This window comes from Micromonospora sp. NPDC048040 (assembly GCF_055587185.1).
Window position 1 is genome coordinate 111,573 of the sequence record NZ_JBVJGT010000006.1, and the last position, 56,668, is coordinate 168,240.

The window sequence follows — 56,668 nt, forward strand, 5'->3', positions numbered from 1 at the left end:
GCGTCGCGTCACGCTCCATCACCAGGCCGCCCCGTTGGTGGGCCGGGTGATGCGCGAGCTGACCGCCGACTGGGACTACGACGCGGTGGGCGGCCTGACCCTGGGCGCCGATCCGGTGGCGATGTCCATGCTGCACGCCGCGTCCGCGACTGATCATCCGCTGGACGCGTTCGTGGTCCGCAAGGCGGGCAAGGCGCACGGGCTCCAGCGCCGGATCGAGGGACCGGACGTGGCCGGCCGGCGGGTGCTGGCGGTGGAGGACACGTCCACCACCGGGGGGAGTGTGTTGACTGCGGTCGAGGCCCTTCGTGAGGTCGGGGCCGAGATCGTGGGTGTGGCGGTTATTGTTGATCGAGGCGCCGGCGACGCGGTGAGAGCTGCCGGACTGCCTTATCGGGCGGCCTATACGTTGGCTGACCTCGGCCTTGTGGCGTAAAAGTCTGCCGATTCGGATCTGCTGATATGCAGGCGGATCGATGCTGCTGGTGGAAGGATGGAATACGTGGGAACTGCGTTGGCTGAAATGACCATGCCTCAGATCTCGCCGCTTGCCGGCGAGCCGATCGAACGTGCCGATGCCGAGCGTCTCGCCGGGGTCCTCAAGGCCCTCGCCGACCCCGCTCGACTGCGGCTGCTCAGCCTGATCCAGTCGGCGCCCGAGGGCGAGGCGTGCGTGTGCGACCTGACCGCGCCGCTCGGCCTCTCGCAGCCGACGGTCAGTCACCACCTGCGCATCCTCACCGAGGCCGGCTTGCTGGAGCGGGAGAAGCGCGGTGTCTGGGCCTACTACCGGCTGGTGCCGACCGCGATCGCCACGATCGCGGATCTGCTGACCCCGCCGCGCAAGCGCGCCACCAAGAAGGCTCGCTGACCTGTAGCGATCGTCCGGTGCCATCCCCCACCGGGGACGGCACCGGACGGCCGGCCGGTCAGTGCTTGCCGTAGTGCTCGCGGGTCTCCCGGATCGCCTCCTCGGCGGCGGCCCGCTCCTGCGGGGTGGCGCCACGCTTGGCGGCCATCCGCGCCCGCAGCAGCTCGACGGCGATCGGGACGACCGAGAGCGCCACGATGGCGATCAGGATCATCTCGATGTTCGCCTTGACGAACGGGATCTGCCCCAGGAAGTAGCCGAGCACGGTCACGCCCGTGCCCCAGAGGATGCCGCCGATCACGTTGTAGATGACGAAGGTGCGGTAGTTCATCCGGCTGACCCCGGCCACGATCGGCGTGAACGTCCGCACGATCGGCACGAAGCGGGCCAGCACGATGGAGCGCGCGCCGTACTTCTCGAAGAAGTCGTGCGCCTTCAGCACGTTCTCCTGCTTGAACAGCTTCGAGTTCGGCCGGCGGAACAGGGCCGGGCCGACCTTGCGGCCGAACGCGTACCCGACCTGGTCGCCGGCGATCGCCGCGAGGGTGATCAGCAGGCAGACCAGCCACAGCGGGTAGGTGATGTACTTCCCGTCGGCGGTGAGCAGACCCGCCGTGAACAGCAGCGAGTCGCCCGGCAGGAAGAACCCGATCAGCAGGCCGGACTCGGCGAAGACGATGACCAGGATGCCGATCAGCCCGAATGTCGAGATCAACACCTCTGGATCGAGCCAGCTCGGCCCCAGGGCCAGGGTGGTGGTGGGCGTCGGCACGAGGTGACCTCCGATGGATGCCGGTTGGGGACGGAACGTCCGTAGTCTAGGTGGCTCCCCGGCGTGCCGGTGCTCGACGTCACACCCGCGTCCGCCCGCCCGCCGTCCCGACCGGGGCCGGGACGGCGGGGACCGCGCCTACAGCCGGGGGTCGACCGGCTCGGACTCGCAGGCCAGGATCGCGAAGACCAGCTCGTGCCGGCGCCACAGCGGCGCACCGGCGACCAGCGCGTCCAGCGCCGCCAGCCCCAGCCCGTGCTCGCGCAGCGCCAGCCCCCGCTTGCGCCCCAGCGACCGGCGGCGCAGCGCGGCGAGCTGCTCCGGCTCGTCGTATCCGGGGCCGTAGATGATCCGCAGGTACTCCCGGCCCCGGCACTTGATGCCCGGCTGGAGCAGCGAACCCCGCTCGGAGCGGGCGGCCGGCCCGGCGTACGGCTTCACCACCATGCCCTCGCCGCCGGCGGCGGTCAGCTCCAGCCACCAGTCCGTGGCCGCCCCCTCGGCGGCGGGATCGGCCAGGTCGACCACCTGTCGACGGGTCGGGGTGAAGAACTCCGGGTCGGCCGCGCAGAGCCGGTCGGCCAGCCCGAGGTGCCAGCCGTGGTCCCGGTCGGCGTAGCTGGCCTTGGCGCCGGCGAGCACCGCGAACGGGGCCAGGGTCACCCCGCGCAGCCCGTCGGTCGGGCCCACGTACTCCCGGTAGGCGTCCGAGTAGGCCAGGATCTCGTCGCGGCGGCGGGCCATCCGGTCGCGCAGCTCGCCCACGGGCAGGCCCCGCCCGGCTGCCGCCTCCAGCGCGGCCAGCGCCGCGGGCAGCGCGGCCCGGCCGGCGGCGCCGACCCCGGCGTACTGCTCGCGGATCAGCCCACCCGCCTTCGCCGACCAGGGCAGCAGCTCGCAGTCGAGCAGCAGCCAGTCGGATTCCAGCTCGGCCCAGAGCCCCGCCCCACCGACCGCAGCGCGCACCCGGTCGAGCAGCCCGGTGTCGAGCGGCTCGCCGAAGAACGGCCGGCCGGTGCGCGTGTGCACCACGCCGCCGCCCGGACCGAAAGGCCCGCCGTCCGGCTCCCGGCAGACCAGCACCACCGCCCGCGAACCCATGTGCTTCTCCTCGCAGACCACCCGGTCCACGCCCGCCGCGCGGTAGTCGGCGAACGCCTGCGCCGGATGCTCCAGGAAACCGTCCACGGTCGATGTCGAGCAGGGTGCCATCGTCGGCGGCAGCCAGGCCAGCCAGCGCGGGTCGACCGCGAACCGGCTCATCACCTCCAGCGCCGCCGCGGCGTTCTCCGCCGGCACCGTCAGCGACCCGTACGCGTGCTCGACGTGCCGCCGGCCGGCCACGTCGGACAGCTCCAGCACCTGGTCGGGCCGGGCCGGGGCGGCGGTCAGCGGGCGGGCCGGGGCGTACCACTCCCGCTCCGCCGGCACCGAGAGCAGCTCCTTCTCCGGGTAGCGCAGCGCGGTGAGCCGGCCGCCGAAGACGCAGCCGGTGTCGATGCAGATGGTGTTGTTCACCCACTCCGGCTCCGGGGTGGGCGTGTGCCCGTAGACCACCATCGCCGAGCCCCGGTACTCCCGCGCCCACGGGTAGCGCACCGGCAGCCCGTACTCGTCGGTCTCGCCGGTGGTCTCGCCGAACAGCGCGAAGGCCCGCACCCGGCCCGACGCGCGGCCCTGGTACGCCTCCTTCAGCCCGGCGTGCGCGACCACCAGCCGGCCGCCGTCCAGCACGTAGTGGCTGACCAGGCCGTCGACGAAGGCCGTCACCTCGGCCACGAAGCTGTCCGGCTCCGCCGCCAGCTGGGCCATCGTCTCGGCCAGGCCGTGGGTGAGCCGTACGTCCCGGCCGCGCAGCCGGCGCAGCAGCTTCTGCTCGTGGTTGCCGGGCACGCAGATCGCGTGCCCGGCGGCGACCATGCCCATGACCAGGCGGAGCACGCCGGGCGAGTCCGGGCCGCGGTCCACCAGGTCACCCACGAAGACGGCGGTACGCCCCGCCGGGTGCGTCGCGTCGGCCGGCCGGCCGTGCTCGTCGCGGCGCAGCTCCCAGCCGAGCCGGGTCAGCAGCGCCTCCAGCTCGGCGCGGCAGCCGTGCACGTCACCGACGACGTCGAACGGCCCGGTCAGCTCCCGCCGGTCGTTGAACAGCTTCTCGTAGCGGATCTCGGCGGCGTCGATCTCGTCCACGCCGCGCAGCACGTGCACCTTCCGGAAGCCCTCGCGGGCCAGCTGCCCGTACGACCGGCGCAGGTCGCGCTGCATCCGGGCGAGCACCTGCCGGCCGAAGGTGCGGTCGGCGCGGCCCTCGGTGCGTTCCCAGGCCAGCGCCTCGGGCACGTCCAGCACGACGGCCACCGGCAGCACGTCGTGCTCGCGGGCCACCCGCACCAGGGCGGCCCGGGCGTGCGGCTGGAGGTTGGTCGCGTCGACCACCGTCAGCCGGCCCCGCCGCAGCCGCGTGGCGGCGACGTGGTGCAGCGCGTCGAACGCGTCGGCGGAGGCGGCCTGGTCGTTCTCGTCGTCGGCGACCATCGCCCGGAACGCGTCGGAGGAGAGCACCTGGCTGGGCGCGAAGTGCCGGCGGGCGAAGGTGGACTTGCCGGAGCCCGAGACGCCGACCAGCGCGACCAGGGCCAGCTCGGGGATGTCGAGGGTGGTCATCGGGTCTTCTCCTGGCGGGTGAGCACGGCGAGCTGGGTGGGGGCGCCGACCTCGGGATCGTCGTCGCCGACCCCGCCGATCGCGGCCGAGTAGCCGTAGGTCGCGGCCACCCGGTCGACCCACGCCGCGAACTCCGCGCGGGTCCACTCGAACCGGTGGTCGGCGTGCCGGAACCGCCCGGCGGGCAGGCCCTCGTAGCGGACGTTGTACTCGACGTTGGGCGTGGTCACCACGACGGTGGCGGGACGGGCGTGACCGAGGACGGCGTCCTCCAGCGCCGGCAGCCGGGGCGGGTCGACGTGCTCGACCACCTCCATCAGCACCGCCGCGTCGTAGCCGCGCAGCCGGTCGTCCCGGTAGGTCAGCGCGGACTGCCAGAGCCGGACCCGGTCCCGCTGCCGCTCCGGCAGGCGGTCCAGCCGCAGCCGCCGGGCGGCCAGGGTCAGCGCGTGCGGGGACACGTCGGTGCCGACGATCTCGGTGAACCGGCGGTCGCCGACCAGCGCGGCGAGCAGGGCGCCCCCGCCGCAGCCCAGGTCCAGCACCCGGCTCGCGCCGGACTCGACCAGTGCCGCGAGGACGGCCTCCCGCCGCCGCGCCGCCAACGTCGGCTGGCGGTGGGTGGGCTCGTCCACCGTGTCGGGCTCGTCGGCGGCCGGCTCGTCGGTCAACCGCTGCTCGGCGAGGCGGGCGAGGGCCAGCCCGGCCAGCGCGCGCCGGTGCGCCAGGTAGCGTCGGGTGATCATGCCCCGTTCCGGGTGGTCGGCCAGCCAGCCCTCGCCGGCCCGGAGCAGCTTGTCGACCTCGTCGGGCGCCACCCAGTAGTGCTTGGCGTCGTCCAGGACCGGCAGCAGGACGTAGAGGTGGTTGAGCGCGTCGGCGACGCGCAGCGTCCCGGTCAGGGTCAGGTCGACGTACCGGCTGTCGCCCCACTCCGGGTGCCGCTCGTCGAGCGGGATCGGGGTCGCGGTCACCGCCCAGCCGAGCGGGCCGAACATCCGGGCCGCCATGTCCGCGCCGCCCCGGCAGCGCAGCACCGGCACCCGCACCTCCAGCGGGATCGGCGTACGGGCCAGTTCGGGGCGCTCCCGGGACTCGCCGCGCAGCGCGGAGCGGTACACCTTGGACAGCGCCGAGGAGAGCAGACTGGACGCGGCGTACGGCCGGTCGTTGACGTACCGCCCGAGGGTGAAGGCCTCCGGGGGCGTCGCCTGCGGCCGGCCGCGGCCCTTGCCCCGCGCGCCGGCCAGCCGCAGCGGGTCCACGTCGAGCAGCAGGGCGGCGGTGCAGCGCTGCTCGCCCGCCTCGGGGTAGAACACGTGCGCGGTGCCGACCGGCACGTCGAAGGAGTGCGCGCGGTCGGGGTGCTTGACCAGCAGGTGACCGAGGTCGGTCGCCGGGCGGTGGGTGGTGGTCAGGGTGAGCAGCACGCGCCCATGGTGTCAGTGTCTTCGATCTTGCGTCGTCCCGTTTTTGCTCTTGTTCCGGGGTGGTTTCCGGGGGAGCCCCACCCGCTCCGGGCGGTCAGGCTTGATCCCTGCGCGGGTGGGGCTCCCCCGGAAACCGTGGTGGTCCAGCGCCGTCCGGCGGCATCGGGTGGCCGCCCGGGGGGTGGAGGCGCGTGCTGTCGGGTCGGGGGATCGGGGGGCGATTTCCGGGTCGGGGGATCAGGGTGGTTGCCGGGCGGGGTCGGCTGTCGGGTCGGGGGATCAGGGTGGTGGAGACGGCGGTGCCCCGCCGGCCGGGTGGGCGGCGGGGCACCGGTGGTGCGGGAGGATCAGGCGACGAAGCGGGTCCGGCGACGCTTGGCCACCACGTAGCCGCCGACGCCCGCGACGAGCAGCAGGCCGCCGATGCCGGCGATCAGGCCGGTGGACTCACCGGTGATCGGCAGTTCGGGGTCGTCGCCACCGCCGCCCTCGCCGCCGGTCGCACCCTTGATGACCAGCGCGGCGGTGTCGTTCCTGGTGTCCAGATCGACGACCTTCCCCGGCTCGCCCGGGCCGAAGTGCAGCAGCCGCACCGAACCCGGCGCGCCGCCCACCTTGTCGATCCGCAGACCGAAGTCGAAGACGGCCGCCTCGCCCTTGCGGCGCAGCTCGAACCACTCGCAGAAGTAGACCCGGCCGCCCGGCTCGCCGTACCAGCCGGTCGGCTCCTCGGCGGTGCCCGGCGAGCACTGATCGGGCGCGTCTACCACGGTGGCGCCGGCGGGAACGGTGACCAGGGCGCCGGTCAGGAGCTCGCCCGGGCTGTACGAGTTGATCGCCGCGGGCCCGTTGTTGACGAAGCCGACCTTGGCGGTGACCGTCCCGCCGGCTGCGCCGGTGACCTCGGCACCGGTGGCGGCGACGTCGGCCCGCTGGTCACCGGTGACGGTGGCGTCGATCCAGCTGACGTTGTTCGTCGTGTCCTTGTCGGTCTGCTTCACCGCGCGGGCCCGCGACGCCGGTGCCGGCACCAGCGTCATCGCGCTTCCGCTGCCCTTCTCCCAGTCCGCGTCGGAGAAGTCACCGATGAACTCCTCCCAGTCGCCCTTGGCGAACCAGATCGCCTGGCCGTACTGCCGGCCCGGCGCCCAGGCGTCGGAGGCGATCGCCAGGGCGGACGAGTCGTCGAGCTGGAGAGCGGCTCCCGGCGGAAGCTCCTCGTCGAAGTGGCACTGGGCGAGGTTGCTGCCGAAGTCCGAGAGGTAGGAGCAGTTCGAGTGCCGCCGCGCCGGGGCGAGACCAGGGGTCATGGCGAGGAGCAGCACCGTGCCGCGCGCGGGTCGGTCGCCGACGTTGGCCACCGTGAGCGGCGCCTTGACCGTGGCGCCGGGGTCGCCGGCGAAGTCCAGGGAGCGCTCCGTCTTCAGGTCGACGCCCTCGCCGACCTCGATGGTGGATCGTGCGGTGGCGGTGGGGCTTCCCTTGGCCGCCACGCTCAGGACGAGCTCGCCCTTGTCGCCGGGTGCGGCGGAATCCTTGGCGGTGACGGTCAGGTTGACCAGGTAGTCGGTGATCTCGGTGCCGTCGAGGGCGCAGGTGATGACCGCGTCGGTCTCCTTGCAGCTCGACATCCGGTCGCCGAGGACGACCGTGGCGAAGCCGTCGACGTCGCTGCGGTCGATGGTGAGGGTCAGCTTCTCGGGCAGCGTCTCCGCAAACGCGTACAGGGTGACCGACTTGGCCTCGCCGCCGGGCGCGACCAGCGCGTTGTTGGCGTAGAGGAGAAGCTCGTCGCCGGGCTCTTCGGCGACGGCGGGGGTGGCGGAGGCGGCGACGAGCGCGCCTGCGACGCCCAGCCCGGCCAACCAGCGCCGGGTGGAGTGCTTCAGCATGTGGGGAGTCCTCCCGTGGGGGTGCCAGGAGTGGCGAGCGGATCTTAAGAAGGCCTTAAGTCTCGCCGCTGTCCCGATTCGCCTCCGGCGGCAAACATCGACCGAACGGCTGGCCAGGATCGTCGCAACGTTCCGCCCGCCCGGACCCGTCATCTGGGGCAGGAGCCCGGGAGGTGCAGTGACGTACGAGGAGTTCGCCGACTCGCGGCTGGCCGCGCTGCTGCGGTACGCGGTCATGCTGACCGGCGACCCGCACCAGGCGCAGGACCTGGTGCAGGACACCATGGTCCGGGTCCAGCTCAACTGGCGTCGGGTGGCCCGGGCCGACTCGCCCGAGCGCTACGTCCGCCGGATGCTGACCAACCAGTACGTCGACTGGCGGCGGGGCTCCTGGATGCGCCGGGTGCTGCTGCGCGCCGAGCCCGACGACGCGGTGCCGGTGCCGGCCGACCACGCCCAGCACGCCGTGGACCGGGACCAGGTCTGGTCCTGGCTGTCCGGGCTGCCGCGCCGGCAGCGGGCCACCCTGGTGCTGCGCTACTACGAGGACCTGCCCGACGCGGAGATCGCCGACATCCTCGGCTGCGCCGTCGGGACCGTCCGTTCGTCCATCTCGCGCGCCCTGGCCACGCTGCGGGCGGAACACGTGGAGGCCTGCTCATGATCGAGGACGACCTGCGTGCCGCCTTCGCCCGGCACGAGGCACTGACCCCGCCCGTCGGTCCGCTGCGGTCCACGATCGACCGGCTCGCGGCTGCCCGTCGCCGTCGCCGGCTGCGGCTCCGGGCCGGCGGTGCCGCGCTGGCCCTGCTCGGCGTGCTGGCGATCGGGATACCACTGTTCACGCCCGATCGGGTCGCCGAGGACGCCACCCTGCTCGCCGAGCCCGCCGGCTCGGCACCGACGGGCGCGCTGAACATCCTGCTGCTCGGCGTGGACGGCTCGGCGAAGGAGCCCGCCCGGCTGGCGGACTCCGTCCTGCTGGTGCACATTCCGGCGGACCGCAGCCGGCCGTACCTCATCTCGCTGCCCCGCGACCTGGCGGTGCCGATTCCCGGTCACGGGACCGACAAGCTCAACGCCGCCTTCCAGTACGGTGCCGGAGACGGCCGGCCCGACCTGGGGCGCGGCTACGAGCTGACCCGCCGGGTGGTCACCGACCTGACGGGCGTACGCGTGGACGCCGGCGCGGTGCTCACCTACCCGGTGTTGCGCCGGCTCACCGACGAGGTCGACGGCGTGGAGGTCTGCCTGCCGCGCGAGGTGCGCTCCATCCACACGAAGCGGGTCTTCCCGACCGGCTGCCAGCGGCTCGACGGCGCCGCCTCGGTCGACCTGCTGCGGCAGCGGCGGGGACTGCCCGAGGGCGGGCTCGACCGGGACCGGCACGCGCAGCTGTTCGCCGCCGGGCTGATCCGTCGGGCCGGCGAGCAGGGGATGCTGACCAATCCGGTCAGGCTCTTCGCCCTGGTCGACACCGTCGGCGCGGACCTGGTCGTGGGCGGCGACGGTTCGCCACTGGTGGACCTGCTGAAGGTGCTTCCGGATCTGAAGTCCGTCGACCCGGTCGGGCTCAGTCTCCCGGTCGGGCCGCCGGAGGGCCTCGGCTGGCGGCTGCCACCGGATCCGAAGGAGGCGCCGGCGTTCCTTGCCGCGTTGCGGGAGGACCGGCTGGCGCAGTGGGTGGCGCGGAATCCGGGTCAGGTCAACCGCACCCGTTGACGGATCAGCGGTAGTCCTCCTCGTCGGGGGCGACCACCCGGGCCTGCTCCATGGCGTCCCAGTCGCCGACCTCCAGGCCGCGGTGCGGCTCCACGTCGGCCTCGCCGGGATCGACCGCGGCGGCCTGCTCGACCGCGTCGGCCGGTTCCGCCTCCATGTCGCGCTCCTCGGGGCTGAGGTGGTCGCTGGGGGCGAAGTCCTCGTCGGGCTGACCCATCAGTCCCTCCCGGGATCTCGGCGGACGGTTACCCCACACACCGTACGGGCTGTGCCCGCCCGCCGCTCGGAAGCCGAGTCGACCGAATCGCCCCACCGGTCGCCGCCCCCGGTGCCAGGATGATGCCGTGGGCTTCCTGATCAGGCTGGCGATCACCGCGGTCGCGCTGTGGATCACCACGCTGATCGTGCCCGGCGTCGAGGTGACCGGCCGCTCCGGCGCCGACGACGCGCTCACGCTCGTCGTCGTGGCGTTGATCTTCGGCGTGGTCAACGCGGTGCTCAAGCCGCTGATCAAGGTGTTCGGCTGCGTCTTCTACCTGCTCACCCTCGGCCTGTTCGCGCTGGTGGTCAACGCCCTGCTCTTCCTGCTGACCGACCGGATCGCCCGGGCGCTGGACCTGCCGTTCCAGGTGGACGGCTTCTGGGCCGCGTTCTGGGGCGCCATCGTGATGGCCGTGGCCACCTGGCTGATCAGCGTCGTCGTGCCCGACAGGTGGGGGCAGCGGTGAGCGCCGCGACCGGCGGTCGGGCGCGTACCGGGTCGGTTGTGCCGGCACCCCTCTTCTACGGGATACTTCCGACGGTGGACAGCGCGGTCCGGCGCACCCAAGGACAACAGCGGCCGGCGACGGCCGACAGCGGTAAGTAAGGAGCGTTCGACATGCCCATCGCTTCCCCCGAGACCTACGCGGAGATGCTGGACCGCGCCAAGGCCGGCCGGTACGCGTACCCCGCGATCAACGTGACGTCCTCGCAGACCCTGAACGCGGCGCTCAAGGGCTTCGCCGACGCGGAGAGCGACGGCATCATCCAGGTCTCGACCGGTGGCGCGGAATACCTCTCCGGACCTTCGATCAAGGACATGGTCACCGGCGCGGTGGCGTTCGCCGCGTACGCGCACGAGGTGGCCAAGAAGTACCCGGTCAACATCGCCCTGCACACCGACCACTGCCCGCAGGAGAAGCTGGACAAGTTCGTCCGCCCGCTGATGGGCATCTCGCAGGAGCGGGTGAAGCGCGGCGAGGAGCCGCTGTTCCAGTCGCACATGTGGGACGGCTCGGCCGTGCCGGTGGCGGAGAACCTGGAGATCGCCGCGCAGCTCCTCGACGAGGCCGCCAAGGGCAAGATCGTCCTCGAGATCGAGGTCGGCGTGGTCGGCGGCGAGGAGGACGGCGTCGAGAACGCCATCAACGAGAAGCTCTACACCACGGTCGAGGACGGCCTGGCCATGGTGGACGCGCTCGGCCTGGGCGAGAAGGGCCGCTACATGGCGGCGCTGACCTTCGGCAACGTGCACGGCGTCTACAAGCCGGGCAACGTCAAGCTCCGTCCGGAGATCCTCAACCAGATCCAGGAGGCGGTCGGCGCCAAGTACGGCAAGGAGAAGCCGCTCAGCCTGGTCTTCCACGGCGGCTCCGGCTCGCTGCTGTCGGAGATCCGCGAGGCGCTCGACTACGGCGTGGTGAAGATGAACATCGACACCGACACCCAGTACTGCTTCTCCCGTCCGGTCGCGGACCACATGTTCCGCAACTACGACGGCGTGCTCAAGGTCGACGGCGAGGTCGGCAACAAGAAGATGTACGACCCGCGGGTCTGGGGCAAGGCCGCCGAGGCCGGCATGGCCGCCCGCGTCGTGGAGGCCTGCGAGCACCTGCGCTCGACCGGCACCACGCTCGCCAAGTGACGCGCTGACGCGTACCGCCGGCGGCCGGCTCCCCACCGGGGGCCGGCCGTCGGCGTGTCCGGCCCGTCAGGCCGTCGCGGTGAGCACCCGGACGGCCTCGTGGACGTCGTCGGTGAGGTGCACGGTGGCGGACAGGTCGCCGAACGGCGAGGCGCCCAGCAGCGGTCGCAGCAGCGACTCCACCGGCAGCTCCCGCGTCCAGTACGTGCGGTCCAGGAAGACGTACGCGCCACTGGCCCCGTCGGTGCCGTAGTAGGTCTTGGTGGCCGCCTGGAACACCTCCTGCACGGTGCCGGCCCGGCCGGGCGCGAAGACGATCCCGCCCCGGGCCAGCCGCAGGATGGTGTCCTCGCGGATGGCGTTGGAGAAGTACTTCGCGATCCGGCCGGCGAACAGGTTCGCCGGCTCGTGCCCGTAGAGCCAGGTCGGGATGGCCAGCCCGCCGGCGCGCGCCCAGTCCACGTCGCCGCCGGCCAGCGTGGCCGAGTCGACGCGGGAGACGCTGGCGGCGTCGGCGGCCCGGGGCCGGGGCGCCGGCACCGGCTGGCCGTAGCGCTCCCGGACCAGCAGCGCCGCCGCCGTGTAGCGGTCGTGGTCGGTGAAGTCCGGTGCCCCGGCGAGCAGGTCGATCGCGGCGTCCAGGTCCTCGACCGGCCGCAGTGCCAGGAACGCGCCCAGGTTGGCGGCCTCCATCACCCCGGGGCCGCCGCCGGTCACCACCAGCCGGTCGGCCCGGGCCAGCTCCCAGCCCAGCACGGCCGCCATCCGGAACGGCGCGCTGCCGCGCGGCACCGCGTGCCCGCCCATGATGCCGACCACCGACTGCGGCCCGTGGGTGGCCAGCCAGGCGCGGGTGGCGTCGGCGAGCGCGTTGTCCACGCCGTGGTCGTGCAGCCGCTGGCCGAGCGCCTCCTTCACCTCCGGCAGCGCCCCGCCGTGCGCGCGGAAGTGCTCGTACACCCGGGTGTCGTACATCCCGGCGAAGCCGCCCTCGGCGAAGCCGGCGGCCAGATCCTCAGGGGTGTAGAGGTGCGACGGCTGGGTCGGGTAGGGCAGCCCGGAGAACGGCGGCACGACGTTCGCGCCGCGCCGGACCAGGTCGGCGCCGACCTCGCGGGAGGCGAAGCGGCACCCGACGAACAGGGTGCCGGTCACCTCGATCCCGGTGAGGTCGGGGACGGGTGCGAGGTCGAGCCGCAGCCCCTGCACGGTCAGCCCGACCAGGCTGCCCGTGGCCAGTCGCCGGTCGAACTCGGCGCGGGTCTCGATCTCGTCGGTGCAGGTGTGCGGCTCGATGACGTCCGCGGGTGGTGGGGTCGGCACCCTCGCCATCCTGCCCCGCCCCGGCAACCCGGCCAAACCTGCGAGGGTGGCCGCGCGGTCGGCAGACCCGGGCCGGCGGCCGGGCGGTGCGGACGCCGCGCGGCGCCGGCGGCACCGGGCCGCCCGGCTCGTCGGGAGCGCGCCGGGCCTGCCCGGAACGGACAGGAGCCCGGCGGCCACAGCCACCGGGCTCCTGCATAACCCGGTCCTGGGGAGGCTCCGGACCAATAGTTGTAGTGGAAAATACTTGCCGGTGGCATGGGCCGCAGGCGTGACAAACTCCTCAGCCGTTCAGTCAACCAGCTCGCCCAACCCCCTCGCGCACCCGCGGGCGAAGCGGGTTGAATGGGACGATGCAGAACCTGTTGCCGGAACCACCGGCCACCCTCCTCCCCGCGCACGACGAGGCCGACGCCGCCCTGGCCGCCGCCGAGCAGGCCGGCAGCGACGAGGCGTACGCCGAGGTGGCGGCGCGCTTCCCGACCTACAGCGCCGGCTGGGGCGCGCTGGCGGCCCGGGCCCTCGCCGCGGGCCAGGTCGTCCCGGCGTACGCCTACGCGCGCACCGGCTACCACCGGGGGCTGGACCAGCTGCGCCGCAACGGCTGGAAGGGGCACGGCCCGGTGCCGTGGTCGCACGAGCCGAACCAGGGCTTCCTGCGCTGCCTCTACGTGCTGTCCCGCGCCGCCGACGCGATCGGCGAGGCCGACGAGGCGGCCCGCTGCGCCCAGTTCCTCCGGGACTGCGACCCGGCCGCCGCGGACGCGCTGGCCAGCAACTGACGCCGCTCCGACGGCCGGCCCGACACGCTGCCGGCCGGCCGTCGGGCTGTCCCGGTCCCTACAACCCCTCCGCCACGGAGGCGGCGATCTTCAGCCAGGCGTCCCGCGTCGCCGAGGAGAGAGCGGCGTACCGGATCGGCTCGCCGGTGTCGATGAGCCGCTCGTACGGCGCGAGCAGCACCGCCCGGGTGCGGGCCGCGAAGTGTTCCTGGATCGCCGGCAGGTCGATCTCCTTGCGTGAGGGCGGCATGGAGACCACGGTGACCGCCTGCCGGACCAGCCGCTGCCGGCCGCTCTGCTCCAGGTGGTCCAGCATCCGGGCGGCCGTCTCCGCCGAGTCGTTCCGGGCCGACATGGTGACCACGAGCTGGTCGGTGGCGTCCATCGCGGCCTGCCAGTTCTGGGCGCGTACGTTGTTGCCGGTGTCCACGAAGATCAGCTTGTAGAACCGGCTCACCACCTCGCGGATCTCGGCGAACGCGGCGGCGGTGAGCATCTCGCCCCCGGTCGCCGACTCGTCGGAGGCGAGGACGTCGAACATCCCCTCGCCCTGCGACCGGACGTACTGCGACAGGTCGCCCACCCGCCCGTGCGCGCCCTGGAACTGGCCCAGGTCGCGCAGCATGTCCCGCACCGTGCGCGAGTGGAAGTCCTGCTGGGCGCGCATCCCGAGGGTGCCCTGGGTCTCGTTGTTGTCCCACGCCAGTACGTAGCCGCCGCGCTTCTGGCCGAACGTCATCGCCAGCAGCAGGATGGCCACCGTCTTGCCGGCGCCGCCCTTCGGGTTCACCACGGTCACCTGGCGCAGCCCGCCGAAGTTGCGGCGCACCATCTCGATGTCCCGCCGCAGCTCCTGCTCGTGCCGCCCGGGCGGGAGCCGCAGCCCCATCCGGTTCGCCACCGCCCGTACGCCCATCGTGGCCACCGGGTCGGCGGGCCGGACCTGCCGGCGGCGGGCGAAGTCCTCGGCGGTCGGCGGCGCGGTGATCGCCGGGTTCCAGTTCGGGTCGGGCTGGGCCGGCGGCACGGCGGTCACCCCCTCGGCCGCCTGGTACGCCTGCTGCGGCACCGGGCCGACGACCCCCGGCGTGCCCTGCGGCCAGGCCGGCGGATACCACCCGGGCTGGGGCGGGTACGGGCCGGGCGGCGGCGTCGGGCCCGCCTGCTGCGGCGGGTACGGGCCGGTCATCTGCGGCGGGTACGGGCCGGGCGGCGTGGCCTGCGGCGGTACCCCCGCATCCGGCCCGGGGCCCCCGCCCTGCCCGGGCGCGCCGCCCTGCCCGGGGCCGCCCTGCTGCGGCATGCCCTGCCCGGCGCTGTCCTGCTCGCCCATGCCCTGCTGGGCCGAGTTCGGTCCGGCTGTGTCCTGCGGGGGCATGCCCTGCCCGGCCGTGCCCTGCGTGGGCGTGCCGTGACCAGCTGTGTCCTGCGGCATGCCGTGACCGGCCGTGCCCTGCGGGGGCACGTCGGGACCGGGCGCGGCGCCTTCGCCTATGGGCGCCGGCTCGGCGGCACCGTGGTTCGTCATGGCCGCCGGTCGGGCGGTGCCGGCCGCCGGCGTGGGTTCGACGGCGGACGGGGCGGGCCGCTGCGGCGGCTGTGCCCACGGGGACTCGGCCGATCCGCGCGCCCCGCCGCCGTTCGCCGAGCCGCTGTGGGTCGCGCTGCCGTTCGCCGAGCCGCTGATTGCCGCTGTGCCGCCCGCCGGTGCGCCGTCCGCCGCTGTGCCGCCCGCCGGTGCGCCGCCTCCGCTGTCGGTGCCGCCGGCAACCCCGCTCGTCGCCGGCCCCGCACCGGTCGCGTCCGGTCCGGCGGCGACCTCTGGCGACCGCTCGGTGGCGGCGGCTCGGTCGGTGGCCGAGGGCTGCGGAATCGCGGCCGGGCGCGTGACCGGGATCGGCGCGGCCGGCTGGTCGAGGCTGAAGGGCATGTCGAGGTCGACCCGGGCGGGGGCGGGCTGAGGAGACCGGGGAGCCGGCACGCCGGCCCCGGCGCCCTCGGCCGGGGGTCCACCCGCCCCGACCGCCGACCTGGGTCCGTTCCCGGCGACGCCCGGGGCGCTCGTGCCCCCACCGGGCAGAGCGGAGGTGCCCGCGCCGGGCGGAACGGCTGCGCCCGTGGCGGGCGGGGCGACTGCGCCCGTGGCGGGCGGGGCGACTGCGCCCGTGGCGGGCGGGGCGACTGCGCCGATGCCCTGCCGGGCGGCTGCGTCCGAACCGGCGGGCGGGGCGGTCGGGTCGCTGGGCGGGACGACTGTGCCTGCGGCGGGCGGGACGACAGCGCCTGCGGCGGCAGGGGCGGTCGGCCCTGCGGGGGGCGTCGGCGGCGCCCAGCCCTGGCCCGAGGGGCCGGGCTCCCATCCGGAGGCCGCAGCCGGCGGGGGCGCCCAGCCGGTGGCCGGGTCCGGCGGCGCGGGCGTCGCCGGGCCGCCCGGCGGGCCGCCGGTCAGGGACGGGTAGTCGGCGGGCGAGGGCGGGGCGGCCGGTCGGCCCTGCGGGGGAACGGGCGACCCCGGTGAGGCGGTCGACGCCCACGGCGGTGCGTCGGCACCGTCGATCTGGTCGGGCGGCCAGAGTGGTTCGATGTCCCGCTCCGGCATCGGCGGCTGGCCGGGCATGTGGACCCGGTCGGCGTTCTCGTCCACCACGGTTCCTCCCCATTCCTTCTGCCGAGGATAGGCCCAGTGGCCGGCCGCGGTCGGCCGTCGCGGGGGACGCCGAGGTCAGCTCGTCCAGACCGCCCAGGCGCCCGGTTCGGTCCACCAGGACCGCTTCCGGCTCAGCTCGCCCTCGGCCCCGTCGTCGAGGAACGGGACCTTCCCCTCGCGGGGCAGCACGGACACGGCCCGCCCCCGGGCGCGGCGTACCTCCAGCCGCATTCGCTTCCTGCCGAACGCCGAGCGGGTGACCACGGGCACGGCCACCGCCACCTCGACCCGCCCGTCCGTCGGGTCGGGGTCGCCGAGCAGTGTCACGTCGTCGAGCCGGGCGTACCCGCCGGCGTTGCCGATCGCGCAGGCCAGCAGCGGGTCGTCGCCGTTGGAGAGGACGGCGTCGTCCACCTCGACCCGCCCCCGCCAGTGCAGCGGCCGGCCGCTGTCGTCGGCGGCACCGATCAGCGCGCCGTCCAGGGTCACCGAGCCGCCGTCGTTGCGCAGCAGGTCGAGCCGGCGGGCCGTGCCGTCCAGCACCACGGCGGCCACCGCCGCCGGGTCGCGGGGCAGCCCGAGCTGCGCCGCCAGGTCACGGTGCGTCGTGCTCCGCGCCGGATCGAGCGGGAGTACGCCGATCGGCGGCAGGTCCGGCACCGTGCGGTTGCCGGGAAGGTCATCCGGACGGCGGCTGGGCGGTGGGGCGTACCGCCGGACGAGCCGGCGCACGACGGCGCGCAACTGTGCGTCGCTGGCGGCGGCGACCACCAGCCGGATCTTGGAGTCCGGGTCGGGCCAGGTGAGGCCGTCCGGGCGGGGCGGCGCGTCGAACCTGGCCAGCACCGCGTCGATCTCGGCGTCCGAGCGGGCGGTGACCGTCTCCACCCGGGCGCCCCGGGCGGTGAGCGCGTCCGCGCAGGCCAGCACCGGCACCCGGGGGGTGTCGCAGCGCTCCCCGGCCTTCCCGTCGTGCCGGTCGCCGGTCCCGCAGACGTCGGCCGCGTCACGTGCCGTCGCGCCCCCGTCCGCCGTCGTCCCGGCCCCGGCCTCGGCTCCGTCCGCTGTCGCCCCCGCCCCGGTCTTGGCTCCGTCCGCCGTCGCCCCGGCGTCGGCCTCGTGCGCCGTCGCGCCGCCGCAGCAGGCGCCGCCGCTGCCGCAGGCCCCGCCGGACGCGTCGCGCTCCGAGCCGAGGGTGAGCAGCACCACGTCGTACACGGAAAGGGCCTCCTGCCTCTCGACGCGACCCCTGCCGGCCGCGTCGTCACTACTTGTTAGCCTGACACCCCGGGCTCGCTGACCGGTCGCCACCTGGCACCCGAGCCTTCTGGAGGCGAGAAGATGCCAGCGATCGTGCTCCTCGGCGCCCAGTGGGGCGACGAGGGCAAGGGCAAGGTTACCGACCTGCTGGGTGAGCGGGTCGACTACGTCGTGCGCTACTCCGGCGGCAACAACGCCGGCCACACGGTGATCACCCCGGACGGCCAGAAGTACGCGCTGCACCTGATGCCGTCGGGTGCCCTGTCACCGAGCGCGATGATCGTCATCGGCAACGGCGTGGTGGTCGACCCGAAGGTGCTGCTGGCCGAGATCGACGGGCTCGCCGAGCGGGGCGTGGACGTCAGCCGGCTGCGGATCTCCGGCGACGCGCACCTGATCATGCCGCACCACCGGGCCCTGGACCGCGTCGTCGAGCGCTACCTCGGCAGCTCCCGGATCGGCACCACCGGCCGGGGCATCGGCCCCGCGTACGGCGACAAGGTCGCCCGGATGGGGATCCGGCTGCAGGACCTGCTCGACCCGGGCATCCTGCGCAAGAAGCTGGAACTGGCGCTGCGCGAGAAGAACCAGCTCCTGTTCAAGGTGTACAACCGCAAGGCGATCGACGTCGACGCGACGATCGAGGAGTACCTGGAGTACGCGGAGCGGCTCAAGCCGTACATCGCCGAGACCCGGGTCATGCTCTGGGACGCGCTGGACCGCGGCGAGACGGTCCTGCTGGAGGGCGCCCAGGCCACCATGCTCGACATGGACCACGGCACGTACCCCTTCGTCACGTCGTCGAACCCGACGGCCGGCGGGGCCTGCGTGGGCGCCGGCATCCCGCCGACGGCGATCAGCAAGGTGATCGCGGTCAGCAAGGCGTACACGACCCGGGTCGGCTCCGGGCCGTTCCCGACCGAACTCTTCGACGACAACGGTCAGCACCTGCGCAAGGTCGGCCACGAGTACGGCACCACCACCGGCCGGGAGCGCCGCTGCGGCTGGTTCGACGCCGTCGTCGCCCGGTACGCCTGCCGCCTCAACGGGGTCACCGACCTGGTGGTCACCAAGCTGGACGTGCTGACCGGCCTGCCCAAGGTGCCGATCTGTGTCGGTTACGAGATCAACGGCAAGCGTTACGACGACATGCCGATGACCCAGACCGACTTCCACCACGCGACTCCGGTCTACGAGGAGCTCGACGGCTGGTGGGAGGACATCACCGAGGCGAGGACCGAGGCGGAACTCCCGGAGAACGCCCGCCGCTACATCGCCCGCATCGAGGAGCTCTGCGGCACCCGCGTCAGCGTGGTAGGCGTAGGCCCCGGCCGCGAGGAAAACGTCCTCCGCCACCCCCTCCTCCCCTAACCCCCCCCGGGGGACCACCCCGTTGATCATGAGTTGCTGCCGTCGGTGCCGGCGTGTCGTGACAACAACCTCATGATCAACGGGGCGGCCGAGGGGGTCAGTAGGATCGGGGTGTGCGGGTTCTTCTTCTTGGTGGTGGGGGGCGGGAGCATGCGCTCGCGCTGGGCCTCGCCGGTGATCCGTCCGTCGAGCAGCTGATCGCGGCGCCCGGGAATCCCGGCATCGCTTCGCTGGCGGAGCTGCGGGCGGTGGATGCCTGCGATCCGGCGGCCGTCGCCGCGCTGGCGGTGGAGACCGGGGTCGACCTGGTGGTGATCGGGCCGGAGGCGCCGCTGGTCGCCGGGGTCGCCGACGCCGTACGCGCCAAGGGGATCCCCGCGTTCGGGCCGTCCGCCGAGGCCGCCCGGCTGGAGGGCTCGAAGGCGTTCGCCAAGGACGTGATGACCGCCGCCGGCGTGCCGACCGCCCGCGCGTACACCTGCACGGACGCGGAGAGCACGGCGCGGGCGCTGGACGAGTTCGGCGCGCCGTACGTGGTGAAGAACGACGGGCTCGCCGCCGGCAAGGGTGTCGTGGTGACCGACGACCGCGCCGCCGCGCTCCGGCACGCGGAGGAGTGCGGCCGGGTCGTCGTGGAGGAATACCTGGCCGGCCCGGAGGTCTCCCTCTTCGTGGTCACCGACGGCGAGGCGGCGGTGCCGCTGCTGCCGGCGCAGGACTTCAAGCGGGTCGGCGACGGCGACACCGGCCCGAACACCGGCGGCATGGGGGCGTACGCGCCGCTGCCCTGGGCGCCGCCCGGCCTGGTCGACGAGGTCATGCGCGACGTCGTCCACCCGACCCTGGCCGAGATGGCCCGACGGGGCACCCCGTTCGCGGGCCTGCTCTACGTCGGGCTGGCGATCACCGCCGACGGTCCCCGGGTGATCGAGTTCAACGCCCGCTTCGGCGACCCGGAGACGCAGGTGGTGCTCGCGCTGCTGGAGACCCCGCTCGCCGGGCTGCTGCACGCCGCCGCCACCGGCACGCTGGCCGGGCACCCGCCGCTGCGGTGGCGCGACGGGGCCGCCGTCACGGTCGTGGTCGCCGCCGAGGGCTACCCGGCCGCCCCGCGCAGCGGCGACGTGATCACCGGTGCCGAGGTTCCGGGCGTCATCCACGCCGGCACCCGCCGGGCCGACGACGGGGCGCTGCTCTCCTCCGGTGGCCGGGTGCTCTGCGCCACCGCCACCGGCGCCGACCTGGCCGCCGCCCGGGACGCCGCGTACGCGCTGGTGGCCGGCGTGGAGCTGGCCGGCTCGCACCACCGCACCGACATCGCCGCCGCCGCCGTCGAGGGTCGGATCACGATTCCGGGCTGACCGGGCAACCCCCGCCGCCGTCGCCTCCGTTTGACCGGTGAGGCGAGGAGGTGGCGGGATTGCCTGCCGACATCGAGGGCTACCGCGAGTACGTCGGGGCCCGGCTGGAGCCGCTGCGCCGCACGGCGTACCTGCTCTGCGGTGACTGGCACACGGCCGACGACCTGGTGTCGACGGCGCTGGTCAAGCTGCTGCGGCACTGGCGGCGGGTGTCCGGCATGGACAACCCAGACGCCTACGTCCGGCGTACCCTGCTGCGGGTCTGGCTGGACGAGCGGCGCCGGCCGTGGCGGCGTGAGGCCGCCTGGGCCGAGGTCCCGGACGCCCCCGCGCGGTCCGCGACCGAAGGTGCCGCCGACCGGCTGACCATCCTCGCCCTGCTTGCCGAGTTGCCGCCGCGCCGCCGCGCGGTCCTGGTGCTGCGCTACTTCTGCGACCTGTCCGTCGAGGAAACCGCCCGGGAGCTCGGCTGCACCACCGGCACCGTCAAGAGCCAGTCGGCGCGCGCGATCGAGGCGCTGCGGGGCCGCCTCGTCGACGCGCCGGCCCGAGTCGAGGAGGCACGCACCGATGGATGATTTCTCCCGGCAGTTGCGCGCGGCGGTGGCCTCGTCGCCACCGACCCGGATCGACGTGGACCGGCTGATCGCCGACGACCGTCAGCGCCGCCGCCACCGCGCCTGGACGCTGGCGGGCACGGGAGTCGCCGTCGCCGTGCTCGCGCTGACGCCTGCGCTGGTCGCCGGACCCGGCGATCGCTTGCCGTCGGGCAGAGGCGGCTCGCCGTCCGCCGCACCGTCGTTCTGTTCGGAGCCGTTGCCGCCGTCCGGCAGGCCGCAGCCACCCGTGCCGACGTACGACACGGTGCGCGCCCAGCCGACCGAGCGCCCCGAGGACGGCGTGGCGCGGCTGACCGGCGTGCTGCGCGCGGCCCTTGACGACCACCTGCCAGCGGGGCTGACGGTCGAGGAAGAGTTGCGCGACTGCGACCAAATCCAGTTCGTCCATCGCCGGAGCACCTCGCACTACTGGACCCGCATCCTGGTCACCAGCGGTCCCCTGGTCGAGTGGTTGGACGTGACGCTGGTGACGAGGTCCACCGACGAACGCCCCGGATGCGGCGCCGCGATGGACCACGGCATCTGCGAAGACCGCCGCCTCCCGGACGGCAGCCTGATCGCCGCCAGCACCGAGCCCAACCCGAGTCACAGGGGCGTGGAGCGGCGCGCGGTGCTGGTGCAGCGGGTGGACGGCACGTCCGTGACGGTGGCGGCGAACAACTTTCCGATGATCATGAAAGACCCGGACGGCCCTCGGTCGCTGGAGCCCGCACCGCCGCCGGTGGTCACCATGGCGCAGTTGACTGCCATCGCCACCACGCCCGGCCTGACGCTCTATCCCTGATCCGGCGGGTTCCGGTGCGCCTAGGGCGCCCACTGCTCGCCGAGCGGGAGGGGCCCCTCGACCCGGCCCGACGTGCCGCCGGGCGGGGCGGGCGGGTGGCGGGGCGGCTCGTCCAGCGCCCGCAGTACCGGCAGCGGCGCGGCGACCAGCGCCGCCACCAGCAGCGCCCCGGCGAGCAGCAGGAAGGCCGGGCGCAGCCCGAGCCACTCCACCAACGGCCCGGCGAGCAGATAGCCCGCCGGGCCGGCGGCGTACGTGAAGGAGGTCATCACCCCGACCACCCGGCCGCGCAGCCGCTCCGGGGTGCGGGTCTGCATGGCGTAGTTGGCGAGCGGGTTGACCGGCCCGTACGCGAGCCCGATGACGGCGGCGAAGCCGAGCATGGCCGGGTACGGCGGCAACGCGGCCAGTCCGACCAGGGCCGCCCCGGTGACCACGAGGGCGACCACCATCAGGGTGCGCCGGCGGATCCGCCGTCCCGCCGTGCCGGAGGCGAGGGCCCCGACCACTGATCCGGCGCTCATCGCCATCAGGATCGCGCCGAGCCGGGCCGGTTCGCCCTGGGCGACGAACCACGCCGGCAGCAGCACGCCCTCGACCGGCAGGTAGAGCGCGACCAGCACCATCGTGATCAGTGCGATGGTCCGCAGCAGCCGGTCCCGCCAGACGAACCGCAGTCCCTCGGCGGTGCCGTGCCACAGGCCGGCCGGCGGGCGTTCCGGGCGGCCGGCCCCGGGCAGCCGGACGGCGGCGACCAGCGCGACGGCCAGGGCGAAACCGGCGGCGGTGACCCAGAGCGTCGAGCCCGGACCGATCGCGGCGATGAGCACGCCGCCGACCCCGGGCCCGATCAGGAAGGCGAGGCCCCAGACCGCCTCGTGCACCCCGTTGGCCCGTTCGATCCGCCACCCGGCGGCCTGCGCGGCGGCCGGCAGCAGCGTCTCGCGGGCGGTCAGCCCGGCCGGGTCGAAGACGGCCCCGAGCGCGGCCAGCGCCACGATCCAGCCGTCGTTCAACCCGAGCAGGGCGTCCACCACCGGGATCGCGGCGACCGAGACGGCGGAGAGCGCGTCGGAGACCAGGGCCGTACGCCGCCGGCCGAGCAGGTCCACGACGGTGCCGGAGACGAGGCTGGACAGCAGCAGCGGCGTACGGCGGCGGGGACCGGAGCTGATCATGGTGCTGTCAGCCTAGGGGCCGCCGGCGGCGGTGCGCACCGGAAAACGGCCGAGCGGGAGGGAGCGCCGACGCCGATCGACCATGTCCGCAACCCGCCCGCCCTCGACCCGGCCCGACGTGCCGCCGGGCAGCACCGTGACCCCGGAGTTCATCTCGGCGGCGGCGACGGCAGGCGGTCAGCCGTAGTAGCGGCGCAGTTCGCGGGTGAGCACCTTGCCGGTGGCGTTGCGGGGGAGGTACTTCACGAAGACGACGTCGCGGGGCACGGAGAAGCGGGCCAGGTAGTGCCGGACGTACTCGCGGACCGCCTCCGGGTCGAGCGTCTCGCCGGGGTGCAGGGCGAGGAACGCGGCGAGCCGTTGCCCGTACCCGGGGTCGGGTACGCCGATCACGGCGGTCTCCCGCACCTGCGGCAGCCGGGCGATCAGGTCCTCCACCTCGGAGGGGAAGACGTTCTCCCCGCCGGAGACGATCATGTCGTCCGCCCGGCCGTCGACGAAGAGCAGCCCGTCGGGGTCGAGGCGGCCCAGGTCGCCGGTGTCGAGCAGGCCGTTCCGGCGTTCCCGGCTGGCCCCGGAGGTGTAGCCCTCGAAGAGCATCTCGTTGCCGACGAAGATCCGGCCGACGCGACCGTCCGGCACCGGCGCGCCGGCCGCGTCGAGGATCGCCAGTCGGGTGCCGTGCGGCCGGCGGCCGGCGGTGGTGGGCGCGGCGCGCAGGTCGGCGGGGTCGGCGATGGAGGCCCAGGAGACCTCGGTGGAGCCGTAGAGGTTGTAGAGGACCTCGCCGTAGACGTCCATGAACCGTGGCGCGAGGCCGCCGGGCAGCGCGGATCCGCTGACCGCGACCACCTTCAGCGGGGGCCGCGGTTCCGGCGGCGGCACCTCCAGCAGTCGCTGCACCATCACCGGTACGGCGAAGAGCGCGTCGCAGCGCTGTTCGACCAGGGCGGCCAGCGTGGCGGCCGGGTCGAAGCGGCGGTGCAGCACGACGGTGGCGCGCAGCGCGAAGGACACCTGGAGGGCGGCGTATCCCCAGGTGTGGAAGAGCGGCGCGGCGATCATCACCCGGTCCCGGGTGTGCAGCGGGATGCGGTCGATGATCGAGACGAGCGGCCCGAAGCCGTTCGGCGTGGGGCGCCGGGCGCCCTTCGGGGCGCCGGTGGTGCCGGAGGTGAGCACGATGATCTGGCCGTTCCGCTCCGGCGGGCGCAGGTCGCCGGGGAGCGCGCCGGCCACCAGCTCCTCCCGGGCGCGCTCGTCGAGCCGGTGCACCTCGGCGGAGAGGCCGACCAGGTCGGCGAACTCGCTGTCGTGCACCAGCACCCGCAGCCGCTGCTCCTCCGCCACGGTGGCGAGCTGCGCGGCGGAGAGCCCGGTGTTGACGAGCACCGCGTCCGCGCCGAGCAGGATGGCGGCGACGATCGTCTCGATCAGCCCGTGGTGGTTGCGGCAGAGCACGCCGACCCGGTCCCCGGCCTGCACGCCGAGCACCGCCCGCATCGCCCGGGCCAGCCGCTCGGCCCGGTCCTGCAGCTCGGCGTACGTCAGCTCGGCGCCCCGCTCGTCGACCACCGCCGCCCGGTCGGGGTCGCGGGCGGCGGCCTGGCGCAGCTCGCCGGCGAGGCTCCAGCCCCACTTGCGCAGCGCGCCGAGCTGGGAGGCGACGCGGATCGGGCGGCCGGGGGCGAGCAGCCCACGCCGGGTCAGGGTGGCGACGACGAACGGCAGGTCCACGGAGCGGCCTCCTCGTGCGTTGCGCGGAGGGTCCTCGAATCAGCGGATCTGGACGCCGGAGACAGCCCTGGAGATGACCAGGCGCTGGATCTCCGAAGTGCCCTCGAAGATGGTGTAGATCTTGGCGTCGCGGTACCAGCGCTCGACCGGGTGGTCCCGCAGGAACCCGGCCCCGCCGAGCAGTTGCACGGCCTTCTCGGTCACGGAGACGGCCACCTCGCCGGCCTTCAGCTTGGACATCGAGCCCTCACCCGCCGTGAAGGGCCGGTTGTTGCGGCCCATCCAGGAGGCCCGCCAGACCAGCAGCCGGGCCGCGTCGATCTCCGTCCTCATGTCGGCCAGCGCGAACGCGACCGCCTGGTTCTCGATGATGGGCCGGCCGAACTGGACCCGGTCCTTCGCGTAGTCCAGCGCGTACTCGTAGGCGGCCCGGGCCACGCCCAGCGCCTGCGCGCCGACGGTGGGCCGGGAGAGTTCGAAGGTGCGCATCGCGGCCTGGCCCGAGGCGCGCTTGCCGGAGCGGGCCCGGTCGAGCCGTTCGCGCAGGGCGTCCCGGCCGCCGAGCAGGCAGCGCCCCGGCACGCGTACGTCATCGAGGAAGACGTCGGCGGTGTGCGACGCGCGCAGGCCCAGCTTGCGCAGCTTGCGGGTCGCGGTCAGCCCGGCGGTGCCCGGCGGTACGACGAACGCCGCCTGCCCCCGGGAACCGAGCGTCGGGTCGACCGAGGCGGTGACGACGTGCACCCCGGCGATCCCGCCGTTGGTGGCGTACGCCTTCTGCCCGCTCAGCACCCACTCGTCGGTGGCCTCGTCGTAGACCGCCCGGGTGCGCATCGCGCCGACGTCGGAGCCGGCCTCGGGCTCGGTGGTGCAGAACGCGGCGACGGCGGGCTCGTCGACGGTGCCGAAGCACTGCGGCACCCACTCCACCATCTGGTCCGGGGTGCCGGTGCCGTAGATGGCGGCCACCGCGAGGGAGGTGCCGAAGATGCCCAGCCCGATGCCGGCGTCACCCCAGAAGAGTTCCTCGCTGGCGATCGGGAGGGAGAGGCCGGTGGGGTCGGCCCAGCAGGTGGCGAGGAACTCGAAGCCGTACAGGCCGACCTTCGCCGCCTCCTGGATGATCGGCCAGGGAGTCTCCTCCCGGGCGTCCCACTCGGCCGCGGCCGGGCGCACGACCTCGGCGGCGAAGCCGTGCACCCAGTCGCGCAGATCCCGCTGTTCCTCGTTCAGGTCGAGCGAGAACTCGGCCATGTCAGGCCTTGGGGATGTCGAACAGGTTGGCGATGTTGGCGGCCAGACCCAGGTCGCCCTTGGCCTTGAGCTTGCCGGTCATGAACATCATGACGGGGTTGGCCCCACCGGAGACGATCTTCAGGAACTCGACCGGGCCCATGGTGAGGCTCAGCTTCGGGTCGTGCTGCGCGGTCTCGTTGACCGTGCACGCGCCGTCGGCGATGACGACCTCGTAGGTGTCGGTGCCACCGTCGGGGCGGCCGGTGATGTTCCAGTGGATGACCGCGTTGGTCGAGCCCGCCCGGTCGGCGCGGAAGAGCTGCGGCATCCGGCTGAAGACCTCGCCCAAGATCTTGCCGCGCAGGTCGCCGGACATGACCTCGGCGATCTTGTCGTCCGGGGTGGACTTGACCAGCTGGGCGAACTCCTTGGGGCCGACGTTCGCGAAGTTGGCCGGGTCGAAGTCAGTCATGGGTCTGCACCTTCCGGTATTGGCTACTCGTGCGTAACCCTACGCACGAGTAGGTATGCTCGCAAGGGTGTCCACCCCACCCACCTTCAAGCGCCTCCCACGTGCCGTACGCGAGCAGCAGATGCTCGACGCAGCCGTGAAAGCGTTCTCCCGCAGGGGGTTCCACGCGGCCAGCATGGACGAGATCGCCGAGGACGCCGGCATCTCCAAGCCGATGGTCTACGCCTACCTCGGCACCAAGGAGGAGCTCTTCGTCGCCTGCCTGCACCGGGAGGGCGCCCGGATGATGCAGGCCATCGCCGGGGCGGCCGCCCCCGAGCTGTCGGCCGACGAGCGACTCTGGCGCGGGCTGCGGGCGTTCTTCGGTTTCGTCGGGGCGCACCGGGACGGCTGGGCGGTGCTCTACCGGCAGGCCCGGGGCGAGCAGCCGTTCGCCGGCGAGCTGGCGGGCATGCGCGCCCGGCTGGTCGAGGTGGTCGCCGGGATGCTCGGCCACGCGCTGCGCGCCGAGGGGCGCGAGGTGGGCGAGACCGACCTGGAGGTCGTCGCGTACGCCCTGGTGGGGGCGACCGAGTCGCTGGCCGACTGGCTCGCCGACCACCCGGAGGCGGACCCGGAGAAGACCGCGACGCGGATGATGAACGTCGCGTGGCTCGGCGCCGGCAAACTCCTGCGCGGCGCCACCTGGCGGCCGCCCACCGCCTGACCTTCCGCCCGGGGAGACCGACCGACGGGCCCGCCGCCCTCGCGCGGTCCCATGCCCGGCTGGTGCCGCATCTCGCCGACGCCGACGACGCCGAAGCCCCGGCCGACGCCTCCGCCGACGCCCGGCCGACGCCGACGATGCCCGGCCGCCGCCGACGCCGAAGGCCCGGTCGGCGTCGGCGGCCGGGGCCGCGGGTGGGTCACCGTCGCAGCTCCGCCGGCTCCCGGGCGGGCGCGCCGACGGCCGCCCGGCGACGGCCCAGGAGCCAGCGGGTCAATTCCACCACCAGGGTCACCGTCAGCGCGAGACCGAGCCCGAGCAGCAGCCCCCGGATCGGGTCCTGCTCGAAGGCCAGCCCGCCGAGGTAACCGACCAGCGCCGAGTAGACCCCCCACGAGCCGGCGGCGAGCGCGTCGAAGGCGAGGAAGCGCCGCCGGGGGGAAGCGCGTCGCCCCCATGGTCATCGTGACGGCGGTCCGGCCACCGGGGACGTACCGGGCGACGGTGAGGATCAGCCCGCCCCGCGCCGCGATCCCGCGCCGCGCCCACTCGTAGGCGGTCCGTCGCCGGCCGCCGTCGGGCAGGCGGGCGAGGAGGCGTCCGCCGCCGTGCCGGCCGATGGCGTACGACACGTGGTCGCCGACCAGCGCGCCGGCCGCCGCGACCGCGATCACCGCCACCAGGTCGGGTTGCCCGGTCGCCGCGAACACGCCGGCGGTGATCACCGCCGTCTCGCTGGGCACCGCCGGGAAGAAGCCGTCGATCACCGCGATCGCGAAGAGCGCCAGGTAGACCCAGGGCGAGGACATCGTCTGGTGGAGCAGGTCGAGCACCGAATCCATGATCTCGATGCTGGTGCCGCCCGGCGGCCCCGCCATCGTCCGGTGGTCACCCGGTGCCTGCGACTTAAGTCGTGCCCGACCCCGAGAGGGATCCGGGTCGGGCACGACCGGCTTTCAGGGTCGGGCGCGGACCGGCGTCAGGGGTCGCGCGCACACCGGAGGCGGGTGGACGGCAACGGCCTCCGCCCGGCCTAGGCTCGGGGCGTGACCTCCCGAGCCGTCGCGCTCCGGCGCACCGTCGAGCGGTACGCCCCCGTGCTGCTCGCCGTCGTCGTCGCGGCGGGGGTCTGGGGGCGGCGACCGGCTCGCTCGGGGTGCGCTCGCCGCTGCCCGGGGTGCTGGTCCTCGCCGTCGCCGTCCTCGCGGGCTGGGCCGCCGCGACGGTACGCGCACGGCGCTGGCCGCTGTTCGTGACGGCCGCCGTCACGTGGCTGCTCCTGGCGGCCTGGCCGGTGGTGGCCGTCGCCTCCTGGCAGGCCGGACTCCGGCTGCGGGACCGTCGGCGGCTCGCCGGCTTCCTCGCCGGTGCCGCCCTGGTGGCGGTGGCGGGCGTGGTGATCGGTGTCGTGGTGGGTGGCGAGCGGCGGCTGACCACCGCCACGCCCGCCAACGCGCTGGCGATGTTCGCGTGGACGGTGCTGTTCCCGCTGGTCGTCGGGCTCTGGGTCCGGGCCCGCCGGGACACCCTGGCCGCCCTGCGGGACCGGGCCGAGCGGCTGGAGCGCGAGCAGGAGGCGCGGGCGGAGCGCGTCCGGGCCGAGGAGCGGGCCAGGATCGCCCGGGAGATGCACGACGTGGTGGCGCACCGGGTGTCGCTGATGGTGGTGCACGCCGGCGCGCTGGAGGTCACCGCCACCGATCCGGCGACGGTCGACACCGCGACCCTGATCCGGTCCACCGGACGGCAGGCCCTCACCGACCTGCGGGAGGTGCTCGGCGTGCTGCGCCAGCCCACGCCCGCCGGCGAGCCGGCCACCACCGCCGCCGCCGGGCTGGCCGGCGTCGCCGACCTGGTCCGGGAGTCCCGCGCCGTCGGGCTGCGGGTCGACCGGCAGGACGAGGGGACGCCCCGGCCCGTTTCCGCCACCGTCGGCCGGACGGTGTACCGGGTGGTCCAGGAGGCACTGACGAACGTCCGTAAGCACGCGCCGGACGCGGACACCACCGTCCGGCTGCGGTACCTCCCGGGCGGGTTGGAGATCAGCGTCCGCACCGGCCCGTCGGCGGGCGGCCCAGCCCTGCCCGGAGCGGACGGTCGGCCGGCGGGCGGTGCGGCCCTGCCCGGAGCGGGACTCGGGCTGATCGGCCTCCGGGAGCGGGTGGAACTGCTGGGCGGGCGGCTGGAGGCCGGCCTCCGCGACGGCGGCTTCCTGGTCCGGGCGTTGATCCCGGTGGAGGAGGCGACATGATCCGGGTCCTGGTGGTCGACGACGAGCAGCTGGTCCGTGCCGGGCTGCGGCTGATCCTGGAGGCGGCACCCGACCTCACCGTGGTCGGCGAGGCGGCCGACGGCGCGGCGGCGCTGGCCGAGACCCGCCGGTTGCGTCCCGACGTGGTGTTGCTGGACGTCCGGATGCCGGGCACCGACGGGCTGACCGCCGCCCCGCAGGTGGTCGCCACCGGGGCGAAGGTCGTCATGCTGACCACCTTCGACCGAGACGAGTACGTGCACCGGGCGCTGCGGGCGGGCGCGGTCGGCTTCCTGCTGAAGGACACGCCGCCCCGGGAACTCGCCGCCGCCGTGCGGACCGTGGCCGCCGGAAACGCCATGCTGGCCCCGACGGTCACCCGGCGGCTGATCGACTCCTTCGCCGAGCGCGGCCCGGCCCGGCGGGACGCCGCGCGGCAGCGGCTGGGCCACCTCACGGACCGGGAGTTGGAGATCGTCCGGGAGGTGGGCCGGGGGTTGGGCAACGCCGACATCGCCCGCCGGCTGACGATGAGCGAGGCGACGGTCAAGACGCACGTGAGCAGGGCTCTCGCGAAGCTCCAGCTCGCCAACCGGGTGCAGCTCGCGATCCTGGTCCACGACGCCGACCTCCTCTGACGGCCCGGCCACGACGTCGCCACCGCCTGCCTGGCCACGGCATAGCCGCCGTCTGCCTGGTCACGGCGTCCTCGGCGCCCGCCCCGCCACGACGTCCGGTCGTCCCGGTGCCCGGTGCCCGGCCACGACGGGACGGAGGGGTCCGCCGTCCCGGCTCCCGCACCGGTGGAACGTCACGGTTGTCTCCCGCCCGCCGTGACAGCCATGTTGTTCCACTCGTCGGCCGCGCCGTGGTGGAACAGCCCGTCGATGGGCGGCGGCGAGCGGTGGGCGCGGCGGCGGTGAGCGGTGGGCGCGGCGGCGAGCGGTGAGCGGTGGGCGCGGCGGCGAGCGGTGAGCGGTGGGCGCGGCGGCGCGCGGGGTGGTCGGCGCGTGGGGCTGGGCCCGGACGGACGTGGGCGGGCCAGAGGTGGGTGGGGCGCGGTCAGTGGGGGGTGCGGCGGTGGGCGCGGTGGCGGAGCCAGCGGACGGACTCCAGCACCAGCGTCACCGCCACCGACATACCCACCGCGGCCAGGATGCCTCTGACCGGGTCGCGTTCGAAGGCCAGCCCGCCGAAGTAGCCGAGCAGGGCGGAGTAGAGCGCCCAGCTCACCGCCGCGATCGAGTCGAACAGCAGGAACGAGCGGAGCGGGTAGCGGACCGCGCCCATGGTGAGGGTCACCGCCGTGCGACCGCCGGGGATGTACCGGGCGGTGGTGAGGATCAGACCGCCGCGCCGGTGCACCGCCTGGCGGGCCCACTCCGAGCCGGCCCGCCGCCGGCTGTCCTCGGGAAACCGGGCGAGCCGATGCGCGCCGCCGCCGCGCCCGATGGCGTACGAGATGTGGTCGCCGACGCAGGCGCCGAATGCGGCGGCGACGATCACCGCCACCAGGTTGGGGCTGCCGTCGGTGGCGAGCACGGCGGCGGTGATCACGGCGGTCTCGCCGGGCACCGCCGGGAAGAACGCGTCGACCGCGGTGAGCCCGAACAGCAGCAGGTACACCCACGGGGAGCTGACCAGCTGCCGGAGCAGGTCGAGCGCGGACTCCATGCCCCCATGCTGGCCGGGCCCGGCGCGCCGGGTGGCCGAGTCGCCGGATCACCCTGCTCGACGACGCATTCAAGATCCGCGAGCGGCGGCACGCTCACCCGTTGCCGGCCGCGATCACCGCGTCAGGCGGTGGCGACCAGGGCCGGCGGGGCGAGCAGCGGGCCGTGCGGGACCTTGTCCCCGGCGGTGGGGCCGTGCGAGGTGAGCACCACCGGGGCGGCCAGTTCCCGGGCCACCGCCGACGGCCAGTCGACGGGCGGGTCGTCGTACACCGGGCGGGAGCGCAGCAGGCGGGCGGTGAGCACGGACTGCCGGTCCAGGTCGCCGGGCGGGCCCGGGGTGAGCCGGTCGGTGGAGTCGTAGCGGCGGCAGATCCGCAGCCCGGGGCCGGCGAGGTCGAGGTGGGTCAACGCCAGGCCGTCGACGCCTCCGGCCGCGGCGAGGGCGTACCGGTGGGCGACCGCGTCGAAGTGGCCGAACCGGAACCGGCCCTGCCACGGGTTCGTCGGGTTGTGCGGGTCGGTCCACGGCAGGGCCGGGTCCTCGGTCACCAGCGGCCCCGGCCCGTGCCGGGTGGTGGTCACGCGCAGCACCCCGAGCCGCGTCGCCGTGCCCGCCTGGCCCGCCTCGGCGAGCAGGCTGTCGGCGTTGGCGAACGTGGTGGTGCTCCACGTCGTGTACGGGTGGAAGCCGTGCCACTCGTCGAGCAGCACCCCCTGCGCGCCCTCGAAGACGCACGTCCCGGCGCGCAGCGCCCCGCCCAGCCAGCCCCGGTCCACGATCGCCACCCGCCCGGCGAACCCGGTGAACGCGGGCAGGCAGTCCTCGACGGGCGGCGCGTCCAGCGGCCCCAGCTCGGCGGTCAGCCGGTCCCGCAGGGCGGTCAGCCGGCGGCGCAGCAGCGCCGGGGTGCGGCAGTCGGCCACCCGGGGCGCCTCGTCGGGGTGGGCGAGACCGTACGCGACGGCCTCGCCCACCCCCAGCCCGCAGGAGCCGTGCCGGTCGGCTCCCCGGGCGATCTCCCGGGCCCGGTTGGCGGCCCGGTGGTACGGGGTGGCGAGCAGCGCCTCCCCGTCCACGGTCAGCCGGTCGAGTGCGTCGGGCACCCCGACCGAGGCGAGGTGGTCGGCCTCGGCGGCCAGCGCCAGCGGGTCCACCACCACGTGCCGGGACAGGTGCGTACGCACCCCGGGGTGGAAGGTGCCCGCGCCGAACTGGGCGAAGGTGTGGTGCCGCCCGTCGCGCAGCACCACGTTGTGCGCCGCCTGCGCGCCCCCGTTGAAGCGGACCACGGTGTGCACGGGCCGGGTGGCGCAGAGCCAGTCCACGACCGTGCCCTTGCCGGCGTCGCCGTAGCCGAGGTCGACCACCGTCACGTGTCTCACAGCCGGGTGACCCCGCCGTCGGTGTCCCGGAAGGCCGGCAGCGCCGACACCTCGGCGCGCCGCCCCCGGCCGAGCCGGGCCAGCGCCTTCGACACCGTCCCGGTGGCGCCCGAACCGGCCCGGTCGAGGTCGCGCAGGCCCTCGTCCAGGTCGATGGCCTGCTCGCCGAGGCCGATGGTGAGCGCGATGGTCTCGCAGACCGCGTCGAGGTCGTCCAGCACGACGGCGTTCTGCCCGAGCAGGCCCCGCCAGAAGTCGAGCACCTTGGCGTTGCCGGCGTAGTGGCTGCCGGCGGGGAGGAGATAGTAGGTGTCCCAGCGGCGGGTCACCTCGTCGACCACCTGCCGCAGCGGCACGTCCTCGGCCAGGTCGTCGCCGATCAGGCGGGCCACCTCCCGGGCCTTCACCTGCGGGTAGGCCAGCTCGTCGCCGATGATGAACAGGTAGCCGCGCCGGCCGCGCTTCTCCCAGCAGTCGGTGACCGTGTGCCGGGCCATGAAGTACATGGCCAGCTCGTACGACTCGGTCATCTGCCCGCCGCCACCGCCCTCCAGCACGATCCGGCCGAGGTCGTCGTCCATGCGGTTGTCGGACTCGAACTGGCCGACCTGCAACGGCACCCGGTCGCAGGTGGCGTCGCCGATCGCGCCGAACATGATCTGCGGGTCGCGGGCGTAGCCCTGCCGCTGGAGCAGCCCGAGCAGCTGCGGCAGCTTGGTCTGGAGGACGCGCGGCACGCTGCGCATCGAGCCGGTCACGTCGAACAGCACGGCGATGGCCGTCGACTGCGGGTGCTCGTCGGAGTCGCGGCTCTCCCGCGTCGCGTCGCGGGGGTCGAGCGCGGGGTGCACCGTGCGCGCCCCGCTGTCGCTGTAGGAGAACGCGCTCTTGCCGGTGGCCCGGCGGTAGCGGTCGGCGGCGTCGTACACGTCGGTGGACCAGATTCCACTGCCCATGGCAGCCTCCTCAGGGGTTCAGGGTGAAGGGTCGGAAGGTGCGCGGCCCGTAGAGCCGCTCCAGCACCTCGTCGAGTTCGCGGAGCAGGCGCCAGGCGTCGCCGGGCCGGGCGTTCAGGGCGGGCCGCAGGCAGCCCTGGGCGAAGGCGAGCAGCTCGCGCGGCGCGCGCGGGCCCATCAGCCAGGTCATGCAGCGGGTGGCCATCGCGATGTCGGTGCCCGGCCCGCACGGGCGCTTCGCGACGACCTCGGCCGGATACCAGTCCTCGTGGCCGGGCACGAGCGCCGGGACGGCGCCACCGTCGACGACGGAGAAGCACCAGTCGACCAGCACCACGCCGTGCCCGTCGGGCTCGATCAGCACGTGCGGCGGCAGCACCGCGCCGTGCACCACGCCCGCCCGGTGGGCCAGGCCGAGCGCGACCAGCAGCCGCCGCCACATCCAGGCCGCGTCCCGGGCGTCCAACCCGTCCGGGTACGCGCGCCGCACCTCGGTGAGGTCGTGCAGGCCGGGCGCGGTGGCGAGTACGGTGACCCGCCGCTCGGCGCCGGTGTCGGGGTCCCGGTGCCGGAACTCCTCCACCAGCCGGGGCACGTAGGGCAGGTAGCGCGGGTCGCCGCGTTCGGCGAGGGCGCGCAGGGCGTGCGCCTCCCGCGCCATCAGGTCGTTGTCGGTGGGCCGCCGGGGCAGCTTGAGCAGCCGGTCCGCCCCGACGTCGTAGAGGTCGGCCAGGTCGCCGGAGTGCGCCGGCGCGCCGAGGCGGTAGCCGCCGAGGACGGTGACCCGTCGGGCCCGCCAGCGGGTGGTGACCCGGACGAACGCCTCGGTGGCCTCGGCGCGTACGGCCGAATCGGCGGGCACCCGGTCGGGGTGCAGGGCCGCGACCAGCTCGCGGTAGCGCCGGGCCGGCTCGTCGGCGCCGAACAGGTCGGCGTCGGTGCGGGCCGCCGCGACCAGGCGGATCGCCTCGGTGGTCCTCACCGCACCGTCTCCTCGCGGGCGGGGCGCAGCAGCGCCGGGTGCAGCAGCCGGGCGTCGCCGGCCCGGTAGAGCCTGGCGCGGGGGCCGCCCCGGGCCCCGCCGCGCTCGGTGCTGGCGCCGGTGCTCTCCACGAAGCCCGGCACCGAGAGCACCTTGCGGTGGAAGTTGCCGGCGTGCAGCGGGTGCCCCCAGACCGTCTCGTAGACGGCGCGCAGCTCGCTGATGGTGAACTCGGGGGCGAGGAAGCGGGTGGCGAGCGGGGTGTATTCCAGCTTGGACCGGGCCCGCTCCAGCCCGTCGGCGATGATCCGGTCGTGGTCGAAGGCGAGCTGCCGGCTGCTCAGGGCGGTCACCGGCAGCCAGACCGCCTCGTCGGCGTCGGTGCCGGCGGCCGCGTCCGGCAGGTCGGGCGCGAACGCGAGGTGGGCGACCGAGACGACGCGCATCCGCGGGTCGCGGTCGACGCCGCCGTAGCTGGCCAACTGCTCCAGGTGTACGCGACGCAGCCCCTCACCGCCGAGCCCGGTCTCCTCGGCCAGCTCCCGCCGGGCGCCGGCGGTCAGGTCCTCGTCGGGGCGGACGAAGCCGCCGGGCAGCGCCCAGTGCCCCGCGAAGGGCGGCTCGCCGCGCCGGATGAGCAGCAGGTGGAGCGCGCCGTCGCGGATGGTCAGCGCCACCACGTCGACGGTGACCGCGACCGCCGGATAGGCCCGGGGGTCGTACGCGGCCAGGAAGTCCTGCTCGTCCACGGCGTCCCTCTCATCTTGAGAACATCTCGATGTGAGAACAACCTAGCGCATGCGGTCGCCCCTGCCAACCCCGGGCGGCGCGGGTGCGACGCGGCCGGGGGTTGGCAGGGGCGGTCAGCGCACGAGGCCCACCAGGTGCGGGCGACCGCGCAGGTCGTGCAGGGCGAACCCGCCGCCCGGCAGCAGGCCGAAGCTCACCGTGCTCGGCAGCGGCACCGGCAGCTTGAACGCCACCTCGACGGTGTAGGCGTCCGGCAGCCGGTTCTCCAGCGCGGCCAGGCACCGCGCCTTGCTCCACATCCCGTGCGCGATGGGCCGGGGGAAGCCGAACAGCCGGGCCCCCAGTCGGGAGGTGTGGATCGGGTTGTGGTCGCCGGAGACCCGCGCGTAGTGCGTACCGACGCGGGGCTCGACCCGCCAGTGGGCCGAGCCGGCCGGCGCCGGGGGTCGCTCGCCCCGGTCGCGCCCTCCGTCGCCGCCGGGCCTGCGCTCCCGGCCGAGGTACGTCGAGACGCCGCGCCAGACCTCCTCCCCGCCGACCGAGCCGACCAGCACCACGTCGACCTGCCGCCCCCGGTCGTGCGGGCGCAGGTTCTCCGCGTACGTGGTGAAGTCGAGGGTCTCGTCGGCCGTGACCGGGCGGTGCACGGTGATCCGGTTGCCCACGTGCACCACGCCGGTCAGCGGGATCGGGAACCCCGGCGCGGTCATCAGGCGCAGGGCCAGCGGGAAGCCCATGACGTGCGGGAACGTGGCGGGCAGCCGGTCGGTCAGCCGGAACCCACAGACCCGGTCGTAGTCCGCCAGGTGCGCCCGGTCGACGGCGACCCCGCCGACGGCCAGCTCGGCCGCCGGGGCGCCGGCCGCCGCCGGTCGCCCGCCGAGGCCGGGCAGCGCGCCGAGCAGCGCCCGCCGGTAGAGCGCCCCGGCCGCCGGCATCCGGGCCAGCTCGACGCGCTCCCGGGCGACCGCCCCGGCGTGCCCGGCCAGGTCCTGCGTCGCCTCGACCGAGGAGGCGTGCCCGGAGAGGTCGTGCGTCTCCGCCAGGCTCAGGTCGTGGTCGGCCGGCCCCGGCCGGCGGATCGCGGCCAGCGTCTCCTCCGACAGCCGCTCCGTGGGGCCGTCGATCAGCTCGTGCACCGACAGGTCCTCGGCCGGGCCCTCCGCCGGTTCCCTCCGCCCGGCCATCACGCCCCCAGCAGGCTCTGGCCGCAGACCCGGACGACGTTGCCGCTGACCGCGCCGGAGGCCGGCCACGCCAGCCAGCCGATGGTCTCGGCGACGTCCACCGGCAGCCCGCCCTGGGACATGCTGTTCATCCGCCGGCCCGCCTCGCGCAGCATCAGCGGGATGCGCGCGGTCAGCCGGGTCTCGATGAACCCGGGGGCGACGGCGTTCACGCTGATCTGCCGTTCGCGCAGGACGGGGGCGAGCGAGTCGACCAGCCCGATCACGCCCGCCTTGCTGGTGGCGTAGTTGGTCTGGCCCCGGTTGCCGGCGATGCCGGCGATGGAGGAGACGGAGACGATCCGCCCGCCGGCCGGGATCAGCTCCCGCTCCAGCAGCACGTCGTTGATCCGCTCCTGGCTGGAGAGGTTGACGTCGAGCACGGAGTCCCAGCGGTCGGCGTCCATCCGGCCGAGGGTCTTGTCCCGGGTGATGCCGGCGTTGTGCACGACCACGTCGACCCGCCCGTGCCGGCCGGCGAGGTGCTCCGCGAGCCGGTTCGGGGCGTCGGGGGCGGTGAGGTCGAGCTGGACGGCCGTCCCGCCGATCTCGTTGGCGACCGCCGCCAGCGCGTCTCCGGCCGCCGGGATGTCCAGCGCGACGACGCGCGCGCCGTCGCGGGCCAGCACCCGGGCCAGCGCCGCGCCGATGCCCCGGGCCGCCCCGGTGACCAGGACGACCTGCCCGTCCAGCGGGCGGTCCCAGTCGGTCGGCGGCTCGGCCCTGCCGGCGCCGACCCGGACGACCTGCCCGGAGACGTACGCGGACCGGCCGGAGAGCAGGAACCGGAGGGTGGCCTCCAGGCTGGTCGACGTGCCGGCGTCGGGCTCCTTCGTGACGTACACGAGCTGGGCGGTGACACCGCGGCCGAACTCCTTGCCGATGCTGCGGGTCAGCCCCTCCAGGGCCCGCTGGGCGGTGGCCTCCCGGGGCGAGCCGCCCTCGGCGGGCGGGGTGCCGAGCACGACCACCCGGCCGCTGGGCAGCACCGAGCGGGCGTGCGGGTGGAAGAAGTCGTACAGCTGGCGCAGCTCGGTGGAGTCGCTGATGCCGGTCGCGTCGTAGACCAGGGCGGCGAAGCGCTCGGTGGGCTCCACGGCGGCGGGGTCCCGCAGCTCGACCCCGGCGGCGGTCAGGATCTTGCCGACCTGCGCGGCGAGCCGACCACCGGTCGCGGCGCCGAGCAGGACGGGCCCGGGGGCGAGGGGGTCGCCGGGGGTGTGCCGGCGCAGTCGCGGCGGGTCGGGCAGCCCGAGGCGCTTGACCAGCGCGCGACCGGCCCCCGATCGGACGAAGCTCGCGTACCTGTCGGTCATAGGCGTAGCCTACTGGCGAGTAGGTTGAGGGCAAGCCCTTCGAGGAGGCGGGATCGTGCAGAGCATCCGGCGGGTGGCGGTCATCGGTGGCAACCGCATCCCCTTCGCCCGGTCCAACTCGCGGTACGCGAGCGCGTCCAACGCGGACATGCTGGGCGCGGCGCTGGACGGGCTGGTCGCCCGGTTCGGCCTGGCCGGCCAGCGGGTCGGCGAGGTGGTCGCCGGCGCGGTGCTCAAGCACGCCAAGGACTTCAACCTGACCCGCGAGGTGGTGCTCGGCTCGAAGCTCGACCCGCACACCCCCGCGTACGACATCCAGCAGGCCTGCGGCACCGGGCTGGAGGCCGCCATCCTGGTCGCCAACAAGATCGCCCTCGGGCAGATCGACGTCGGCATCGCCGGCGGCGTGGACACCACCTCCGACGCCCCGCTCGCGGTCAACGAGGACATGCGCCGCACGCTGCTCAGGCTGAACAGCGCCCGCACCCTCGGCGAGCGGCTGAGGGCCGCCGCGAAGCTGCGCCCCACCCAGCCGTTCCGGCCGGAGATCCCGCGCAACGCCGAGCCGCGCACCGGGCTGTCGATGGGGGAGCACGCCGCCCGCACGGCGCTGCGCTGGCAGGTCGACCGGCAGGCGCAGGACGAGCTGGCGCTGCGCTCGCACCAGCGGCTCGCCGCCGCGTACGACCGGGGGTTCTTCGACGACCTGCTGACGCCCTACCTCGGGCTCACCCGCGACCAGAACCTGCGCGCGGACACCAGCCCGGAGAAGCTCGCGTCGCTGCGGCCGGTCTTCGGCGCGAAGGGCCCGGACGCCGAGCGGGCGACGATGACGGCCGGCAACTCCTCGCCGCTGACCGACGGCGCCTCCACGGTGCTGCTGGCCAGCGAGGAGTGGGCCAGCGAGCACCACCTGCCCGTGCTGGCCTGGTTCTCCTGGTCGGAGACCGCCGCCGTCGACTTCGTGCACGGCGACGAGGGGCTGCTGATGGCCCCCGCGTACGCGGTGCCCCGGATGCTGGCCCGGGCCGGGCTGACGCTTCAGGACTTCGACTACTACGAGATCCACGAGGCGTTCGCCTCGCAGGTGCTGGCCACCCTGGCCGCCTGGGAGTCGCCCGAGTTCTGCAAGGACCGGCTCGGGCTGGACGCCCCCCTCGGCGCGATCGACCGGGAGAAGTTGAACGTCAACGGCTCGTCGCTGGCCGCCGGGCACCCGTTCGCGGCAACGGGCGGCCGGATCGTGGCGACCCTGGCGAAGCTGCTCGCCGAGAAGGGGAGCGGGCGGGGGTTGATCTCGATCTGCGCGGCCGGCGGCCAGGGCGTGACGGCGATCCTGGAGCGCTGAGCGCCCGCCCCGCCGGGGTGGCCGCTGTGCGGCGCGCGCCGCCGGCCGGCGTGACTGTGCAGATCCGCACCTGGACGCGGTGCCGGTCGGGTGGCCTAACCTGAGTCGCCCCCCGTTCCACTGTCGACCGGAGGATCCCGCCGGTGTCTGCCAACCCGACGTCCGTGCCCGACCCCAAGGCCCACCCCGCGCCGCCCCTCCCGGCCCCGTTCGGCCCGGCGCCGGCCGGGGGCGTCGGGATCGGCCGGACGGCCCAGGTGGTCACCGGGCTGGTGCTGCTCGTGCCGGCGGCCGTCGCCCTGCTCTGGTCGTACGTGCTCCCGTCGGTCAGCACGCTGGTGGAGAGCTTCCGGCGGGGCAACGGGCTGGGCGGGCCGACCGAGTCCGTCGGCGGCGACAACTACGCGCAGGTGATCGAGCGGGGGTTCCTCGGCGACCTGGGCCACGCGCTGCTCCTCGCCCTCGTGCCGCTGCTGCTCGCGCTGCTCGTCGCCCCGCTGCTCGCGCTCGTCGCACAGCGTGCCGGCCGGGTGCCCCGGCTGGTGACCCGGGCGCTGCTGGCCCTGCCGCTGGCCGCCTACGCCCCGCTCGCCGTCGGGGTGGCGTGGACGATGGACCGGTTCGAGGCCGACCGGGACGCCTGGACGCAGGCGCCCACGCTGACCGCCGCGCGCGCCGTGGCGCTGCTGACGGCCGGGCTGGTGGTCGCGGTCGGTGCCACCGTCTTCCTCGCCGCGCTGCGCCGTGGCCCCGGCGGCGGCCGCTCCGGCCCGGCGGTCCTGGCCGTCGGCGGCGTGCTCGGGCTGGCCGTCGTCGCGGTGACCGTACAGTCCTGGTCCCTCCAGTGGCCCGTCCTCGGCGGGCGGGAAGACCAGGTCGCCCCCCTGGTGCGGATCGTCCGGGAGAGCGTGGCCTGGCTCCAGTTCGGCGTCGGCGCCGCGGGCAACGTGCTGCTGCTCGCCCTGCTGGCGGTGCTCGGCGTTCTCGCCGTCGTCCTGCTCCTGGTCACCCGGACGAGGATCGCCTTCACCGGGTGGCGCGACCGCCCGGCCGGCGCCCCGACGGGCACTCCGACGGGCGCTCCTGCGGGCGCTCCGACGGGCACTCCGGCCGGTGCCCCGACGGGCGCTCCTGCGGGCGCTCCGACGGGCGTCCCGGCCGGTGCGCGCAACCCGGTCGCGCTCGGCCTGTTGGCGGTGGGGCTGCTGGCGTTCCTCGGCGTGCTCGCCTACGTGCTGGCGCCGTGGCTGCGGGCGCTCCCCGCCGAGGCGGCGCTCCTGCCCTCCGGCGTCTCCACCGGCCAGGTCCAGGTCAACACCTGGCTGCCGCCGCTGATCCCGGCGGTGGTCGGGGTGGGCGTCGCCGCCCTGGCCGGCTTCGGCATCGGCGGCCTGCGCCCACTGGGCCGGGCCAGTGAGCTGCTCCTGCTGCCGTTCGCGCCCTGGCTCTTCGTCGGCGACGGTCCGCTCGCCATCGCCCATTTCGCCCGGGCCCGGGAGGCCGACCAGCTCAACACCTTCGTCGGGCTGATCCCGCCAGGCTGGCTCTGCATCCCCGCGCTCGTGGTGTTCACCCTTCTCTTCCGGGGCCAGCGGGAACGCTGGGAGGCCGGCGGCGGGTTCGGGTCGACCATGCTCCTGCCAGCCCTGCCGATGCTGGCCGGCGCCGGGCTGCTGAGCTGGCTGGTCGGCGCGCAGAGCTGGCTGTGGCCGCAACTGGTCGTCGCGGACGTCCGGCACGCGCCGGCGGCGAACCTGGTCCTCCTGCGGCTCGCGGAGACCTTCGGCGACCCGGAGGCCACACGGGGGCTCGTCGCCCAGGTGCTGCCGCTGCCGATGCTGCTGTTGTTCCTGGCCGCGTTCGTGGCGTTGCAGCTGCTCTACCTGGACCGGCTCGTGATCGGGGCGGGACGGTCGACGGGGGACGGGCCCCGCTGATCCCCGGGACTGTGGCGGGCACTGACGGGCCGTCCCGTACCTTCGTCCTGAGGGCGGTCGGTCGACCGGTCGCCGCGCCGCGCGGCATGCCGGGGCGACGACGCTCCGCCCACCCCGCCCTGCCGAGAGCCGTGGCACGTCGCGGGTCTTCGGCGAAGGCCCGCGGGAGGGGCGTGCAAGACTGAGGTACGTGACGACGATCCCCAACGTGCTCGCCAACCGGTACGCCTCGCCCGAGCTGGTCGCCCTCTGGTCACCCGAGCAGAAGATCCGGATGGAACGGCAGCTCTGGCTCGCCGTGCTCCGGGCGCAGCGGGACCTCGGCGTGCCCGTCCCGGACGGCGTGGTCGAGGCGTACGAGCGGGTGCTCGACCAGGTCGACCTCGCCTCGATCGCCGAGCGGGAGCGGGTCACCCGGCACGACGTGAAGGCCCGGATCGAGGAGTTCAGCGCGCTCGCCGGGCACGAGCACGTGCACAAGGGGATGACCTCCCGCGACCTCACCGAGAACGTCGAGCAGCTCCAGGTGCGGGCCTCGCTGGAGCTGGTCCGGGACCGGGTGGTCGCCACCCTGGCCCGGCTGTCCCGGTTGGCCGTCGAGCACTCGGGCCTCGTCATGACCGGCCGCTCGCACAACGTCGCCGCGCAGGCCACCACGCTGGGGAAGCGCTTCGCGTCGGCCGCGGAGGAGCTGCTGATCGCGTACGAGCGGCTGGACGACCTGATCAACTGGTACCCGCTGCGCGGCATCAAGGGCCCGGTGGGCACCGCCGCCGACCAGTTGGACCTCTTCGACGGCGACGCCGACAAGGTGGCCGAGCTGGAGCGCCGGGTGGCCGAGCACCTCGGCTTCTCCCGGGTGCTCGACAGCGTCGGCCAGGTCTACCCGCGCTCGATCGACCTGGCGGTGCTCTCCGCGCTGGCGCAGATCGCCGCCGCGCCGTCCTCGCTGGCCACGACGATCCGGCTGATGGTGGGCCAGGAGCTGGCGACCGAGGGCTTCAAGCCGGGCCAGGTCGGCTCCAGCGCGATGCCGCACAAGATGAACACCCGGTCCAGCGAGCGGGTCAACGGCTTCGCGGTGATCATCCGGGGCTACCTGTCGATGGTCGGCGAGCTGGCCGGCGACCAGTGGAACGAGGGGGACGTCTCCTGCTCGGTGGTCCGCCGGGTCGCGCTGCCGGACGCGTTCTTCGCCGCCGACGGGCTGTTCCAGACGTTCCTCACCGTGCTGGACGAGTTCGGCGCGTACCCGGCGGTGGTCAACCGGGAGCTGGAGCGCTTCCTGCCGTTCCTGGCCACCACCAAGATCCTGGTGGCGGCGGTCCGGCGCGGCGTCGGGCGCGAGGTCGCCCACGAGGTGATCAAGGAGCACGCGGTCGCCGTCGCGCTCGCCATGCGCGAGAAGGGCGCCTCCGAGAACGACCTCTTCGACCGCCTCGCGGCGGACGGCCGCCTGGGCCTGACCCGGAGCGAGATCGACGCGCTCGTCGCCGACCGCACCGCCTTCGTCGGCGCCGCCCCGGCCCAGGTCGAGGCGGTCACCCGCCGAGTAGCCGCCGTGGTCGAAGCCCACCCCAAGGCCGCCACCTACACCCCACCCCCCATCCTCTAACCCCCCCCACCCCCAACCCCAACCCCCAGGGGGCCAGGGGGGCCGGTGGGTCAGGAGTCGCGGGTGGGGGTTTCGGCCGCGGTGCGGAGGGTGGGGGCGCTCGCCGGCTCGGCGATGCCGCCCGGGGAGTCGGCGAAGGCGGGGTCGTGGGCGGTCTCCGCGGCGACCAGCGGCTGGTCGGGCGGCATGACGTCGGGCACCTTGGGCACCACGATCACCGCCGTGCCGTACGCGCAGATCTCCATCCACATCTCGCCGCAGTCGCGGCTGTCGAAGCGCATGCCCACCACGGCGTTCGCGCCGAGGCGGCGGGCCTCCTCGCCGAGCCGGGCCACCGAGTCGGTACGCCACCGGGTCAGGTTGTCCGGCGCCATCGGGTCGTACGCGCCACCGCGCAGGTTCTTGACCCCCTCGCGGTACGGGTTCCGCGTCCTGGCCATCGACGACACCACTTCGCCGAGGATCTGGCGGATCTCGTACCCGGGTAGTTGCTCCGTCGTCACGACCAGCACGTTTCCGATGCTGTCAGGGCGACCCCGCACCCGATCGCGAGCCTTGTTCACCTGATCGGATGCTGCAAAACGGCGCGGCGCGGACGGCCGGCGCGTGGCCGGCCATCCGCGCCGCCCGGGCGCTAACCGTCAGACACCGGCCACCGAGGTGATCCAGGCCCGGTTGTACGCGACACTGCCGTAGTTCTGGATGCTGTAGCCGTCGGCGGTCGAGGCGACGCCGACCTGGCGGCCGTTGTAGAACTGCGGGCCGCCCGAGTCGCCCCGCCACGCGTTGCCGTTGATCCGCGTGCTCCGGATCGCCTGGCCGCCGTACGCGTCGGTGGCGCTGTTGCTGGTCACCTGGACGCTCGCGGTCTTCAGCTGGCTGGAGGCGGAGCAGCCGCTGTAGCAGGTCATGCCCCAGCCGTAGATCGAGTTGGTGGAGCCGATCGGCGGGTTGCTGCTGGCCAGCGTGACGTACGAGGTGCTCACCGAGCTGGACAGGCGCATCAGGGCCAGGTCGTAGCGGCTGTAGGTGGCGCTCACCGTGCGGGTGACCCCGCCGGAGGAGCGGTAGACGCTGCCGACCCGGACGGACATGCTGCCGCCGAGGCAGTGCCGGGCGGTGAGCACCCACTCCGGCGCGATGATCGTGCCGGAGCAGGTGAACGATCCGTTGCTGAACACCGCGGCGGCCCACGGGGCGGACGAGACGGTCCCGCCACCGATGATGGGCTGCGGGCCCGCCGGGGCGGCGAGGGCGCCGGAGCTGGCGCCGAGCAGGCCGGCCGCTGCGGTGGCCAGCACCGCGATCATGGATCGGATGCGCATGGGGGCTCCTTCGGGGATGGGCCCGGGGTCACCGGGTCGAGCTGCCGGCCGCGGTCGGGGTGGCCGGCGGCCGGGCACGTCCAATCGACGTACGACGATGTACGGTAGGGCTCCTGAGATGTCGTTCACAAGAGTTTCATCGAATCCCATCGATGGGAGTGGTGGTCCGCCGGTCGATGGCGGCGGGCGTCCCGGCGGCCGGAGTGGGGCGAAACGGGCTGGTCGGCAACGGAAACGCATCGGGATCGCAACGAACCCGTATCGGTCCGCGGCCTCCGCGCCGGGAACGCCGACCACCGCCTGAACTGCGTCCGGCCGGTGCGTCCAGGGCCGTATCTGCCAGGTAGGCTGGCTGCGCTCGCCCGTTGTGGGTAGGCACCCAACTGCGTACACAGTCAGGAGTGCCCAGTGCCTCGCGTCGTCGTCGACGTCATGCTCAAGCCCGAGATCCTCGATCCGCAGGGCCAGGCCGTCGCAAACGCGCTGCCCCGGCTCGGCGTCAGCGACGTCGCCTCGGTTCGGATCGGCAGGCGGATCGAGATCGAGTTCACCGGTGAACCGGACCTGGACCGGGCCCGGGAGATCGCCGACAAACTGCTCGCCAACCCGGTCATCGAGGACTTCACCGTCCGCCTGGTCGAGGCCGACGAGACCGCGGACGCCCGCTCGTGACCGCCCGGGTCGGTGTGGTCACGTTCCCCGGCTCGCTGGACGACGGGGACGCGGCCCGGGCCGTCCGCATCGCGGGCGCCGAACCGGTCCGTCTCTGGCACGGTGACCCGCGGCTGCACGGGGTGGACGCCGTCGTCCTGCCCGGCGGCTTCTCCTACGGCGACTACCTGCGCTGCGGGGCCATCGCCCGGTTCGCCCCGGTGATGGAGACGATCGTGGACGCGGCCCGGGGCGGCCTGCCGGTGCTCGGCATCTGCAACGGCTTCCAGATCCTCTGCGAGGCCCACCTGCTGCCCGGGGCCCTCACCCGCAACCAGCACCTGCACTTCCGCAACCGGGACCAGGTCCTGCGCATCGAGTCGGTCGGCACCGCGTGGACGAACGCGTTCCAGCCCGGCCAGGAGGCGCTGATCCCGGTCAAGAACGGCGAGGGCTGCTACGTCGCCGACACCGCGACGCTCGACCAGCTCGAAGCCGAGGGCCGGGTGGTCGCCCGCTACGTCGGCGGCAACCCCAACGGGTCGCAGCGCGACATCGCCGCGATCACGAACCCCGCCGGCAACGTGGTCGGCATCATGCCGCACCCCGAGCACGCCGTGGAGGCGCTCACCGGCCCCTCCCTGGACGGCCTCGGCTTCTTCACCTCGGTGCTCAAGCACCTGGTGGGGGCGCCCGCGTGAGCGCGAGGAGTGAGCCGGGTCCGCGAGCCCCGCAGTCGCGAACGACGTGCGGGGCGGTGACCGTGCGCGGCGGCATCATCGGTCGGCTCACCCGCCCGCACGGCGGCCCTGAGCGCAGCGAGGAGAGGTCATGACCAGCCATCCGGACGAGGTACGGGAGACCCCGGAGGCCTTCCCGGCCGGCCCGGCGCAGCCGGTGGGCGCGGCCGCCGTCGCGCCGCCGGCCGCGCCCACCGGGCCGGCGACGGCCGACTGGGCGGCCGGCCTGGACACCGTGCCGCACGCCGTGGACACCCCCGGTGAGCTGCAGCCGTACGCCGAGCTGGGGCTCCGCGACGACGAGTACGACCGGATCCGGCACATCCTCGGCCGTCGGCCCACCCAGGCCGAGCTGGCCATGTACTCGATCATGTGGAGCGAGCACTGCTCCTACAAGTCGAGCAAGGTGCACCTGCGCCAGTTCGGGGAGAAGGCCCCGCCGAGCGACCGGCTGCTCGCCGGCATCGGCGAGAACGCCGGCGTGGTGCAGGTCTCCGACGAGCTGGCGGTGACCTTCAAGGTCGAGTCGCACAACCACCCCAGCTTCGTCGAGCCCTACCAGGGCGCGGCCACCGGCGTCGGCGGCATCGTCCGGGACATCCTGGCCATGGGCGCCCGCCCGGTCGCCGTGATGGACCCGCTGCGCTTCGGCGCGGCCGACCACCCCGACACCGCCCGGGTGCTGCCCGGCGTCGTCGCCGGCGTGGGCGGCTACGGCAACTGCCTCGGCCTGCCGAACATCGGCGGCGAGGTCGTGTTCGACCCCTGCTACCAGGGCAACCCCCTGGTCAACGCGCTCTGCCTCGGCGTGCTGCCGGTCAACCGCCTGCAGAACAAGGCCGCCGCCGGCCCGGGCAACGTCGTGGTGCTGATGGGCGCCAAGACCGGCCGGGACGGCATCGGCGGCGTGTCGGTGCTGGCGAGCGCCACCTTCGACGAGGGCAGCGAGCAGCGCCGCCCGTCGGTGCAGGTGGGCGACCCGTTCATGGAGAAGCTGCTCATCGAGGCCTGCCTGGAGCTCTACGACGCCCAGCTCGTCGTCGGCATCCAGGACCTCGGCGGCGCCGGCCTGACCTGCGCGCTGACCGAGACCGCCGCGGCGGCCGGCACCGGCATGCGGGTGTGGCTGGAGCGGGTGCCGCTGCGCGAGCCCTCGATGGAGCCGCACGAGATCCTGGCCAGCGAGTCGCAGGAGCGGATGCTGCTGGTGGTCGAGCCGGAGAAGCTCGACGCCGTGCTCAAGACCGCCGAGAAGTGGGGCGTCTGGGCCACCGCGATCGGCGAGGTCACCCCGCCGGCCCCCGACGGCCAGCCGGGCCGGGTGGTGATCACCTGGCGGGACCAGCTCGTGGTCGACGTGCCGCCGGGCTCGCTGGTCGACGACGGCCCGGTCTACGCCCGCCCGATGCGCGAGCCGGCCGACCTGATCCTGCTCCAGGCCGACCGCGCGGAGACGCTGCCCCGGCCAGCCGACCCGGAGGCGCTGCGCGAGACCGTGCTGCGCATGATCGCGTCGCCGAACCTGACCGACAAGACCTGGGTCACCGAGCAGTACGACCGGTACGTGCTGGGCAACACCGTGCTCGCCCAGCCCGAGGACTCCGGCGTGATCCGGATCGACGAGCGGACCGGGCTCGGCGTGGCGCTGTCGGTGGACGGCAACGGCCGGTACGCCCGCCTCGACCCGTACCACGGCACGAGGCTCGCGCTGGCCGAGGCGTACCGGAACGTCGCCGTCACCGGCGCGAAGCCGATCGCCGTCACCAACTGCCTGAACTTCGGCTCGCCGGAGGACCCGGGCGTGATGTGGCAGTTCGCCGAGGCCGTCCGTGGCCTGGCCGACGGCTGCGCCGAGCTGGGCATCCCGGTGACCGGCGGCAACGTCAGCTTCTACAACCAGACCGGCGCGGCGGCCATCCACCCCACCCCGGTGGTCGGCGTGCTCGGCGTGCTCGACGACGTCGCCAACCGGGTGCCGATGGGCTTCGTGCCGCGCCCCGGCGGCGACCACGACCAGCTCTTCCTGCTCGGCGAGACGCACGTGGAGCTCTCCGGCTCGGAGTGGGCGTGGGTCACCCACGAGCACCTCGGCGGCGTACCCCCGCAGGTCGACCTGGCCCACGAGCGGCGGCTGGCGGACCTGCTGGCGGAGGCCGCCCGGGTCGGGCACCTCAGCTCCGCGCACGACCTCTCCGACGGCGGCCTCGCGCAGGGTCTGGTCGAGTCCAGCCTGCGGCGCGGGGTCGGCGCCCGGATCGCGGTGCCGGAGCGGTTCGCCAGCGGCTCGATGCCGTTCGTCTACCTGTTCAGCGAGTCCGCGGGGCGGGTCCTGGTCTCGGTGCCGCGTGGCCACGAGAAGGCGTTCACCGCCCTGTGCGCCGAGCGCGGGGTGCCGTTCGAGCTGATCGGCGTCACCGACCCGGCCGGCGGCGCGCTGGAGGTGCACGGACAGTTCCGGATCGGCCTGGACGAGCTGCGCGCCGCGCACACCGCGACGCTGCCGCGCCTCTTCGGGGGCTCGGAGGTCGTCCAGGTGCCCGCGCCGGCAGCCGGCGTGGCCGGTGCGGTCGAGGCCGTGCCGCTGCCCGACGCCGAGCGGGCCGAGGTGGCGCCGGTGGACCCGGCGGACGTCGCGTCCGAGCCGATCGCGTCGGCCGGGCCGGTCCCGTCGACCGGTGCCGTGGCGCCGGTGGAGGCCGCGGTCCCCGCTCCCGGGGAGCCGGCCGCCGACGGCCCGACCGGGTCCGACGCCGCGTCCGACCCCGACTCCGGTGACACCGAGCAGCCCTCCGCGCCCGATAAGCGCTGAGGCGTTGGCCGCGGCCGTCTACGCCCAACCCGGATCCGGCGCCCGGTTCGACTGGGGGCTGACGGGAGCGGCTGAGCTCGGCCGGGTCTGCGCGGTGCTGGTGGTGGTGGACGTGCTCTCGTTCACCACCGCCGTGGAGGTCGCCGTCGGGCGCGGCATGCGGGTGCACCCGTTCCCGTGGGGGGAGCAGGCGGCCGACTACGCGCGACGGGTCGGCGCGGTCGCCGCGGTGGGCCGCCGGCAGACGTCGCCGGAGCACCCGTGGTCGCTCTCGCCGGCGGCGCTGAGCACCGCGCCGGTCGTCGCCGACCTCGTGTTGCCGTCGCCCAACGGCTCGGCGATCAGCGCCGCGGCCAGCGCCACCGGCCTGCCGGTGGTCGCGGCCTGCCTGCGCAACGCGCGCGCCGTCGGGCGCTGGCTGCGCCGTCACGGGTACGGCTCGACGGACGCCCCGATCGGCGTGGTCGCCTCGGGCGAGCGCTGGCCGGACGGTTCGCTGCGCCCCGCCGTGGAGGACCAGCTCGGGGCGGCCAGCGTGCTGGACGCCCTCTCCGGGGTGACCGGCGGTCTCTCCGTGGAGGCGGCCATGGCGCTCGCCGCGCTCGCCAGCACCCCCGACGTTCCCGCCGCGGTACGCGGCAGCGTGTCCGGCCGTGAGCTGGTCGAGGGCGGCTTCGCCCAGGACGTCGAGATCGCCGTCCGGGTCGGCGTCTCCGACGTGGTCCCGGTGCTGCGCCAGGGCGTCTTCTCCGCCGCCTGACGGTTCGCCGGCTCGCGCCCTGCCGCCGACTCGCGTCCTGCCGCTGACTCGCGCCCTGCCACCCCGCTCGCCGCTTGCGCCCTGCCGCCCGCCGGGTCTGTGCGGTGTGCCGCCCGGCGTCCGTTCACCCGCGTCCGCCGGACTGCCGTCGCCTCGGCAGACGGACTGACGGTGTGGTGCGCCACAACGGCGAGGGCCGCCCGGAATCCCGGGCGGCCCTCGCCGCGCTGCTGTCGTCGTCGGGCCTGCGCCCGTGCGGTCAGTCGTCCAGCCAGTCCAGCCGGCGGCCGCCCCGGTCCTGCTGCGGCGGGCCGTCCGGGCGACCACGCCCGGCCTGCGGGTCGTCGTAGCCGCCGCCCTGCTGGCCGTAGCCGCCACGGTCGTAGCCACCACGGTCGTCGTATCCGCCGCGCTGCTGCGGAGGCTCCTGGCCGTAGCCGCCCCGCTGGCCGTAGCCACCCTGGTCGTACGCGGTGGGCTGGTCGTAGCCGCCCTGGCCGTAGCCGCCGGGCTGCTGCGGGGGCTCCTGGCCGTAGCCGCCCTGCTGGCCGTAGCCGGGGTCGTCGTAGCCGCCGCGCTGCTGCGGGGGTTCCTGGCCGTAGCCGCCCTGCTGGTCGTAGCCGCCGCGCTGGTCGTAGCCGCCGGTCGGCTCCCCGCCCCGCCCGTACGGCGCGGACTCGGACCGGCCGTAGCCCTGGCCCTGCTCCGGCTGGTATACGCCCGTCGCGTAGGGGTCGGCCGGGGCCGGGTACTGGGTGGACTCGCCGGTGTAGCGGCCGGTCGGCTCGTCGTAGCGGTCGCCGTAGCCCCGCCCGCCCCCGGCCCCCGCCGAGAAGCCGCCGGCACCAGCGGCACCAGCGGCACCCGCCGCGCTGGCCGGAGCGCCGTAGTCGTGGCCGCCGTAGCCGCCGCCCGAGGCGGGGGCGTTGCCGTAGCCACCGCCGGAGGACGGCGCGTTGCCGTAGCCACCGGCGCCGTAGCCGCCCGAGCCGGCCGGCTCGTCGTCGTAGCCGTTGCCGGCCCAGCCCTGCCCGGCGCCTGCCGCGCCGTAGGGCTGCGGGGGCGCGCCGTACGGGTCCGGCGGCACGTCGTCGACCACGGGGCGGTGCAGCATCGTCGGTGCGTCGCTGAGCGAGGTGCCGCCGACCATCGTCGGGTCCGGCCCGGCGCCGGCCCGGTTGACCACCCGGGTCTGGTCGTCCGCGCCCGCGCCCCGGTACGCCCCGCGCGCCGCCGGGACCGCGCCCCCCGCGGCGGCGCCCGCCGGGGCGTCGTCGCCGCCCTCGTCGCCGTTGTCCTTGCGTCGCATCCAGAGCAGCACGATGGTGCCGACACCCGCAGCGACGAGCAGGCCGCCGAGCAGGATGATCAGCCAGGAGCCCATGCCGCCGGAGTCCTCGTTGCTGGCGTTGGCCGCCGCGCCCGGGCTCGCCTCGGTTTCCTCCCCGGGGGTCTCGTCGAGGGCCTCGTCCGTGGGGAGGGGCTCGTCGGTGGCCGAGGGGGTGGCGCTCGGGGTCGTCTCGACCTTGATCGCCAGGGCGATGCGCTGGCCGGTGATGCTCTGGCCCGCGCTCGCGTCGAATGCCTTGGTGGCGTACACCTCACCGACGCTGGCGCCGATGGCGAGCCGGCCCGGCGCGATCGGCTTCTCGGTGGTGCCGGTGAAGCGGTAGTTGCCGCTGTCGTCGCTGACCGTGTCCCGCTTGTTGCCGGCGCCGTCCTGGAGCATCACCACGGCGTTCGGCACGGCCTTGCCGTTCGCCTGGGCGACCACCTTGCCGGAGACCGACCGGACGGTCTGCGTCTGCGACGGGCTCGGCTCCGCCTCACGGCCCCTGACGGTCAGGTTGAACGAGGCGCCGCCGGAGCCCGAGACGTTGACGGTGACCTGCTGCCGGTCGACGCCCGGAGCGTTGTTGGCCGCCCGCAGCCGAACCTCCGGCGACGCTGTTTCTCCGAAGTTCAGCTCGACCTGCCCGCAACCCCGGACGCACTCGACCCCCTGCGGCAGACCCGCGAGGCTGAGGTTGACCGACCTTTCGGTGGGGCTCGTCGGAGTGATCGAGACGGTGACCGACGTCTCGTTACCCGCCTGCACCGTGGCAGAGTTCGGGGACACCTTGACGTCGGCGGCCAGGGCTGGTGTGGCGGGGACAGCGAGCAGAGCGCCGACAACCAGCGCCACGACCACACCGGCCCGCTGCTTCCAGGCACGTCGGTGTGTTGACACGTCCACCGCCTTCCGGACTGACTTCCCTCGGCCGGCGGGGCGCCGGGCCGGGGATCATCACGGTACGAATACGCCGTCGGCAACTATGCCTTGTCTGACCGGATCGGCGCGACCCAGGGCCAGCGTGTGACTCACTGCGTTCGAGTCGTATCGTCCCGTCGTGTCCTCTCCGCACATAAAGTCCGCCGCGGTCGCGGCGGCGTTGTCGGCGCTCGACGAGGGGCGTACGCCCGAACGGCCGGTCCTCCGAGAGGCGGTCCGTGCCCTGTTGACCGTCCTCGCGGAGCGCGCCCCCGGCCGATCGGTGGAGGTGCGTGTCCCACCTTACGGCGCAGTTCAGTGCATCCCCGGGCCTCGACACACCCGCGGCACCCCGCCGAACGTCGTGGAGATGGATCCGGCGACCTGGCTGGCGGTGGCGACCGGGCGGCTCGACTGGGCCGAGGCGATCACCCAGGGTCGCGTGCGGGTGAGCGGAATCCGGGCGGACCTCTCCGAGCACCTGCCCCTCTAGCTGCGGCGACGCGCGACCGGCCGGTGACGCTCGGGAGCCATATCGTGACTTTCTGTGTCGACGGGGATTCGCGTACACTGTCAGGCGACGACAGTGGTCCCGGCCGAGGAGCGCGAATCCCGCCCCCCGCGTGGTTCGCCAGGCCGGTCCAGACCAGCATGAGGGAGCGCAGGTGCCCCGAGGCGACGGCCGGCTGAGCCACGACCTTGATCCCCAACGACCAGGCCCCCAGGACGCGTGTGGCGTCTTCGGTGTTTGGGCGCCCGGGGAGGAGGTCGCCAACCTCACCTACTTCGGGCTATACGCCCTCCAGCACCGTGGCCAGGAGGCCGCCGGCATCGCGGTCAGCGACGGCTCCGGCGTCGTGGTCTACAAGGACCTCGGCCTGGTCGCCCAGGTCTTCGACGAGCCGACCCTGGCCAGTCTGCGCGGGCACGTGGCGATCGGCCACGCCCGCTACTCCACCACCGGCGGTTCGACCTGGGAGAATGCCCAGCCGACCATCCGGTCCACCAGCTCCGGCACCACGATCGCGCTGGCGCACAACGGCAACCTGGTCAACACGGCCGACCTCCAGCGCGAGGTGACCGAGCGGGGCCTGGCCGCCGACGGCTCGACCAACGACACCTCCCTGGTGACGATGCTGCTGGCCAGTCGCCCCGACCTGTCGGTGGAGGCGGCCGCGCTGGAGGTGCTGCCGCAGCTGCGCGGCGCGTTCAGCTTCGTCTTCATGGACGAGTCGACCCTCTACGCGGCCCGCGACCCGCACGGCGTACGCCCGCTGGTGCTGGGCCGCCTGGAGCGCGGTTGGGTGGTGGCGAGCGAGACCGCCGCCCTGGACATCGTCGGCGCGAGCGTGGTCCGCGAGGTCGAGCCCGGCGAGCTGATCGCGATCGACGAGGACGGCCTGCGTTCCAGCCGGTTCGCCGCCCCGGAGCCCAAGGGCTGCCTCTTCGAGTACGTCTACATCGCCCGTCCGGACGCCACGATCGCCGGCCGCAACGTGCACGCGGCCCGGGTGCAGATCGGCCGTCAGTTGGCCAAGGAGCACCCGGTCGAGGCCGACCTGGTCATCCCGGTGCCGGAGTCCGGCACCCCGGCCGCCATCGGCTACGCCGAGGAGTCCGGGATCACCTACGGCGCCGGCCTGATGAAGAACCCGTACGTCGGGCGGACCTTCATCCAGCCGTCGCAGACCCTGCGCCAGCTCGGCATCCGGCTCAAGCTCAATCCGCTGCGGGAGAACGTCCGGGGCAAGCGGCTGGTCGTGGTCGACGACTCGATCGTGCGCGGCAACACGCAGCGGGCGATCGTGCGGATGCTGCGCGAGGCCGGCGCGCTGGAGGTGCACGTGCGCATCTCCTCGCCGCCGGTCCGCTGGCCCTGCTTCTACGGCATCGACTTCGCCACCCGCGCCGAGTTGCTGGCCAACGGGCTGGACAACGAGGGCATCCGGCGGTCGATCGGCGCGGACACGCTGGGCTATGTCTCGCTTCCGGGTCTGATCGCCGCCACCGAGCAGCCGAAGACCCGGCTGTGCCGCGCGTGCTTCGACGGGGAATACCCGATCGACCTGCCCGCCGGCAACCTGATCGGCAAGCACGTGCTCGAGGGGGTGGGCCGGCGCGTCACCGCGGCGCCCGACGCCCCCGAGCACACCACCCCTCCGCTCGTCGCCACTCCGGGCGGCGCGACCACACACCGCCCGTAGCACCACCCGGCGCGGCCGGTCACCGCCGGCGCGGCGCCAGAACCACAAAGGGGAGAACCGTGACGCACGTGTCCGAGCGCAGCGGCGCAGGAAGCAGCCCGACCGGCGCCGGCGGCGACCGTCAGCCCTGGACGGCCGGCACCGGCCGGCCGGCGCGCAAGAGGTCGGTCTCGTACGCGGACGCCGGGGTCTCGATCGAGGCGGGCGACCGGGCGGTCGAGCTGCTGAAGTCGAAGGTGAAGCAGACCCGGCGCCCGGAGGTGATGGGCGACCTGGGTGGCTTCGCCGGGCTGTTCCGGCTGGACACGAAGAAGTACAAGAACCCCATCCTGGCCTCGTCCACCGACGGCGTCGGCACCAAGCTGGTGATCGCGCAGCAGATGGACATCCACGACACGGTGGGCATCGACCTCGTCGCGATGGTCGTCGACGACCTGGTCGCCTGCGGCGCCGAGCCGCTCTTCCTGCTCGACTACATCGCCACCGGCGAGGTCGTGCCGGACAAGGTCGCCGAGATCGGCGCCGGCATCGCCGACGGCTGCCGGTACGCGGGCTGCGCCCTGCTGGGCGGCGAGACCGCCGAGCACCCCGGCGTGCTCCGCCCGGACGAGTACGACATCTCCGCCACCGGCGTCGGCGTGGTGGAGGAGGCCGACATCCTCAGCCCGGAGCGGGTCGAGGTGGGCGACGTGGTGATCGCGATGCGCTCCTCCGGCCTGCACTCCAACGGCTACTCCCTGGTCCGGCACGTGCTGCTGGGCGCCGGCCGGATGCGGCTCGACGTGGTGATCGACGACTTCGGCCGGCAGCGCACCCTCGGCGAGGAACTGCTCACCCCGACCAAGATCTACGCGCAGGACTGCCTCAAGCTGATCGCCGAGGCCGAGGTGCGCTCCATCGCCCACGTCACGGGCGGCGGCATCCCCGGTAACCTCGTGCGGGTGCTTCCCGAGCACGTCGACGCGGTGGTCAACCGGTCCACCTGGAAGCCGCAGCCGATCTTCGACCTGATCCAGACCAAGGGGCGGATCGAGGACCCGGAGATGGAGGCGACGTTCAACATGGGCGTCGGCATGTTCGCGATCGTCTCCGCCGAGGACGCGGACCGCGCGCTGGCCACGCTGACCGGCCGCGGCGTCGACGCGTGGCAGGCCGGCGAGATCATCGAGGGCTCCGGCAACGTGCAGATGATCGGGCAGCACACCCGGGGATGATGATCGCGCCCCGGTGACCGTACGGGCACCTGATCAGGGCTTCACCCGAGTGGCCGTCGCCGCCTAGCCTGAGGGGCACCCTCAACGCTGTCGGGGCAACCCCCTCACCGGGGCCCCGACAGCCCTTCAGGCGCGGAGGAGGGCAATGGCTGCTCGGGGACAGTCGTTCAGCGGGATGCGCGGCCTGGCCGCCGTCCCCTCGTACGTCGTGATGCAGCCGACCACCCTGTGCAACCTGGACTGCGCCTACTGCTACCTGCCGTTCCGGGCGGTCGACCGGCGGATGCCGGTGCCGGTGGCCGAGGCGGTGGCCGCGTCGGTCAACCCGTGGGCGGCGGCGGGCCGCTTCTCCGTGGTGTGGCACGGCGGGGAGCCGCTCGCCACCGGCCGGGAGCATCTCGCCGCGCTGATCGCGCCCTTCGGGCCCGAGGTCGAGCACCACGTGCAGACCAACGCCACGCTGATCGACGACGCGTGGTGCGCGTTCTTCACCGAGCACCGGGTGCGGGTGAGCGTGAGCGTGGACGGCCCGCGGGAGCGCAACGGCGACCGGGTCACCCGGGCCGGCGGGCCGGCGTACGACCGGATCGTGCGCGGGGTGGCGGCGCTGCGCCGGCACGGGCTGCCGTTCTCGGCGCTGGCGGTGGTGGGCCGCCCGGAGCCGGGCCTCGCCACCGAGCTGTACGACTACTTTCTCGGCCTGGGGTGTGACGTGCTCGGCGTCAACATCGAGGAGACCGAGGGGGTCAACCTCCGCGACAACTCCCACGACGCCCGGGCGGTGACCGCGTTCTGGGCGGAGCTGGTGGCGGCCTGGCGCCGGGAGCCCCGGATCCACCTGCGCGAGGTCGAGTGGTCGTTGCGGTACGCCGCCGCCGTGCTGGACGGCACCGCCGACGACGTGCTGCCCCGGCGGCTGGACCCGATCCCGACCGTCGGCCACGACGGCTCGGTGACGGTGCTCTCGCCCGAGCTGGCCGGCTTCACCGACGTCCGGTACGGCGACTTCAGCAGCGGCAACGTGCTGACCACGCCGCTGGCCGACATCCTCGCCCACGCGGGCCGGACGCCCTGGGTCGGTGAGTTCCTCGCCGGTGTCGAGGCGTGCCGCTCGTCCTGCCCCTACTTCGGTTTCTGCGGCGGCGGCCACGCCGCCAACCGCTACTTCGAGCTGGGGCGTTTCGACGGTACGGAGACCGCGCACTGCCGCAACAGCAAGATCCACCTACTGGAGGGAGTGTTGGAGCATGCCCGAGACCACCAGTCACCGGCAGCCTGAGCGTGGGGTGGACGCCGCCACGGGCCAGGTTGCCGATCGGGTGCGGGAAGCCGCGCCGGGACTCAGCGCTCTGCTCCACGAGGCCGAGGCCGCGCGGCGGCTACGGGCGGAGGTGGCGGGCGGCGACGGCGCGAGCGCCGTCTGCGCCTGGAACCACTTCGAGAACATCCCGACGTTCTACAACTGGAACAACCGGCCCCGCTGAGGCGGGCCACACCGGGATCAGGGACCTGCCGAGCAGCCGGAGTCGCCTCCGGGACGGCATGGTCCCTGATCGTCGGTGTTGGCGCCGCTTCGGATGGGCACATGCGTGAGCACGCGGGGGATTACCGCGTGCTCAGCTGCGACCGGAGGTCAGCGGGTCGGACGTACCCAGGGATCCGGGTCTTCGTCCGCGTGATCCTCATCATCGTCGTCGACATACTCTTTGTAGTCGTCGTCGAAGTTGTGCTCAGACTTACCAGCACCCGCCAACTCGCGCTGCAAGGCGGTGAGGTCGGTGTTCGGGGAGTGGTACTTCAACTCCCGCGCCACCTTCGTCTGCTTGGCCTTAGCACGGCCGCGCCCCATGGCTCGACCCCCTCGCACAGAATGCGGGGCAGCCCGAAGGCGGGCCCCGATGACGTCAGGCATCTCTCGTAGCTCTTACGGTACATGGGGATGCCATCGTTCGGCACCTCGGGTTACCGTCGACCGGTGCCGCGCGTCGCGGTCATCCAGCCGTCACCGATTGTACCGGGTAAGGAGCGGTGCCGGGAGCGCCCGTGACACCGGACAAAGCCCGACGAAATCAGCTTAACGGCGCGCTTCGGTGCGGCGGCGCCGGAGGCGGAACCGGGCCGGCTCCGCCTCCGTGACGCTCATCGCAGGTGGATCGTGCGCAGCCGGCCGACATCGGCCATCCGCCGCTCCGCCAGCCGGTCGGCCGCCACCGCCGGGGGCACGCCCTCGGCGTCGGCGAGCTGGAGGATCTCCCGGGTGGTGTCGTAGATCCGGGTCGCGCGCAGCTTGGCCCGCTCGAAGTTGAAGCCCTCGATCTCGTCGGCCACCTGGATCACGCCGCCGGCGTTCACCACGTAGTCCGGGGCGTAGAGGATGCCGCGGTCGGCCAGCAGCTTCTCGATGCCCGAGTGGGCGAGCTGGTTGTTCGCCGCACCGGCGACCACCTTGGCGCGCAGCGCCGGCACCGTGTCGTCGTTGAGCGCGCCGCCGAGCGCGCACGGGGCGTACACGTCGATGTCGGCGGCGACCAGCGCGGCGG

At 74.3% G+C, this 56,668-nt stretch carries 48 protein-coding genes and 3 pseudogenes (2 of these 51 only partly in view); 26 read left to right on the forward strand and 25 right to left on the reverse strand.

Translation table 11 applies throughout. The annotated features are described in order from the left end of the window. Both ACZ6O2_RS09760 and ACZ6O2_RS09765 read left to right on the forward strand, forming a co-directional pair. Positions 1-436 carry the 3' portion of an orotate phosphoribosyltransferase gene (locus ACZ6O2_RS09760; RefSeq protein WP_350685601.1) on the forward strand. The gene continues 104 nt to the left of window position 1, outside the view, so the window shows 436 of its 540 coding nt (coding positions 105-540); the start codon falls outside the window, past its left edge; the stop codon is at positions 434-436. A 57-nt stretch (positions 437-493) separates the two neighbouring features. Further along, a complete protein-coding gene (locus ACZ6O2_RS09765; RefSeq protein WP_007073957.1) occupies positions 494-871 on the forward strand; it encodes an ArsR/SmtB family transcription factor in 378 nt (125 codons plus the stop codon). 58 nt (positions 872-929) lie between these two features. Here ACZ6O2_RS09765 and ACZ6O2_RS09770 read toward each other — a convergent pair whose 3' ends face one another. The 4 genes from ACZ6O2_RS09770 to ACZ6O2_RS09785 form a co-directional block, all read right to left on the reverse strand. After that, positions 930-1,643, reverse strand: coding sequence for a DedA family protein (locus ACZ6O2_RS09770; protein WP_466022575.1), 714 nt, complete (start codon positions 1,641-1,643; stop codon positions 930-932). A 138-nt stretch (positions 1,644-1,781) separates the two neighbouring features. Beyond that, positions 1,782-4,307, reverse strand: a complete 2,526-nt coding sequence (locus ACZ6O2_RS09775; protein ID WP_466022576.1) for a polynucleotide kinase-phosphatase — start codon at positions 4,305-4,307, stop codon at positions 1,782-1,784. Next, positions 4,304-5,737: a 3' terminal RNA ribose 2'-O-methyltransferase Hen1 gene (locus ACZ6O2_RS09780; RefSeq protein WP_466022577.1), complete on the reverse strand. Its 1,434-nt coding sequence runs from the start codon at positions 5,735-5,737 to the stop codon at positions 4,304-4,306. Before ACZ6O2_RS09780 ends, ACZ6O2_RS09775 begins: the two co-directional genes overlap by 4 nt. A 347-nt stretch (positions 5,738-6,084) precedes the next feature. Beyond that, positions 6,085-7,629, reverse strand: a complete 1,545-nt coding sequence (locus tag ACZ6O2_RS09785) for an LPXTG cell wall anchor domain-containing protein (protein ID WP_466022578.1) — start codon at positions 7,627-7,629, stop codon at positions 6,085-6,087. Positions 7,630-7,807: 178 nt separating this feature from the next. On the opposite strand from ACZ6O2_RS09785, the gene ACZ6O2_RS09790 reads away from it, so the two are divergent. After that, positions 7,808-8,293, forward strand: coding sequence for a SigE family RNA polymerase sigma factor (locus ACZ6O2_RS09790; protein ID WP_350702198.1), 486 nt, complete (start codon positions 7,808-7,810; stop codon positions 8,291-8,293). After that, on the forward strand, positions 8,290-9,351 hold the full coding sequence (locus ACZ6O2_RS09795) for an LCP family protein (RefSeq protein ID WP_466022579.1): 1,062 nt from the start codon (positions 8,290-8,292) through the stop codon (positions 9,349-9,351). The genes ACZ6O2_RS09790 and ACZ6O2_RS09795 overlap by 4 nt, the downstream gene beginning before the upstream one ends. 4 nt (positions 9,352-9,355) lie before the next feature. On the opposite strand, the gene ACZ6O2_RS09800 is transcribed toward ACZ6O2_RS09795, so the two are convergent. Continuing rightward, positions 9,356-9,568: a hypothetical protein gene (locus ACZ6O2_RS09800; RefSeq protein WP_350702194.1), complete on the reverse strand. Its 213-nt coding sequence runs from the start codon at positions 9,566-9,568 to the stop codon at positions 9,356-9,358. Between the two features lie 127 nt (positions 9,569-9,695). Between ACZ6O2_RS09800 and ACZ6O2_RS09805 the strand changes: the two genes are divergently transcribed. Together ACZ6O2_RS09805 and fbaA are read left to right on the forward strand one after the other, a co-directional pair. Next, entirely contained in the window at positions 9,696-10,079 is a 384-nt protein-coding gene (locus ACZ6O2_RS09805; protein WP_350702192.1) for a phage holin family protein, read from the forward strand. 152 nt (positions 10,080-10,231) lie between these two features. Beyond that, on the forward strand, positions 10,232-11,257 hold the full coding sequence (fbaA, locus tag ACZ6O2_RS09810; RefSeq protein WP_350702190.1) for a class II fructose-bisphosphate aldolase: 1,026 nt from the start codon (positions 10,232-10,234) through the stop codon (positions 11,255-11,257). Between the two features lie 66 nt (positions 11,258-11,323). On the opposite strand, the gene ACZ6O2_RS09815 is transcribed toward fbaA, so the two are convergent. Next, on the reverse strand, positions 11,324-12,580 hold the full coding sequence (locus tag ACZ6O2_RS09815) for an LOG family protein (protein WP_466022580.1): 1,257 nt from the start codon (positions 12,578-12,580) through the stop codon (positions 11,324-11,326). A 353-nt stretch (positions 12,581-12,933) separates the two neighbouring features. On the opposite strand from ACZ6O2_RS09815, the gene ACZ6O2_RS09820 reads away from it, so the two are divergent. Continuing rightward, a complete protein-coding gene (locus ACZ6O2_RS09820; RefSeq protein WP_350702186.1) occupies positions 12,934-13,362 on the forward strand; it encodes a DUF3151 domain-containing protein in 429 nt (142 codons plus the stop codon). 58 nt (positions 13,363-13,420) lie between these two features. On the opposite strand, the gene ACZ6O2_RS09825 is transcribed toward ACZ6O2_RS09820, so the two are convergent. Both ACZ6O2_RS09825 and ACZ6O2_RS09830 read right to left on the reverse strand, forming a co-directional pair. After that, the gene (locus ACZ6O2_RS09825) at positions 13,421-15,292 is read right to left on the reverse strand and encodes a MinD/ParA family ATP-binding protein (RefSeq protein ID WP_466022656.1); all 1,872 of its coding nucleotides are present in this window, start codon (positions 15,290-15,292) and stop codon (positions 13,421-13,423) included. 792 nt (positions 15,293-16,084) lie between these two features. Next, positions 16,085-17,227, reverse strand: a complete 1,143-nt coding sequence (locus ACZ6O2_RS09830) for a diacylglycerol kinase family protein (protein ID WP_466022581.1) — start codon at positions 17,225-17,227, stop codon at positions 16,085-16,087. Positions 17,228-17,350: 123 nt separating this feature from the next. Between ACZ6O2_RS09830 and ACZ6O2_RS09835 the strand changes: the two genes are divergently transcribed. The 4 genes from ACZ6O2_RS09835 to ACZ6O2_RS09850 all read left to right on the forward strand — a co-directional run bounded on the left by ACZ6O2_RS09835 (position 17,351) and on the right by ACZ6O2_RS09850 (position 21,405). After that, positions 17,351-18,640: an adenylosuccinate synthase gene (locus ACZ6O2_RS09835; protein ID WP_350702182.1), complete on the forward strand. Its 1,290-nt coding sequence runs from the start codon at positions 17,351-17,353 to the stop codon at positions 18,638-18,640. Between the two features lie 113 nt (positions 18,641-18,753). Then, positions 18,754-20,001 (forward strand): phosphoribosylamine--glycine ligase, encoded by a 1,248-nt coding sequence (gene purD, locus ACZ6O2_RS09840; RefSeq protein ID WP_466022582.1) that lies wholly within the window; start codon positions 18,754-18,756, stop codon positions 19,999-20,001. 59 nt (positions 20,002-20,060) lie between these two features. Continuing rightward, a complete protein-coding gene (locus ACZ6O2_RS09845) occupies positions 20,061-20,579 on the forward strand; it encodes a SigE family RNA polymerase sigma factor (RefSeq protein ID WP_350702178.1) in 519 nt (172 codons plus the stop codon). Between the two features lie 55 nt (positions 20,580-20,634). After that, positions 20,635-21,405 (forward strand): hypothetical protein, encoded by a 771-nt coding sequence (locus ACZ6O2_RS09850; RefSeq protein WP_350702176.1) that lies wholly within the window; start codon positions 20,635-20,637, stop codon positions 21,403-21,405. A gap of 20 nt (positions 21,406-21,425) precedes the next feature. Here the strand turns inward: ACZ6O2_RS09850 and ACZ6O2_RS09855 are convergent. The 4 genes and pseudogenes from ACZ6O2_RS09855 to ACZ6O2_RS09870 form a co-directional block, all read right to left on the reverse strand. Further along, positions 21,426-22,553: pseudogene (locus tag ACZ6O2_RS09855) on the reverse strand (MFS transporter); the annotation flags it as partial. A gap of 207 nt (positions 22,554-22,760) precedes the next feature. Continuing rightward, the gene (locus tag ACZ6O2_RS09860; RefSeq protein ID WP_466022583.1) at positions 22,761-24,320 is read right to left on the reverse strand and encodes an AMP-binding protein; all 1,560 of its coding nucleotides are present in this window, start codon (positions 24,318-24,320) and stop codon (positions 22,761-22,763) included. A gap of 39 nt (positions 24,321-24,359) precedes the next feature. Next, on the reverse strand, positions 24,360-25,574 hold the full coding sequence (locus tag ACZ6O2_RS09865; RefSeq protein ID WP_466022584.1) for an acyl-CoA dehydrogenase family protein: 1,215 nt from the start codon (positions 25,572-25,574) through the stop codon (positions 24,360-24,362). 1 nt (position 25,575) lies between these two features. Beyond that, the gene (locus ACZ6O2_RS09870) at positions 25,576-26,028 is read right to left on the reverse strand and encodes an SCP2 sterol-binding domain-containing protein (RefSeq protein ID WP_350702168.1); all 453 of its coding nucleotides are present in this window, start codon (positions 26,026-26,028) and stop codon (positions 25,576-25,578) included. A gap of 67 nt (positions 26,029-26,095) precedes the next feature. Here ACZ6O2_RS09870 and ACZ6O2_RS09875 point away from each other — a divergent pair, with 67 nt between their 5' ends. Next, the gene (locus ACZ6O2_RS09875) at positions 26,096-26,734 is read left to right on the forward strand and encodes a TetR/AcrR family transcriptional regulator (RefSeq protein ID WP_466022585.1); all 639 of its coding nucleotides are present in this window, start codon (positions 26,096-26,098) and stop codon (positions 26,732-26,734) included. Positions 26,735-26,933: 199 nt separating this feature from the next. Here the strand turns inward: ACZ6O2_RS09875 and ACZ6O2_RS09880 are convergent. Next, a pseudogene (locus ACZ6O2_RS09880) lies at positions 26,934-27,576 on the reverse strand (DedA family protein). A gap of 314 nt (positions 27,577-27,890) precedes the next feature. Here ACZ6O2_RS09880 and ACZ6O2_RS09885 point away from each other — a divergent pair. After that, positions 27,891-28,985, forward strand: a complete 1,095-nt coding sequence (locus ACZ6O2_RS09885; protein ID WP_466022586.1) for a sensor histidine kinase — start codon at positions 27,891-27,893, stop codon at positions 28,983-28,985. Continuing rightward, positions 28,982-29,623, forward strand: a complete 642-nt coding sequence (locus ACZ6O2_RS09890) for a response regulator transcription factor (protein WP_357693511.1) — start codon at positions 28,982-28,984, stop codon at positions 29,621-29,623. Before ACZ6O2_RS09885 ends, ACZ6O2_RS09890 begins: the two co-directional genes overlap by 4 nt. A 424-nt stretch (positions 29,624-30,047) precedes the next feature. Here ACZ6O2_RS09890 and ACZ6O2_RS09895 read toward each other — a convergent pair whose 3' ends face one another. The 7 genes from ACZ6O2_RS09895 to ACZ6O2_RS09925 all read right to left on the reverse strand — a co-directional run bounded on the left by ACZ6O2_RS09895 (position 30,048) and on the right by ACZ6O2_RS09925 (position 37,274). Further along, positions 30,048-30,659, reverse strand: coding sequence for a DedA family protein (locus ACZ6O2_RS09895; RefSeq protein ID WP_350702160.1), 612 nt, complete (start codon positions 30,657-30,659; stop codon positions 30,048-30,050). Positions 30,660-30,781: 122 nt separating this feature from the next. After that, positions 30,782-32,044 carry an adenylosuccinate synthetase gene (locus ACZ6O2_RS09900; protein WP_466022587.1) on the reverse strand — a complete coding sequence of 421 codons (1,263 nt, stop codon included), beginning with the start codon at positions 32,042-32,044 and terminating at the stop codon, positions 30,782-30,784. Further along, positions 32,041-33,000: a hypothetical protein gene (locus ACZ6O2_RS09905; protein ID WP_466022588.1), complete on the reverse strand. Its 960-nt coding sequence runs from the start codon at positions 32,998-33,000 to the stop codon at positions 32,041-32,043. The genes ACZ6O2_RS09900 and ACZ6O2_RS09905 overlap by 4 nt, the downstream gene beginning before the upstream one ends. Before the next feature lie 10 nt (positions 33,001-33,010). Then, a complete protein-coding gene (locus ACZ6O2_RS09910) occupies positions 33,011-33,982 on the reverse strand; it encodes a serine/threonine protein kinase (RefSeq protein WP_466022589.1) in 972 nt (323 codons plus the stop codon). After that, positions 33,979-34,731, reverse strand: coding sequence for an NUDIX hydrolase (locus ACZ6O2_RS09915; protein ID WP_350702152.1), 753 nt, complete (start codon positions 34,729-34,731; stop codon positions 33,979-33,981). The genes ACZ6O2_RS09910 and ACZ6O2_RS09915 overlap by 4 nt, the downstream gene beginning before the upstream one ends. A 114-nt stretch (positions 34,732-34,845) precedes the next feature. Beyond that, positions 34,846-35,919, reverse strand: a complete 1,074-nt coding sequence (locus ACZ6O2_RS09920) for a MaoC/PaaZ C-terminal domain-containing protein (RefSeq protein ID WP_466022590.1) — start codon at positions 35,917-35,919, stop codon at positions 34,846-34,848. Further along, a complete protein-coding gene (locus ACZ6O2_RS09925) occupies positions 35,919-37,274 on the reverse strand; it encodes a 3-oxoacyl-ACP reductase (protein ID WP_466022591.1) in 1,356 nt (451 codons plus the stop codon). Before ACZ6O2_RS09925 ends, ACZ6O2_RS09920 begins: the two co-directional genes overlap by 1 nt. Before the next feature lie 55 nt (positions 37,275-37,329). Here ACZ6O2_RS09925 and ACZ6O2_RS09930 point away from each other — a divergent pair, with 55 nt between their 5' ends. The 3 genes from ACZ6O2_RS09930 to purB all read left to right on the forward strand — a co-directional run bounded on the left by ACZ6O2_RS09930 (position 37,330) and on the right by purB (position 42,174). Further along, positions 37,330-38,622: an acetyl-CoA C-acetyltransferase gene (locus ACZ6O2_RS09930; protein WP_350702147.1), complete on the forward strand. Its 1,293-nt coding sequence runs from the start codon at positions 37,330-37,332 to the stop codon at positions 38,620-38,622. A gap of 143 nt (positions 38,623-38,765) precedes the next feature. Beyond that, on the forward strand, positions 38,766-40,559 hold the full coding sequence (locus ACZ6O2_RS09935) for a PT domain-containing protein (RefSeq protein ID WP_466022592.1): 1,794 nt from the start codon (positions 38,766-38,768) through the stop codon (positions 40,557-40,559). Positions 40,560-40,749: 190 nt separating this feature from the next. Next, on the forward strand, positions 40,750-42,174 hold the full coding sequence (gene purB / locus ACZ6O2_RS09940; protein ID WP_466022593.1) for an adenylosuccinate lyase: 1,425 nt from the start codon (positions 40,750-40,752) through the stop codon (positions 42,172-42,174). 50 nt (positions 42,175-42,224) lie between these two features. On the opposite strand, the pseudogene ACZ6O2_RS09945 reads toward purB, so the two are convergent. Beyond that, positions 42,225-42,792 (reverse strand): annotated as a pseudogene (locus ACZ6O2_RS09945) (YbjQ family protein). Positions 42,793-42,815: 23 nt separating this feature from the next. After that, positions 42,816-43,499 (reverse strand): S1 family peptidase, encoded by a 684-nt coding sequence (locus ACZ6O2_RS09950; RefSeq protein ID WP_350702141.1) that lies wholly within the window; start codon positions 43,497-43,499, stop codon positions 42,816-42,818. Positions 43,500-43,907: 408 nt separating this feature from the next. Between ACZ6O2_RS09950 and purS the strand changes: the two genes are divergently transcribed. From purS to ACZ6O2_RS09970, 4 genes are all read left to right on the forward strand, one after another. Further along, the gene (gene purS / locus ACZ6O2_RS09955) at positions 43,908-44,171 is read left to right on the forward strand and encodes a phosphoribosylformylglycinamidine synthase subunit PurS (RefSeq protein ID WP_030332194.1); all 264 of its coding nucleotides are present in this window, start codon (positions 43,908-43,910) and stop codon (positions 44,169-44,171) included. Then, positions 44,168-44,851, forward strand: a complete 684-nt coding sequence (gene purQ, locus ACZ6O2_RS09960) for a phosphoribosylformylglycinamidine synthase subunit PurQ (protein ID WP_466022594.1) — start codon at positions 44,168-44,170, stop codon at positions 44,849-44,851. Before purS ends, purQ begins: the two co-directional genes overlap by 4 nt. Before the next feature lie 130 nt (positions 44,852-44,981). Next, on the forward strand, positions 44,982-47,699 hold the full coding sequence (purL, locus tag ACZ6O2_RS09965; RefSeq protein ID WP_466022595.1) for a phosphoribosylformylglycinamidine synthase subunit PurL: 2,718 nt from the start codon (positions 44,982-44,984) through the stop codon (positions 47,697-47,699). A gap of 4 nt (positions 47,700-47,703) precedes the next feature. Then, positions 47,704-48,459 carry a 2-phosphosulfolactate phosphatase gene (locus ACZ6O2_RS09970; RefSeq protein ID WP_466022596.1) on the forward strand — a complete coding sequence of 252 codons (756 nt, stop codon included), beginning with the start codon at positions 47,704-47,706 and terminating at the stop codon, positions 48,457-48,459. Positions 48,460-48,718: 259 nt separating this feature from the next. Here the strand turns inward: ACZ6O2_RS09970 and ACZ6O2_RS09975 are convergent, their stop codons facing one another. Then, positions 48,719-50,689, reverse strand: coding sequence for a carboxypeptidase-like regulatory domain-containing protein (locus ACZ6O2_RS09975; RefSeq protein WP_466022597.1), 1,971 nt, complete (start codon positions 50,687-50,689; stop codon positions 48,719-48,721). A 160-nt stretch (positions 50,690-50,849) separates the two neighbouring features. On the opposite strand from ACZ6O2_RS09975, the gene ACZ6O2_RS09980 reads away from it, so the two are divergent. The 5 genes from ACZ6O2_RS09980 (at position 50,850) to amcA (ending at position 55,612) form a co-directional block, all read left to right on the forward strand. Next, positions 50,850-51,203 (forward strand): sterol carrier family protein, encoded by a 354-nt coding sequence (locus tag ACZ6O2_RS09980; protein ID WP_350684550.1) that lies wholly within the window; start codon positions 50,850-50,852, stop codon positions 51,201-51,203. A gap of 172 nt (positions 51,204-51,375) precedes the next feature. After that, entirely contained in the window at positions 51,376-52,914 is a 1,539-nt protein-coding gene (gene purF, locus ACZ6O2_RS09985; RefSeq protein WP_350702132.1) for an amidophosphoribosyltransferase, read from the forward strand. 59 nt (positions 52,915-52,973) lie between these two features. Beyond that, the gene (gene purM / locus ACZ6O2_RS09990) at positions 52,974-54,128 is read left to right on the forward strand and encodes a phosphoribosylformylglycinamidine cyclo-ligase (RefSeq protein ID WP_350702130.1); all 1,155 of its coding nucleotides are present in this window, start codon (positions 52,974-52,976) and stop codon (positions 54,126-54,128) included. Between the two features lie 175 nt (positions 54,129-54,303). Further along, the gene (gene amcB, locus ACZ6O2_RS09995; RefSeq protein ID WP_466022657.1) at positions 54,304-55,407 is read left to right on the forward strand and encodes a cyclophane-forming radical SAM peptide maturase AmcB; all 1,104 of its coding nucleotides are present in this window, start codon (positions 54,304-54,306) and stop codon (positions 55,405-55,407) included. Continuing rightward, positions 55,376-55,612, forward strand: coding sequence for a multiple cyclophane-containing RiPP AmcA (amcA, locus tag ACZ6O2_RS10000; RefSeq protein ID WP_350702128.1), 237 nt, complete (start codon positions 55,376-55,378; stop codon positions 55,610-55,612). The genes amcB and amcA overlap by 32 nt, the downstream gene beginning before the upstream one ends. 149 nt (positions 55,613-55,761) lie before the next feature. Here amcA and ACZ6O2_RS10005 read toward each other — a convergent pair whose 3' ends face one another. Together ACZ6O2_RS10005 and ACZ6O2_RS10010 are read right to left on the reverse strand one after the other, a co-directional pair. Then, a complete protein-coding gene (locus ACZ6O2_RS10005; RefSeq protein WP_091099829.1) occupies positions 55,762-55,977 on the reverse strand; it encodes a DUF3073 domain-containing protein in 216 nt (71 codons plus the stop codon). A 290-nt stretch (positions 55,978-56,267) separates the two neighbouring features. After that, on the reverse strand, positions 56,268-56,668 hold the 3' portion of the coding sequence (locus ACZ6O2_RS10010; protein WP_350702126.1) for a Leu/Phe/Val dehydrogenase. Its footprint extends 682 nt past the window's final position; 401 of the gene's 1,083 nt are visible here — the last part of the coding sequence; its start codon lies off the right edge, out of view; the stop codon is at positions 56,268-56,270.

Excerpts from the sequence above, each read along its gene's own strand:
- ACZ6O2_RS09765 (WP_007073957.1), top strand. The coding sequence starts at position 494 with ATGGAATACGTGGGAACTGCGTTGGCTGAAATGACCATGCCTCAGATC.
- ACZ6O2_RS09775 (WP_466022576.1), bottom strand. The coding sequence starts at position 4,307 with ATGACCACCCTCGACATCCCCGAGCTGGCCCTGGTCGCGCTGGTCGGC.
- ACZ6O2_RS09785 (WP_466022578.1), bottom strand. The coding sequence starts at position 7,629 with ATGCTGAAGCACTCCACCCGGCGCTGGTTGGCCGGGCTGGGCGTCGCA.
- ACZ6O2_RS09795 (WP_466022579.1), top strand. The coding sequence starts at position 8,290 with ATGATCGAGGACGACCTGCGTGCCGCCTTCGCCCGGCACGAGGCACTG.
- ACZ6O2_RS09800 (WP_350702194.1), bottom strand. The coding sequence starts at position 9,568 with ATGGGTCAGCCCGACGAGGACTTCGCCCCCAGCGACCACCTCAGCCCC.
- fbaA (WP_350702190.1), top strand. The coding sequence starts at position 10,232 with ATGCCCATCGCTTCCCCCGAGACCTACGCGGAGATGCTGGACCGCGCC.
- ACZ6O2_RS09820 (WP_350702186.1), top strand. The coding sequence starts at position 12,934 with ATGCAGAACCTGTTGCCGGAACCACCGGCCACCCTCCTCCCCGCGCAC.
- ACZ6O2_RS09825 (WP_466022656.1), bottom strand. The coding sequence starts at position 15,292 with ATGCCCTTCAGCCTCGACCAGCCGGCCGCGCCGATCCCGGTCACGCGC.
- ACZ6O2_RS09835 (WP_350702182.1), top strand. The coding sequence starts at position 17,351 with ATGCCAGCGATCGTGCTCCTCGGCGCCCAGTGGGGCGACGAGGGCAAG.
- ACZ6O2_RS09865 (WP_466022584.1), bottom strand. The coding sequence starts at position 25,574 with ATGGCCGAGTTCTCGCTCGACCTGAACGAGGAACAGCGGGATCTGCGC.
- ACZ6O2_RS09870 (WP_350702168.1), bottom strand. The coding sequence starts at position 26,028 with ATGACTGACTTCGACCCGGCCAACTTCGCGAACGTCGGCCCCAAGGAG.
- ACZ6O2_RS09890 (WP_357693511.1), top strand. The coding sequence starts at position 28,982 with ATGATCCGGGTCCTGGTGGTCGACGACGAGCAGCTGGTCCGTGCCGGG.
- ACZ6O2_RS09895 (WP_350702160.1), bottom strand. The coding sequence starts at position 30,659 with ATGGAGTCCGCGCTCGACCTGCTCCGGCAGCTGGTCAGCTCCCCGTGG.
- ACZ6O2_RS09905 (WP_466022588.1), bottom strand. The coding sequence starts at position 33,000 with ATGGGCAGTGGAATCTGGTCCACCGACGTGTACGACGCCGCCGACCGC.
- ACZ6O2_RS09920 (WP_466022590.1), bottom strand. The coding sequence starts at position 35,919 with ATGGCCGGGCGGAGGGAACCGGCGGAGGGCCCGGCCGAGGACCTGTCG.
- ACZ6O2_RS09925 (WP_466022591.1), bottom strand. The coding sequence starts at position 37,274 with ATGACCGACAGGTACGCGAGCTTCGTCCGATCGGGGGCCGGTCGCGCG.
- ACZ6O2_RS09950 (WP_350702141.1), bottom strand. The coding sequence starts at position 43,499 with ATGCGCATCCGATCCATGATCGCGGTGCTGGCCACCGCAGCGGCCGGC.
- purL (WP_466022595.1), top strand. The coding sequence starts at position 44,982 with ATGACCAGCCATCCGGACGAGGTACGGGAGACCCCGGAGGCCTTCCCG.
- amcB (WP_466022657.1), top strand. The coding sequence starts at position 54,304 with ATGCGCGGCCTGGCCGCCGTCCCCTCGTACGTCGTGATGCAGCCGACC.
- amcA (WP_350702128.1), top strand. The coding sequence starts at position 55,376 with ATGCCCGAGACCACCAGTCACCGGCAGCCTGAGCGTGGGGTGGACGCC.
- ACZ6O2_RS10005 (WP_091099829.1), bottom strand. The coding sequence starts at position 55,977 with ATGGGGCGCGGCCGTGCTAAGGCCAAGCAGACGAAGGTGGCGCGGGAG.